This is a genomic window from Pseudomonas sp. R2-7-07 (genome assembly GCF_003852355.1).
GTDB lineage: Bacteria > Pseudomonadota > Gammaproteobacteria > Pseudomonadales > Pseudomonadaceae > Aquipseudomonas.
This window is the reverse complement of the sequence record NZ_CP027759.1, coordinates 5597899-5654301: the sequence shown is the minus strand read 5'-3', so window position 1 is coordinate 5654301 and position 56403 is coordinate 5597899. Positions and strand designations below refer to the sequence as shown.

Here is a 56403-nt window from a genome sequence, read left to right as displayed (position 1 = left end):
ATGGCCCAGAGCATGAACCTGGACCGTCAGCACCTGGCGCGCCAGAGCGGCACCGGGCGCAGTTACTTCATCGAAAAACTGTTCACCGCCGTGGCCTTCGCCGAGCGTGGACTGGTGGGGGTGAACCCGAAAGTCGAGCGCCGCCGCAAATGGATCGCCCGGGGTGTGCTGGCCGCCACTGTGGCCACCGTGGTGGTGGTCAGCGGCCTGTGGTGGGTGAGTTATCGCGCCAACCAGGCGTATATCGCCCAGGTCGATCAGAAGGTCGCGCCCCTGGGCCAGGCCGTGCAGAACCTCAGCCCGGCGCAGCGTGAAGTCTTGGCCGTGCTGCCGCTGCTCAACGCGGTGAAGAACCTGGCAGGCGATTCGCCGAGCTGGTCCGAAGGGCTGGGGCTGTACCAGGGCGACATGCTCGAAGCCGAGTCCGCGAGCGTCTATCGCAAGTTGCTGATCGCGGTGTTCGCGCCGCGCCTGGTCACGCGCATCGAAGAACAATTGCACGGCGGCGGCAACTCGGACTTTCTCTACGAAGGCCTCAAGGCCTACCTGATGCTGGCCGACAGCGAGCACTACGACCCAGACTTTATCAAGGCCTGGATCGCCCTCGACTGGGACCGCAACCTGCCACGTGACCTGCCTGCCGATCAGCGCCAGGCGTTGACCGGGCATTTGCAGGCACTGTTTGACCGCCACCCACCGAATGCGCGCCTTGACCCACGCCTGATCGATGACCTGCGCCGTCAACTGCGACAACTGCCGGTGGCCCAGCGCGTCTACGACCGGGTCAAGCGCCAGAAACTGCCCGACGGCATCCCGGACTTTCGCCTCAACGAAGCGGCCGGTCGCGATGCCGCGCTGGTGTTCAGCCGCAAGAGCGGCAAGCCATTGGGCGAACCGCTGAGCGGGTTTTTCACCGCCAAGGGCTATCGCCAGGGGTTTTTGCTGAGCAGCCTGAACCAGACCGGTACCCTGGCTGAAGAACAATGGGTGCTCGGCCAGGCACAGGCCGATCAACAGAACGTGGTGAGCCTGGCCGCCGATGTGCGCCGCTTGTACTTCCAGGATTACCAGCGCCAATGGGATGCGTTGCTGGCGGACATCGACTTTGTGCCGATCACCAGCGTGGCCCAGGCGGCCGATGTGCTGCGCGTGATCTCGGGGCCGACCTCGCCGCTGAAAAAGCTGCTGGTGGCGGTGGCCAGGGAGACCGACCTGCAAGCCGAAGAGCGCCAATTGGCCGCCAAGGGCGTGCCGGTGGAGGGCGGTGTCGACAAGCTCAAGGAGCGCCTGGGCAGCCTGCTCGGCCAGGAGCAAGCGAGTGCCAATGCGCCTGCGGCTGCGGATGATCCGGTCACCGCGCACTTTGCCGAACTCAACAGCATCGTCAGCAAAAACGAGGGCGAGCCGGCGGCGATCGACGGCCTGCTGTCGGACATGAACGCGCTGTATGTGCAGGTCAGCGCCATGGTTGGTGCCAGCGGCGATGCCTTGCTGGGCGAGGCAAAGAACCAGGCGGCAGCGGCGGCCACGCGGGTCAGCCTGAACGCCGAGCGCCAGCCTGCGCTGGTGCAGGGCATGGTCAAGTCGGTGGTCAATTCCACCACCAACAGCATGATGGGCGGCGTGCGCAACCAGCTGAACGCGGCCTGGGTCAGCGAAGTGGTCAACGTGTATCGCCAGTCCCTGGCCGGGCGCTACCCGATGTCGCCAGGCAGTGCGCGGGACGCGACCCTGGATGACTTCGGCCAGTTCTTCGGCGTCGGCGGGGTGATGGATAACTACTTTCGCAAATACCTGCAGCCCTATGTCGACACCTCGGCCCAGACCTGGCGCTGGCAGCCGGGCGCGGCGCAGAAGCTCGGCATCGCGCCGGGCGTGCTGCAAACCTTCCAGCGCGCGGCGACGATCCGTGACGCGTTCTTCAGATCGGGGGGCACCCAGCCCATCGTGCGCTTCGAACTCAAGCCGGTGTCGATGGACCCGACCATCACCCAGTTCCTGCTTGATCTCGACGGCCAGCAACTGAGCTACGACCACGGCCCGAGCCGGCCGGTGGCGATGCAATGGCCCAACCCCGGCAGCAGTGGTGTGGTGCGTATCTCGATCATGCCTCCATCGGCCAGCGGGCGCTCCGGCGTGACCCTCGACGGCCCCTGGGCCTGGTTCCGCCTGCTGGAACAATCGGACCTGACCGCCGGCAACTCGCCGGACCGCTTCAACCTGCGCCTGCGGGTCGACGGCGCGAGCATCGCCTACGAGCTGCGCGCCAATAGCGCCTTCAACCCGTTCAAGAGCCGTGTGCTCAGCGGCTTCAGCCTGCCGGAGCGGCTATGACCACGCTGGGTTTCTACGGCAAGTTGGCCAGCCGCGGTGATTTCGTCAGCCGCGCCTTGCCCCAGAGTTTTATCGGCCCATGGGACAGCTGGCTGGCGGCGGGTTTGCTCGCCAGCCAGAACAGCCTGGGCGCTGAGTGGCTCAACGCTTATCTGGTCAGCCCGCTGTGGCGCTTCGTACTCGCGCCAGGCGTGTGCGGGCCGGACGCGGCGGCGGGTGTGGTGATGCCGAGTATCGATCGGGTCGGGCGTTATTTTCCGCTGGCGGTGGTGGCGGTGCTTGATCACGACACCAACCCCGCTGCGCTGGTGGGCGGGCCGGATGCCTGGTTCGAACAGACCGAAGAGCTGCTGCTCAGCACTCTGGACGCGGGCGCGACGTTCGAAGGGTTCAACGATGGCCTCGACCGCCTGGGCGTGCCGGCCACCGAGCCGCGTGCGCTCGACAGCCGTTTCGCCGGCCTGCAACGCGTGGCCGCCAGCGTGCCCCACGGGCGCATGACGGCGCTCGCCGAACAGGCCTGCGAAGGGGCCAGCCTCTGGTGGGGACGGGGTTCGCAGCGTATTTCCCCCGGTTTATTACGGTGTCAGGGCTTGCCTGCCGCCCGCGATTTTGCGCAGTTTTTGCTCGGACAAGAAGGTGTGGTGTAGATGGGGGCGACGTATCAATCGGCGAGCAAAAGCCATGTGGGCATGGTGCGCCAGGTCAACGAAGACGCGTGCCTGGACCTGCCGCAAAACCGTTTGTGGGTGGTGGCCGATGGCATGGGCGGCCACGCGGCGGGGGATTATGTCAGCAGCCTGATTGTCGACAGTCTGCGCAATGTGCCGGTGGGGCGCTCCCTTGAAGAATACGCGGCGGCCTTGCGCAACGACCTGATCCGCATCAATGCGGCGGTCCGTGAAGAAACCGCCAACCGTGGTGTGACCATGATGGGCAGCACCGTCGTGGTGCTGGCGGCGCGCGGCTTGCGCGGGGTGTGCCTGTGGGCCGGTGACAGCCGCCTGTACCGCCTGCGCGACGGCGAGTTGGAAAGCATCTCCCGCGACCACAGCTACGTGCAGGACCTGCAAGACAGCGGCCTGCTCAGCGAAGCCGATGCCCGTGTGCACCCGCGCGCCAATATCGTGACCCGTGCGGTGGGCGTGGAAGCGCAACTGGACGTGGCGGCGGTCGATCTGCTGATCGCCCCCGGCGACAGCTTCCTGCTGTGCAGCGACGGCCTCACCAAGACCGTCGAGGACCACGAAATCCGTGAAGTCCTCGGCCACGACGCGCCGGATGAAATCGTGCGCAGCCTGGTGCACCTGGGGCTTAATCGCGGTGCACCGGACAACATCACCACCATCGTCGTGAAGGTGTCGCCATGAACATCGTCATCCCCGGCTATGACATCGAGGGCGAGATCGGCGAAGGCGCCATGGCCAACGTGTACCTGGCGACCCAGCGTTCGCTGGAGCGCAAGGTGGCGTTGAAGGTAATGGCGGCGGCGCTGGCGGCTGACCCGAGCTTCTGCGAGCGCTTCCTGCGCGAAGGCAAGACCCTGGCGCGCTTGTCGCACCCGCACACGGTGACCATCCATGACATCGGTAATGTCGATGAGCTGTACTACATGGCCATGGAATACCTGCCCAACGGCACGCTCAAGGAGCGCATCGCCGCCGGGCTGACCCCGGAGCAGGGCGTGACGCTGATCCGCCAGATCGCCTCGGCGCTGGGTTATGCCCATGCCCAGGGCCTGGTGCACCGCGACGTGAAGCCGGCGAACATTCTGTTCCGCGCCGATGGCACGGCGGTGTTGTCGGACTTCGGCATCGCCAAGTCCCTGGACGACCGCACCCAATTCACCCAGGCCGGCTTTGCCGTGGGCACGCCCAGCTACATGAGCCCGGAACAGGCGCGCGGCCAGGAGATCGACGGTCGCGCCGACCTGTATGCGCTGGGCGTGGTGCTCTACGAGATTCTGGTCGGCGAGCTGCCTTACCGTGGAACCGATGCGCTTTCCACGGCCCTCGCACACCTGACTGAGCCGTTGCCGGAATTGCCGGTGCACCACGGCCGTTACCAGGAGGTGCTGCGCAAGTTGTTGGCCAAGGACCCGGCGGAGCGTTTCGCGGATGCCGATGCATTACTGCGGGCCCTGGACAACCTGCCGGCGGAGTCGCCGGAGGCCACCTTGGTGCGGCCGCTGCCGATTCCACTGAGTTTTGACCTGGCGGGCATTACGCCTGTCACCGTCGACATACCCACCGACAAACCACAGCCGCAGCCGATAGTGCGCCAACCGGTCGTGACGCCAACGCAGCACAATGCCCCGTCCGAACAGCGCCGTGGGCCGGTGTTGGCATTGGCCGCCGTGGCGGTTGCGGTGGCACTGGCCATTGGTGGTGCCAGCTATTGGTGGTTGAGCAGTAGCGATGAGCCTGCCCAACCACCAGCTGCCGTAGTTCCCAAGGTGACGCCGCCCGCAGCCGTCGCTGAAGTGGACGGTGGTCAACGGCCGTTGCTGATGGCGGGCAAGAAAACCCTGTTCCAGCGCGTGCTCAGCAAGCCCGGCGCCAAACTGTCTGCCGATGCGGGCAGTGCACCGGGCAAAGTCTTGCCGGCGTTTTCCGTGCTTTATGTGTACCAGCGCAAAGAGGTCGACGGCAGCCCCTGGGTGCGCGTCGGCGCGGCCACCGACGGTCGCAGTGAGGGTTGGTTGCCGGCCTCGCAGGTCAGTGACTGGAAGCAAAGCCTGGTGCTCAAATTCACCGAGCGCTCAGGCCGGGCGCCGGTGATGTTCCTGCGCCAGTCCGCTGAGGTGGAAAAACTGCTGGCCGATCCGGCTGCGGCGAAAGCTGTGTTAGCCAAGGCGCAGAACAACCGCGAAGACAATCAGCAAGTGCTGGCCCTGGAGCCCACCGCCAGCGCGGTACCGCAGAACCAGTTCTACCTGTTGCCGATCTTCGATGCCAAAGAGAGCTTCGACGAAAACGGCCAGCCGGTGCAGCTGCTCAATGTCGCCTCCATCGACCCTGGCAGCAGCGCGGTCGCCAAGCCGGCGACGCCTGTGACCAGTGCCAATGCCGACGCCTTCCGCACGGCGGTGGTGCTGGTGGTCGATACCACCGTGTCGATGCAGCCGTATATCGATCAAGTGCGCGACGTAGTACACGAGCTGCAAACCCGTATTGCCGAGCGCGGCGAGCTGGACAGCGTCAGCTTCGGGCTGGTGGGCTTTCGCAACAGCATCAAGAAAACCCCCGGCCTGGAATACGTGGCCAAGACCCTGATCACCCTCGACCAGGGCCGCGATCCGCAACGCTTCCTCGACATGGCCCGGCAGGTCAAGGCCTCTACGGTGTCCAGCCATTCGTTCAACGAAGACGCGTTTGCCGGGGTGATGCAGGCGGTGGACGGCATGGATTGGTCCGGCTACGGCGGGCGCATCATCCTGCTGGTCTCCGATGCCGGTGCGTTGCGCAAGAACGACCCGTTCGCCGCCACCCAGATGAACGAAGCCGAAGTGCGCCAGGCGGCGTTGGGCAAGCAGATCAAAATCTACGCGCTGCATCTGCGCACCGACGCCGGCAAGAAAACCCATGCCGGCGCCGAAAGCCAGTACCGCATCCTGACCGCCGACGCCAACCCACGAATCGGCGACCTGTACACGCCGGTGCCCGGTGGTGACGTGCACAAGCTCGGTGAGCGCGTCGACGAGATTGGCACGGTGTTCGCCAACCTCGTGCATCAGGTGCGCAGCAACACGCCGCAGCCGGTGCCGCTGCTCAGTGCCACGCCGAGCCTGGCGGATAAATCCGCCGCGGTCGGTTATGCGATGCACATGGATTTCCTTGGTCGCAAAACCGCGAGCCAGGCGCCCCAGCTGGTCAGCGCCTGGACTGCCGACCGCGACCTGACCAACCCGGCGCTGCCGGCGTTCCAGGTGTGCGTGATGCTGACCAAGCTGCAATTGAACGACCTGCAGCAGTCGCTGAAACTGATCGTCGATGCGGCGCGCAAAACACAAAGCTCACCCAAGGACTTCTTCCAGGAAATCGCCAGCGCCTCGGCCTATATGAGCCGCGACCCGCAAGCCCTGCGCAAGGGCGGCAACCTGGCCGACGGCGGCCTGCTGGGCGAATACCTGGAAGGCCTGCCGTATCGCAGCAAGTCGCTGAACATGACCCAGGACCTGTGGTTGTCGTTGAGCGTGGCCGAGCAGGAAGACTTTATCGACGAGCTGGATTCGAAAATCCGCCTCTACGAGACCTTCCACAATGACCTGGCCAACTGGGTGCGTTTCGGCGATGCCGAACCGGGCGATGCGTTGTACCGCGTGCCGTTGTCGACGTTGCCGTGATGCTGAGCCTGAACGCGGTGCACAAGAGCCGGGGCGTCGGTAGCCAGCGCTATAGCCTGGTGATTCCGGCGCTGCAGCTGCGCGCAGGTGAACAACTGGCGATTGTCGGGCCCAGCGGCTGCGGCAAGAGCACCTTGCTGGATATGTTGGCGCTGGTGTTGGCGCCGGATCGGATCGGCCAGTTTGAGTTCAACCAGTTCGACATCGGCGGGCTTTGGCGCGCAGACAGTCAAACCGCCTTGGCCCAGTTGCGCAGCCGGCATTTGGGCTATGTGCTGCAGACCGGCGGGCTGCTGGGGTTTCTCGATGTGCGCGGCAATATCGCCTTGTCCCGCCAGTTGCTGGGGTTAAAGGACGACGGCAGCGTGGCGCGCCTGGCCGAGCAGCTGGAAATCAGTGACCAGTTGGACAAGCGTCCGGCCGCGTTGTCGGTGGGCCAGCGCCAGCGCGTGAGCTGTGCCCGCGCCTTGGCCCATACGCCGCAATTGGTGCTGGCCGATGAGCCGACCGCATCCCTCGACCCGCTCAATGCCGAGCGCGTGATGCAGGCGCTGCTGGCCCAGGCCCGTGGACACCGCGCCGCCTGTGTGATTGCCACCCATGATGAACCCTTGGCCCGCGCCAGTGGTTTGCAAGTGCGCCGCATCGGCTGCCGTCGCGATGCGGACGGCGGCGTCACGGCGACGCTTGGGGAGGCGTGCTGATGCGCATCGGCCTGGTCTCGTCGCTCGCCTGGCAGGACTACCGCAACGATGCGTGGCTGTCGGCCTGTTCGGTGCTGGCGCTGGTGGCGGTCATCGCGCCATTGCTGGTGTTATTTGGCCTGAAGTTTGGACTGGTTAGCAGTTTGACCCAACGCTTGGAGACCGACCCCGCCACCCGTGAAATTATTCCGTTGGGCGGCGGTCGATTCAGCAGCGCCCTTGTCGAGCAGCTTGCCCAGCGTAGTGATGTGGCGTTTGCCATCCCGCGTACGCGGCAGATTGCGGCGACCGCGCAGGTGGGCGCAGTGGTATTGGAGATGCTGCCGACCGCTGCGGGCGACCCGTTGTTGGCTGGCTTGCCGATGCCGAAGGGCCTGGACCAGATCGTGCTCAGCCATACCGCCGCCGAAAAGCTCGCGGCGCGGCCCGGCGACTGGCTGGAGCCCCGCTTTACACGGCAACTGGCGGGGCGCGTCGAGGCGCAGCGCACGCGGGTGCAGGTGCTGGCGGTATTGCCGTTGGAAGCCTTCGCCCGTGACGGGTTGTTTGCTGACCTGGCGTTGCTGGAGGCGGTGGAAGATTACCGCGATGGCCGCGCTGTGCCGGCGTTGCAATGGGAAGGTGAGGCGGCGGGTGTGGGCGAGCAGCGGGTGTACCCGGCGTTTCGCTTGTATGCGCGCACGCTCAGCGATGTGGAACGGCTGCGGCTGTATTTCGCCGGGCAGAACGTGCTGGTATCGACCCAGGCGCAAACCATCGCCCAGGTGCAGTCGTTGAGTCGCAATCTGTCGCTCGTATTCTGGATCATCTGCGGGTTGGCGTTGGCCGGTGCGTTTGCGGCGACCTTCGCCGGGGCGTTGGCGGCGGTGGCGCGTAAGCGTCGGGAGTTGTCGGTGTTGCGCCTGCTGGGCTTTTCCACCGGTGCGCTGTTGCTGTTCGTCGTGATGCAGGCGCTGTACAGCGCAAGTTTTGCCGCCGTACTCAGTGCCGGGCTGTATAGCCTGGCCGAGGCGGGTTTGAATCGATTATTTGTGCAGGTGCCGGGCGAATACGCCAGCCATCTGTTGGCGCGTCACTACGGCTTGGCCCTGGCGGCTGTGCTCGGCGTCAGCGCCGTGGCGGCGGCATGTGGCGGTTGGCGAGTGGCGCGTATCCAGGCTTCTGAAGGAATCAGAGATGTTTAAGTTACTGGGCGCCTGTGTGGCGCTGAGCCTGGCCTCGCTGGCCTGGGCCGATGAGGCAAGCGACAAGCTCGACAACCCCAAGCCGTTGCCGGACGACGTGAGCCTGCCGCTGCCATGCGACGGCAATATGGTGTTCCGCTACGCCTATGTGCTGGCCCAGGGCACCCTCGACGACCGTGAGGTGAGCCTCGGCTATCCCTTTGCCGAAGGCGAGGCAGGCTACCAGCAATCGTTTATCTCCGGTTACCGGCGCGACTTCATCAACGGTCAGTTCACCCTCAAGGATCTGCCCAAGGACTGGAACACCGTCATCGCGCCGCTGATGCCGAAGACCGACGCCAAGACCCCGCTCAAGCCCATGCTGTACTTCATCGGCAAGTACGAAGTGACCGCCCGCCAGTACGCCCAAGTGATGTCCCAGGCGCAGTCGCTGGCCAGCGGCGAGCCGGCGCCGGCCTGTGATGCGCCTGAGGGTATGGCCGGGCGCTTGCCCAAAGTGAAACTGTCGCGCTTTGAAGCCGAGCGCTTCTCGGCGGTGTACAGCGCCTGGCTGATGAAATACCACCGCGAGTTGCTGCCGGTGAGTGGGCGCGGGGCCTCGGCCGAAGACGGCGGCCTGGGCTTTGTGCGCTTGCCCACCGAAGTGGAATGGGAATTCGCCGCGCGCGGTGGCCAGGCAGTGAGTCGCCAGGACCTGGAAGGCCGTCTGTTTCCGCGCCGCGTCGAGGGCAGTGAAAACGACGGGCCACTGAGCGATTACGCGGTGTTCAACCAGGTCGCCGGCGGCACCGGCCAGGCGGCACGGCTGATGCCTATCGGCACCAAGCTGCCCAACCCGATCGGGATGTTCGATGTGATCGGCAACGCTGCGGAAATGGTCCAGGAATCCTTCCAACTGGTGCACGCCGGGCGCCGCCAGGGCACCTATGGCGGCTTCGTGGTCAAGGGCGGCAATTACCTGGAGGGCGAAGGCACCTTGTTCACCGGCATGCGCCGTGAGTACCCGCTGTTTGCCGCCGATGGCACCGAGCAAAGCAACGAGACCACCGGGTTTCGCGTGGCGATTGGCGCGCTGTCGGCGCCGCGCTCGCGCTACAAGGAGCTGTTTGCGCAGTGGCAGAAAGAAGGCCGCCTGGCGTCGTTGACCGACGCCATCGACGACGCCCAGGACCCGACCAAGCGCCTGGACAGCATCATCGCCGCCAGCGTCGACCCCAAGCTGCAAGCCGAACTGGGGCTGGTCAACGAAGAGCTCAAGCGCAACGTTTCGCTGATCGCCCAGCAGCGCGAGGAAGCGGCAGGCAACCTGATCCAGTCCGCTGCGTTGGTGGCCGAGACCATCAGCAACTACAACATCCGCCTGGCCAACCTGCAGAAGAGTCGCCAGCAGGCCGTGGATAACAAAGACCAGGCCAGCGCGCAGCTGTTCGACATGGCCATCGCCAATGGGCGCAGCGCGCTGGACGGCGCCGTGGCGATCTACATCGACAACCTGGCTACCGGCACGCGCTATACCGATGCGGTGATCCAGGCCCAGTTTCAACGAATCAAGGAAGAGTTGGACCGCAAGCCGGTGCTCGGCAAGAGCCTGGTGACGCGCGCGACACTGTTCGTTCGCCATGTCGGCAACTACCGCAAGCAACAGCGGGCCGACCCGGCGACGATCTTGAAGGAATTGCTCGCAGCGAGCGGTCAGCGGTCTTGATCGTTGGCTGTCTAGCGAGCTTGGAAGGGACTCAGGCGGCGGTGGGCCGTGCTGGGCAAGTCAAACTTAATAGAGATCACACCTATGCTTTTTTCCCGTAAGACGGTTTCCAAGCGTCACCTGCTGCTGATTGCGGCCGGTTTCAGCACCGTGTTGACCGGTTGCGCAACGTCGCCTGCGTCCAAGGTCGCGTCGAGCACCAAGGTTGAGTACTACCCCAACTGCTACGAGCCGGTGCAGCACCTGCGTGCTACCGATTCGAACATGACCAAGTCGGTGGTGACCGGCGCAGCCATCGGCGCGGCCGGCGGTGCCTTGCTGGGCGCCCTGACCGGCGACAAGGAAAAGCGCGGCCGTAACGCCGCTATCGGCGCAGCGGGCGGCGCCCTGGCGGGTGGCGCGGCGGGTTACTACACCGAGCGTCAGAAGCAGATCAGCGATGACAACCAGCGCATCGCTTCCTACTCCACCGACTTCAACAAAAGCGCCTCGGACATCGACCGCAGCACCGCCTATGCCAAGGCGTCGCAACAGTGCTACCAGAGCGCATTCACCAAGCTGGTCGCAGACCGCAAGGCCAAGACCGTCAACGACACCGAGGGCCGCAAGCGCCTGGCGGAAATCGTTGCGGGCCTGAAGGAGTCCAATGACCTGATCGTTGCAGTCAACGGCAAAGCCAGCGAAGACCTCAGCAACTACACCCAGGCCTATGAGAAAGACCTGCAGCAGGTTGGCGTGCAGCGTAGCGACGTGGTGACCGTGGCCACCGCCGACACCACGCCTGTGGTCACTCCGGCCAAAGGCAAGAAAGCCGTGAAGCCGGCCAAGAAACCCGTGCTCCCGACCGTGCCGAAAGAAGCGGTGACCACCGAGAAGAGCATCCAGACCGTTCAGGCCAAGCAGGCTGAAAGCAAGCAGGTCGCCAGCTCCGGCAAGGCTCAGCTCGAAGGCAGCTGCCGCGATCCAAACCTGGCCGACTGGGCGCCGGTTCCTTGCCCTAACGTTTAAGTAACCTGTTGCTATAAGCGTTAAACGTCAACCGATCTCCCACTAAAGCGCGAGATCGGTGGCGTTCTATTTGCGAATCGTTACACTGCTGCGGCCACTCAATAATTACACCGAGGCCGTGTGCATGAAATTTCGTCTTCTCCTGTGGGTGCTGGGCCTGATGATGGGCAAAGCCAGCCGCACCAACCCCGCCTTCCAGCAGCAGCTAGGTGACAAAGACCTGGCCTTCCAGTTGCAGACCCTCGACGGCAAGGTTGCCCGCCACTTCATCGTCAAAGACCAGCGCATCACCAGCCGCTCGGGTGTACACCCTGAGCCGGCGTTTGCGATTGCCTTCAAAGACGCCGCCTACGGCTTCGCCACGATGCAGGCGAAGAACAAGCAACTGGCGTTCATGACGGGGATTCAGGACAAGTCGATCCAGATCAAGGGCAACCCGGCGCTGGTGATCTGGTTCCAGGGGTTGACCAAGTATTTGAAGCCGAAGAAAAAGAAGTAGGCATTCAGTTAAACCGAGGTGGATTCATCGGGGGCAAGCCCCCTCTCACATTCGACCGCATTCCAAGGCTGGAACCCGGTTAAGTGTGGGAGGGGGCTTGCCCCCGATAGCGGCCTGACAGTCGACAGATTCAGTGCTGGTTGAACTGCGATGCCAGCTCCCGCAACAGCACTTGCGCATCGAGTACTTTGCAGACTACTTCCTCAGCCTTTTCCCGGCGCACGGCCAGGCACACCAGGTTCGGGTATTCGGCGTACTGCCCGACATCTCATGGGTTTACTTGCCCCGAGACAGTGAGTACTCGATCAGCCAGCAACTGTGCCAGTTCGATTAACTGCGTAACGCCCAGCAGTTCCTCTCGTTTCGGCCCTTCAAGGTCAAAGGCCAGGTCGCAACTCAACGCATTGGCCGAGGCCAGTGTTTCGCTGAGGTTGACCAGTAGGTCTTGCGTGGGGATGCCGTCTTTCACGGTGAATAGCACGCTAGGTGCTGGATCGATTGGGGGATTTGGGGTGGGTTTGATCATGGTGAAACTCCGGAGATATTAAAGGAGCTGCCATTGATCGCCGCGACGCGATGGGGGTGGCAGCTGTACGCAGGTTCGCGGACCGACTCTCCAGAACATCGGCATACCCGAAGGTATCCCGCGCACAGCCGCCATAGCGCCGCACAGTAGACGACAAAAAAGCGCCAACTGAAAGGACACGATGACGCTTTTGCGTCTGAAGAAATACGGGCCGCGACGCCCGACCGCTGATTGTGCAACGGTGCACTGAGACTAGAGATTGAGTGTCCTAGCGGCAACCTCAACGCCTTGTAAGACGTTTCTGTTTCTAGCCGAACGGACAGTTGTTTGGCTTTGCGCCAGCCAAGCCGAAGAAAAAGAAGTAAGCGTTCAGTTAAACCGAGGTGGATTCATCGGGGGCAAGCCCCCCCCACATTCGACCGCATTCCACAGCTGGAACTCGGTTAAGTGTGGGAGGGGGCTTGCCCCCGATAGCGGTGTGACTGTCGACAGATTCAGTGCTGGCTGAACTGCGAGGCTAGTTCGCGCAACAACACTTCGGCATCCAGCACCTTGCCGACTACGTCTTCAGCCTTTTCCCGGCTCAAGCCCAGACGCTCAAGCAGTGCATCCGGGATGGTTTCATCCGGCCCGGAACCGATTCCTCGGCTGCGCAACAGGCGCACGGCCAGGCACACCAGGTTCGGGTATTCGGCGTACTGCCCGTCATAGCTCGGGTCATGCTGGAAGCGCAGGGCGGTGGACAGTTCGTCCGGCATGTCCCAGTAACGCATCAGCCAGGCGCCGATCTGCTCGCGGCTGATGCCCAGCAGGTGTTGTTCCACGTAGCTGTGGCACAGGTGCGGGTTGACCTCCAGGTGGCGGCAGATCAGCGAAAAGTGCGGCGGGAACACATGGGCCAGCAGCAGGTAACCAAAGTTGTGCAGCAACCCTGCCAGGTAGGTCAGGCCGGCTTCCGGGCGCTGGGCGCGGGGCATGGCGCGGGTCAGGCCTTCGATCACGGCGGCGGTGTAGATCGACTGGTGCCAGTACGGCGTGGACGGATGCGGGCGGTCCTTGGGCAGGCTCAGGGTTTTACCCAGGGCCAGGCCCAGCGCCAGGTTGATCACCAGATCGAAACCCAGCACGCGCACGATGGCGTCTTCCACCGAGCGGATCTTGCCCGGCGAAGCGTAGTAGGGCGACGCCGCCCAACTCACCACCTGGGCGGCCAGGGCTGGGTCGGTTTCCACCACGCCGGTGATGTCGTCGATGGTGGCGTTGGGGTCGACGCGCAGCTTGATGATCTTCTGCGCGGTGTCGGCCAGCGGCGGAATCTCGATGGTCGCTTCCAGGCGTTGCTGAATACGGCGGGCAGTGAATGCCTGCATCGCCTGGGTGATTTCCTCACGGTCATCATTGGGGCGGTCGAGGTTGGGGCGAATGTTGCTCAGGGGCTCGCCGAACTGAGCCGCACTGGCCTTGGTGAGCATGGTCTTGAAGTGCTCGCTGGCGATTTCCAGCAGCAACCCGGCTTCACCTGAATGCACCAATAGACTCGGCTCGTTGAGCAGGCTGCCTTCATACAGGCACGGCGAACTGGTGAGCGGCGGCAGGCCCGGCAGCAGGTTCAGCTCATGCTTGCCCAGCATGCGCTCGACGCGCTCCGGCGCCACGGCGGTGAGGCGCCGACCGGTGAGCTCGGTAAGGCGGTTGAGGTCAAGCAACTGGCTTTGGGGGAACAGCACCATGAGTGCGCCAACGGCATCTTCGAGCAGTACCGCCTGGACCTTTCGCGCAGGGTTCAGGCCCGTCTGTTCGGCGACTTCCGTGTAGGGGATGGCGAGCTTTGCGAGCAACGCCCGAATGACCGGCGGGGCGGTCAGTGGGGCGGTAGCGAGGGCAACTTCTGACATGGCCTGATCCAATTTTTTTCATTCATTGGAGTATAACCAGCTTGGTAGAGGTGTAGGTCGGATAAGTGAGCCGGCTGTCACACTTGGCCGTATTGCTGCCCGTGCCGCAGCCAGCGGTTGAGCAGCGGGCTGACATGCTCAGGCCAGCGTTCCAGCAGCGCCTGCGCTGCATCGCGCACTGCGGGCAACAGGTCGGCGTCGCGCATCAGGTCGGCGACCTTGAATTGCAGCAAACCGGTTTGGCGGGTACCGAGCATTTCTCCCGGGCCGCGCAGCTCGAGGTCTTTTTCAGCGATGACAAAGCCGTCGTTGGTTTCGCGCATGATGCCCAGCCGTTGGCGGCCGATCTGCGACAGCGGCGGGTGATACAGCAACACGCAATGGCTGGCGGCGCTGCCCCGCCCGACACGGCCGCGCAATTGGTGCAGTTGGGCCAGGCCCAGGCGTTCGGGGTTCTCGATGATCATCAGGCTGGCGTTGGGGACGTCCACGCCGACTTCGATCACCGTGGTGGCCACCAGCAATTGCAGGTTGCCGGCCTTGAACTCGGCCATCACCGCGGCTTTTTCGGCAGGTTTCATACGGCCGTGGATCAGCCCGACCTTGAGCTCGCCCAGGGCACTGGTGAGGTCTTCATAGGTGGTTTCGGCGGCCTGGCAGGTCAGCTCCTCGGACTCTTCGATCAGCGTACACACCCAGTACGCCTGCCGGCCTTCGGCGCAGGCGCCGCGCACGCGTTCGATCACTTCGACGCGGCGCGTGTCGGTGACCAGCACGGTGTTGACCGGCGTACGGCCGGGGGGCAGTTCGTCGAGGATCGAGGTGTCGAGGTCGGCGTAGGCACTCATCGCCAGGGTGCGTGGGATGGGCGTGGCGGTCATGATCAGCTGGTGCGGGTTCATGCGCCCACCCACGCCTTTCTGGCGCAGGGCCAGGCGCTGTTGCACGCCGAAGCGGTGCTGTTCGTCGATGATCACCAGCGCCAGGTTCTTGAACTGCACTTCATCCTGGAACAGCGCATGGGTGCCCACCACCATCGGTGCGCCGCCGGCAATCTGCTCCAGCGCCGCTGCGCGCGTCTTGCCCTTGAGCTTGCCGGCCAGCCACGCGACTTCCAGCCCCAGCGGCTCGAGCCAGCGTTTGAAGGTGATGAAGTGTTGCTCAGCGAGAATTTCCGTGGGCGCCATCAACGCGACCTGGTAACCGGCTTCCAGGGCCTGCAGGGCGGCGAGGGCGGCGACCACGGTCTTGCCCGCGCCCACATCGCCCTGGATCAGGCGCAGCATCGGTTCCTGCTGGCTGAGGTCGTAGGCGATTTCGTTGCCGACGCGTTGCTGCGCGCCGGTCGGTGCGAAGCCCAGGTTGGCCAGGTATTGCGCGGGCAGGCGCGTGGCTTTGGGCATCGCCGGTGCGCGCAGCGAGCGCATGCTTTCGCGCAGGCGCTGCTGGGACAGTTGATGGGTCAGCAGTTCTTCGAAGGCCAGGCGATGCTGCGCCCAGTGATGGCCGAGGGCGAGTTCGTCGACATCGGCGTCGGCCGGTGGGTGATGCAGGTAGCGAATCGCATCCGCCAGAGGCGCCAGTTGATAATCGCGGGCCAGCTCCAGCGGCAACCAGTCGGGCAGGCTTTGCGGGCCGAGCATCGTCAGGGTTTGCATGCACAACTGGCGCAGGCGTTGCTGGGTGAGGCCTTCGGTCAGTGGGTAGATTGGCGTGAGGGTGGTGTCCACCGGCGGCGGTTCATCGCCGGTAATGGCGCGGTACTCCGGGTGGTAGATCTCCAGGCCCGAGGCCCCCGGACGCGCTTCGCCGTAGCAACGCACGCGGGTGCCGCGCTTGAGGCCTTCTTTCTGCGCATTGCTGAAATGGTAGAAGCGCAGACTCAGGCCACCGGTGCCGTCCTGCAGGCGCACCACCAGGCTGCGGCGCTTGCCCATCACCACGTCGGCGCCGCTGACGGTGCCTTCGATCACCGCGTCCTGGCCGGGACGCAAGTGGCCGATGGGCACGACGCGGGTGCGATCCTGATAGCGCAGCGGCAGGTGGAACAGCACGTCCTGAAGGTTTTCCAGGCCGACCTTGGCGAGTTTCTCGGCCATGGCCTCACCGACACCCTTGAGTGCCGTCACCGGCACCTGCGACAGCTCAGTCATACCGTTACTCAGCTCGCAGCAGACGGTTTGGCCACCGAGCACAGGCGGATCGAGTCGGCGAGGATCTCGATGGCTTTTGGCCGTGGAAAGCTGGCGCGCCAGGCGATTGCCACGGTACGGAAGGGCACCGGCGGCGTAAGTGGGCGCACTTCGATTACGCCGGGGGCGTAGTGATGGCTGTCTACCGCCGACAACGGCAGGATCGAAATACCCAGGCCGGACGCGACCATGTGGCGAATAGTCTCCAGGGAGCTGGATTCCACCGTGGTGTGCTTGGCGCCGTCGTTGCCTTTGGTCAGGGTCGGGCAGGCTTCCAGCACTTGGTCGCGGAAGCAGTGGCCTTCGCCGAGCAGCAGCAGGCTCTTGTCATTGAGCAGGCCGGCGTCGATGGTTTCCTTCTGGGTCCACGGGTGCGAGGCGGGCATCAGTACGTAGAACGGCTCGTCGTAGAGCGGCAGGGTCAGCACGTCCGCCTCGTTGAACGGCAAGGCGATGATGATCGCGTCCAGCTCGCCGTTGCGCAGTTTGTCGCGCAGCACGTGGGTGAAGTTTTCTTCGATATACAGCGGCATCTGCGGCGCGACGCGGTGCAGTTGCGGGATCAGATGGGGAAACAGGTACGGGCCGACGGTGTAGATGGCGCCGACCTTGAGCGGTGCGGTCAGCTGGTTCTTGCCGGCCTGGGCCAGCTCGCGAATGCTTTGCGCTTGTTCCAGCACCTTCTGGGCCTGGGCAACGATGCCTTCGCCCACCGGGGTGAGGCGCACGGCGCTCTTGCTGCGCTCGAAAATCAGCACACCGAGTTCGTCTTCGAGCTTTTTCACGCCCACCGACAGCGTCGGCTGGCTGACGTGGCAACGCTCGGCCGCGTGGCCGAAGTGCTGTTCTTGGGCGAGGGTCACGATGTAGCGTAATTCTGTAAGAGTCATAGCGGGCGTCCATGAGGTTGCGGGCCAAGCATACCGGCTGCAATCGATAGACGCACGTTATCAGAACTTTGCTGGGGATTGAGCGAGGACTGTCGGTAATTTTGCTGATTCGCTGCCGCTGAATGTGGAAAGGAGCCAGCCCCCTTCCACATTGCCCTGCTAGCGGCGACGTTTATCGATGTTGTAAACGAACGGTGCGACGAGCTCCACACTGCCGTTTTTCAACAGGTCGGCCGGTGGTTTGGGCAGGGGCTGAGCCTTGCGGATCATCTCCAGCGTGGCGCGATCCAGGTCGGCGTTGCCGGAGCGGCCCTCCAGCTCGTAGGACAGCACATTGCCTTCGCCGTCGACCACGAAGCGCAAGCGGTTCATGCCTTCCTTGCCACGTTGCTGGGCGCCCGGCGGGTACTTCTTGTACTTCTGCAGGTGCGCCAGCAGGGTGCTTTGCCAGGAGGCCTGGGCGGCAAGCTGTTGCGCCGACGGGCCGGGAGCGGGCTGGGCGGATTTCTGCGCAGGCGCGTTGCTCGGCGGCGTGTCGCTCGGTGGCTCCTCGGAAGGTTTCTCCTTGGGCGGCTCGGGCTTTTTCTCCACCGGCTTGGGCGGTTGTGGCTTGGGTTTGGGCTTGACCGGCTTAGGCACCTGGATCGTCGGCTTGGGCGCCTCTGCCAACTTCGGCAGCGGCAGCTCTTCGACCGGTGGTGGCGGTGGCGCAACGACCTTGGGCGGTGCAGGCGGCGGCGGTGGCGCCGGCAGCGGCGCCAGGTCGATGACCATCGCGGCCGGAGGCAACGGGATCGCCTGGGGCGCGGACCATTTAAGCGCGATGATGATCGCGACGGCGTGCACGCCCAGCACGACTGCGAGGCTGCTGCCATAACGCGTCAGTTTGTGGCGCGTCGTGATCATTTCTTGGCTGCCGTCTCAAGTCCGACCAGGCCTACCTTGAGGTAGCCGGCTGCCCGCAAGGCGTCCATCACGCTCATCAGGTCGCCGTAATCCACGCCCTTGTCGGCCTGGAAGAAGATGGTCGTGTCTTTTTTGCCTTGGGTCTTGGCATCGAGCACCGGCCCCAGGGTTTCAGCCTTGACTTCTTCTTCGCCCAGGAACAGGCGCTGGTCGGCCTTCACGCTGAGAAAAATCGGCTTCTCCGGGCGTGGCGCCGGCTTGGCGCTGGACGCGGGAAGGTCAACCTTGATGTCCACGGTAGCCAATGGTGCCGCCACCATGAAGATGATCAGCAGCACCAGCATCACGTCGATAAACGGCGTGACGTTGATTTCGTGATTCTCGACGAGCTCGTCGTCGCCTTGATTCAAATGCAGGCCCATGGCCGATTACCCCACTTTCACCATGTGCGGTTGCGAGCTGCGCTCGTTAGGCAGGTGATCGAGGTCGCGGCTGACCAGCAGCAGGACTTCTGCCGACGCGTCCGATACCTGGGCCTTGTAGCCGGCGATCGAACGGGCGAAGACGTTGTAGATCACCACCGCTGGGATCGCGGCAACCAGGCCCAGGGCCGTAGCCAGCAAGGCTTCGGCGATGCCGGGAGCAACCACGGCGAGGTTGGTGGTCTGGGTTTTGGCGATGCCGATGAAGCTGTTCATGATGCCCCACACGGTACCGAACAGGCCGACGAAGGGGGCGGTGGAACCGATGGTCGCCAGCACGCCGGTGCCGCTGCTCATGTTGCGACCGCACGCGGCCACCAAGCGCTCCAGGCGGAAGCTGACGCGTTCCTTGATGCCTTCTTTTTCGCGAGTGTTGGCCGACAGGCGCATTTCTTCCAGGGCGTCATGCACTAGCAGGTTGGCCAGGGTGCCCTTCTTGGTGGCGGTTTCACTCGCTTCCTTGAGGGTGGCGGCCTTTTTCAAGTGGACGATTTCAGTGCGCAGACGACGCTTGGCGCCCAGCAGCTCGAAGCCTTTGGCGATCCAGATGGTCCAGGTAATGATGGAGGCGATAGCCAGGCCGATCATCACGGCTTTCACCACCACGTCGGCGTTCTGGTACATGCCCCACGGGGACAGGTCATGGGCCATGCCCAGGGTGTTGTCTTCTTCCAGCACTACCCCAGTGCCGTCGGCAGGAGCTGCAGCCTGGGCCGGGTCGGTTGGCGCGGCGGCAGGCGCAGCCGGGGTGGCGGTATTCTGCTCGGCAGCGGCTGGCGCGGCAGGTGCGGTGGCATCAGCGAAGGCGGCGGTCGGCGCCAGCAGTACGCTGAACAGCATCGCAGCAATCGCACGCCAGGCGCGGGATGGGCTGTGAGGCTTGGTTGGCGAAGCGGGGTTTGTATGACATGTCATGCTGGCCGGACCTGAGAGAAAATAATGGGTGATCGTCCTGCCAGACCCCTGTGGGTCGAGGACAAATGGGCGGTTATTATTGCAAGTAATTCTTGTTAACTAAAGTGGCACTGTTACTTTATTTCGCTTTTTACTGGCCGTTGATCCTCTCGCGCGGCTAATCTGCGCCTTTGAGAATGGAGTTTTATGATGTCTGCGCCTTCTGTTGTGATTGCCGGTTGCGGCGATGTGGGTAGTCGGCTGGCTAGCCAATTGCTGGCCGCAGGATGGGAGGTGCATGGCCTGCGCCGCGATATTTCGCGCCTTCCCGTCGGCGTGATCGGCATCGCCGGTGATCTGTTCGATAAAGCCTGTCCCGATACCTGGCCGATCGGCGGGGTGGATTACCTGGTGTACTGCGCTGCGGCCACCGACCACGATGAGGCTGGTTACCGCGCTGCCTACGTGCAGGGGTTGCAGCATGTGCTGGAGTGGCTGGGCGATTACGGCCAGACGCCCAGGCATTTGCTGTTTGTGTCCAGCAGCAGCGTATATGGGCAGCAGAATGGCGAGTGGGTCGACGAAACCTCTGAAACTCAGGCGAAGGGTTATTCCGGCCAAGTCATGCTCGAAGCCGAGCAAGTGGCACTCAATAGTGGCATCCCCGCGAGCGTCGTGCGGCTGACCGGCATTTATGGTCCAGGCCGCGAGTGGCTGCTGACACAGGTTCGGCAGGGTTATCGCGTAGCCGTCGACCCGCCTTTATATGGCAACCGGATTCACGCCGATGACGCTGCGGGCGTGTTGGCGTTTTTGTTGCGGCATGTGGAGCAGGGCGGTTCGCTGGACAAGGTGTATATCGGGGTCGACGATGCGCCGGCGCCATTGGCCGAGGTGGTGGGTTGGTTGCGCGAGTATCTGGGCGTGACGGAGTGGTCCGAGGACGCCAGTGTGCGGCGTGCGGGCAGCAAGCAGTGCAGCAATGCGCGCATCAAGGCGCTGGGCTGGAAGCCGACCTATCCGACTTATCGCGAAGGCTATGCCGCCATTTTGAAAGGTTGAACGACGGACAAAATGTGGGAGGGGGCTTGCCCCCGATAACGGTGTGTCAGCCAAAGAGAGGTTGACTGAAGAAACGCTATCGGGGGCAAGCCCCCTCCCACATTTGGATCTGTGTCGCAGCGGTTATTGTTTTTCAAGCAGCCATTGGCGCGGGCCCGGCGTGAACTGAGGCACTTCATCCGCCTGCGCGGTGTTGATCGCCTGGAAGATTTCCAGCTGCTTGCCTTTGCGCGCAAAGATCCACGGGTTGCCCACGCCATTCTCCTGCAGCCAAAGGCTGTCGTAGCCGCCGCTCATGGAGGCGCAATCCCCGGCCAGGCACAGCGAATACTGATCAGCGCCAGGCAGGCCGGCGACTTTGCCGTTGGCCTGGAACTGTACCGTGGCGCCATTACCGACACCGTCGGTGATCTTCCAGTCTCCGCCCAGGTACGCCGCATAAAGCGCCCGCTCGAAGTTGGCGCCCAGTGGCGCGCCCTCCGGAGCCGGGTCCTGGGAGCGCGTGAACAGTTGCTCAGGCTCGTTGTCGTTGGCCACCTGCAGCAGCTTTTTGCCTCTACGCTTGAGCTCGGTGGCAGAGCTGCCGTAGAAGTCCACGCTCCAGGCGCCGGGCTTTTGCGCCAGCAACTTGCCTTCCGCCACTTCAAAACCGTTGTAGTAGCGTGCCTGCAAGGCCTTGGTGTTGACCTCCCATTCGAGGTTCGGGCCAAAGGTCTGCAAGGCTTCACGCAAAGGGCCGCCCTTGGCTGCCGCATCGATGGCGGCCTGGTTGATCCAGGTACCGCTCACATCCAGATTGGCAGGGTTGCTGGCACAGCCGCCGAGCAGCAAGGCGAGCAACGAAGAGGCAATAAGCGCTTTGCGCATGACTAAATCCTTCTGAAACAAAGTCGGCGCAGCGGTTGAGGCTGCGCCGGGTGCTTTTACTCGATGACCAGAATCGCGTCCATTTCAACCTGCGCGCCCTTTGGCAGGGCAGCGACGCCGATGGCGGCGCGGGCTGGGTACGGCTGTTCGAAGTACTTGCCCATGATCTCGTTGACCTTGGCGAAGTGGCTCAGGTCGGTCAGGAAGATGTTCAGCTTGACGATGTCCTTGAACGAACCGCCAGCCGCTTCAGCCACGGACTTGAGGTTTTCGAAGACCTGTACGGTCTGTGCTTCAAAGCCTTCCACCAGTTCCATGGTCTTTGGGTCCAGCGGGATCTGGCCGGACATGTAGACGGTATTGCCCGCCTTGATCGCCTGGGAATAAGTACCGATGGCGGCCGGGGCTTTGTCACTGGTGATTACTGTCTTGGTCATGAATGACTCCTTGTAATAGGCGATGGCTTGTTTGAAGAACTACGCACGCATGCGGGTGATGCGAATCACCCCGGTCAAGGCACGCAGTTTCTTGATCACACGGGCCAGGTGCACGCGGTCGTGCACGCTGACCACCAGCTGGACCACGCTGATGCGCCCATCGCGTTCGTCCATGCTGATTTTCTCAATATTGCCGTCGGCCGCGTTGACGCTGCTGGCCAGCAGCGCGATCAAGCCACGCTGGTGCTCCAGCTCTACGCGCAGCTCGACATTGAATTCGCCGGTGACATCCTTGGCCCACGAAAGCTGGATGCATTTTTCCGGGTTGTGCCGGATTTCGCTGATATTGCGGCAGTTGTCCAGGTGCACCACCATGCCTTTGCCCGCCGACAGATGGCCGACAATCGGGTCGCCCGGGATCGGTGTGCAGCATTTGGCATAGCTGAGCACCAGGCCCTCGGTGCCGCGAATCGCCAGCGGGCCTTCGGGGCTCGGCAGCTGTTCGCCTTCGCCGAGCAGGCGGCGTGCAACCACGTAGGCCATGCGGTTGCCCAGGCCGATGTCTTCGAGCAGGTCCTCGATGGTTTCCTGGCGGTACTCGTGAAGCATCGCTTGCACGCGCTCCTGCGGGACCTTGTCCAAGGCGCTGTCAAAACCGTTGAGCACCTTGTTCAGCAGGCGTTCGCCCAGGCTGATCGATTCGGAACGCCGCTGCAGTTTCAAAGCGTGGCGGATATGCGTACGCGCCTTGCCGGTCACCACGAAGTTGAGCCAGGCTGGATTCGGCCGCGCGCCTGGGGCACTGACGATCTCCACCGTGGAGCCGCTTTGCAGCGGTTCGGACAGCGGCGCGAGACGACGATTGATCCGACAGGCGATGCAGCTGTTGCCCACGTCGGTGTGCACGGCGTAGGCAAAGTCGACCGCCGTGGAGCCTTTGGGCAGCTCCATGATCCGGCCTTTGGGCGTGAACACGTAGACCTCGTCCGGGAACAGGTCGATCTTCACGCTTTCGATGAATTCCAGGGAGTTGCCGGCACGTTGCTGCATCTCCAGCACGCCCTTGACCCACTGGCGGGCACGGGCATGGGTGCCTTTGGGCTGCTCATCGCCGCTGGATTTGTACAGCCAATGGGCAGCGATGCCGTTGTTGGCCATCTCTTCCATTTCGCGGGTGCGGATCTGGATCTCGATCGGCACGCCGTGCATACCGAACAGCGTGGTATGCAGCGACTGGTAGCCGTTGGCCTTGGGAATCGCGATGTAATCCTTGAAGCGCCCCGGCAACGGTTTGTACAAATTATGTACAGCGCCCAGTACGCGGTAGCAGGTGTCGACCTTGTCGACGATGATCCGGAACGCATACACGTCCATGATCTCGTTGAAGGCCCGACGCTTGCCGCGCATCTTCTTGTAGATGCCGTAGATGTGTTTCTGCCGTCCGCTGACTTCGCCTTCGATCTCGTCGATCGCCAGGCAATGGCTCAGGGACTCTTCGATCTTGTTGACGATTTCCTTGCGGTTGCCCCGGGCGCGCTTGACCGCCTGGTAGATGCGCGCCGAGCGCATCGGGTGCATGGCCTTGAAACCGAGGTCTTCGAACTCGATACGAATGGCATGCATGCCCAGCCGGTTGGCGATGGGCGCGTAGATTTCCAGGGTTTCCTTGGCGATTCGCCGGCGTTTTTCGCCGGAGAGCACTTCCAGCGTGCGCATGTTGTGCAGTCGGTCGGCCAGCTTGACCAGGATCACGCGGATATCGCGGGCCATGGCCATGGCCATCTTCTGGAAGTTTTCCGCCTGGGCTTCGGCCTTGGTCTCGAAGTTCATCTGGGTCAGTTTGCTGACCCCGTCGACCAGCTCGGCCACGGTTTCGCCAAATTGCGCGCTGAGCGCTTCCTTGGCGATGCCGGTGTCTTCGATCACGTCATGCAGCATCGCGGCCATCAGGCTCTGATGGTCCATGTGCATGTCGGCCAGGATATTTGCCACCGCAAGAGGATGGGTGACATACGCCTCGCCACTACGACGGCGTTGGCCGTCGTGAGCTTGCTCGGCGTAGAAATACGCTCGGCGGACCAGGTTGACCTGGTCGGGGCCGAGGTAGGCCGATAAGCGATCGGCGAGGGCGTCTATGCTCGGCAAAGTGTGAACTCCTGCCGAAGGCTGTGACCCCGCGCCGTGCTACGTCGACCAGGCATAGGCTTAGACGGCCTCGTTGGACTCGTCCTCGAACGCTGCGAACAGCGGTTCGTCTTCAACGATTTCAGCGTTGGCGATGAACTCATAGCTCATCAGGCCTTCTGCGATTTCACGCAGGGCTACAACGGTAGGCTTGTCGTTTTCCCACTGGACCAGGGGCTCTTTGCCGCCAGTGGCCAGTTGACGGGCACGCTTGGTAGAGAGCATGACCAGCTCAAAGCGGTTATCCACGTGTTCTAGGCAGTCTTCAACGGTTACGCGGGCCATGGTATTCCTCGGAGCGAATGCAAGATGCGCGCTGCCCGGTTGGGCGAGCGGACTGAGCAGTTTAAAAAATCACCAGCGTTTAGGGAAGCGCTGATTTTTCGCAGACCCTGGCAAAACCGCTGCAAGTGCCAATGTAAAGCCCTCGCAGCGGTTTTGGGAAGGGCCAATCAGCCGAGCAGTTCGGCGAGTAATTTGCCGAAACGCTGTTGTTGACGCTTTTGCTGCAGCTGGTTGGCGCGGAAAATCGCCTTTAAATCATCCAGCGCGTGGGCAAAATCGTCGTTGATGATCAGGTAGTCGTAGTCGACGTAGTGGCTCATTTCGCTGACGGCTTCACGCATGCGGCCTTCGATGATCTCGTCGCTGTCCTGGCCGCGGTTGGTCAGGCGCTGGTGCAGGGCTTCAAGCGAGGGCGGCAGGATGAAGATCGAACGCGCCTTGGGCATCAGCTGGCGCACTTGTTCGGCGCCCTGCCAGTCGATTTCCAGAATCAGGTCATGGCCTTCATCCAGCGTCTGCTGCAGATGGCTTTGCGAGGTGCCATAGAGGTTGCCGAATACTTCGGCGCGCTCCAGGAAGTCACCGTGCTCGATCATCTTGACGAACTCGGTACGCTCGACGAAGTGATAGTGCACGCCGTTCACTTCACCCGGGCGCATGGCGCGCGTGGTGTGGGAAACCGAGATGCGGATCTGCTCGTCAGCGTCGGTCAGGGCCTTGACCAAGCTGCTCTTGCCCGCGCCCGAAGGGGCGGAAATGATGTAAAGGGTGCCGGTGCTGTGGGTCATGGAGGGTGCCTTACTCAATATTCTGTACTTGTTCGCGCATTTGCTCAATCAACACTTTGAGGTTGACCGCAGCCGTGGTGCTGCGCGGATCGAACGCTTTGGAGCCCAGTGTATTGGCTTCGCGGTTGAGTTCCTGCATCAGGAAGTCCAGGCGCCGACCGGCGGCACCACCGGACTTGAGCACGCGGCGCACTTCGAGGATGTGGGTGCTCAGGCGATCGAGCTCTTCGGCGACGTCGCTCTTTTGTGCCAGCAGGACCATTTCCTGCTCCAGACGCACGGGGTCGAGGTCGGCCTTCATGTCGGCGAAGCGATCCAGGACCTTCTGGCGCTGGGTGGCGAGCATTTGCGGCACCAGCTCACGCAGGGTGACGACGTCTTCTTCGATTGAGCTCAAGCGCTCGCTGATCAACCGCGCCAGCTCGGCGCCTTCACGCTCGCGGCCGGCCTTGAGCTCCTTGAGGCCCAGGTTGAACAGGGCCAGGGCCTCGGCGTTGAGGGCTTGCGGGTCGGTGGCGTCGGCCACCAGCACGCCCGGCCAGGCCAGCACTTCCAGGGGGTTCAGCGCGGCCGGCTGTTTGATCAGGCTGGCGATGGTTTCAGCGGCGGCCACCAGTTGCGCGGCGCGGTCGCGGTCGACCTGCAAGGGTTTGCCGGTGGTTTCTTCGGTAAAGCGCAGGGTGCATTCCAGCTTGCCGCGGGAAATGCCCTGGCGCAGCGCTTCACGCACGGCGCCCTCGAGGTCGCGGAACGACTCCGGCAGGCGCAGATGCGGCTCCAGGTAGCGGCTGTTGACCGAGCGCAGTTCCCAGCTCAGGGTGCCTTGTACGCCGGCTTTTTCGACGCGGGCGAAGGCGGTCATGCTGTGCACCATGGAGGTACCTCGCGTTACAGTCCCGCAAACACGGGCTGATGGTTAAGAAGGCGCCGGATTGTAGCGCAGTGGGACGAGCGCGCCCAAACCCGACTATTCGTAACCGGATTTTAAGAAGTGCCCCGAATCGGTTGGCGGCTCTATAATGCTCGGCAGTTTTTCGTCCTCAGTACAGGTATTCCCTATGAAACGTCCAAGTGGTCGCGCTGCCGATCAGCTCCGCTCGATCCGCATCACCCGCAACTACACCAAACACGCCGAGGGATCCGTACTGGTCGAGTTTGGCGATACCAAGGTCATCTGCACCGTCAGCGTCGAGAACGGCGTGCCGCGCTTCCTCAAAGGCCAGGGCCAGGGTTGGTTGACCGCTGAATACGGCATGCTGCCGCGCGCCACCGGCGAACGTAACCAGCGTGAAGCCAGCCGTGGCAAGCAAGGCGGGCGTACCCTGGAAATCCAGCGCCTGATCGGCCGCTCCCTGCGCGCGGCCCTGGACATGACCAAGCTGGGCGACGTGACCCTGTACGTCGATTGCGACGTGATCCAGGCCGACGGCGGCACCCGCACCGCCTCGATCACCGGCGCCATGGTGGCCCTGGTTGACGCACTGAAAGTGATCAAGAAGCGTGGCGGCCTCAAAGGCGGCGACCCGCTCAAGCAAATGATCGCCGCCGTCTCGGTGGGCATGTACCAGGGCGAGCCGGTGTTGGATCTGGACTACCTGGAAGACTCGGCCGCCGAGACCGACCTGAACGTGGTCATGACCAGCACCGGTGGTTTCATCGAAGTGCAGGGCACCGCCGAAGGCGCGCCATTCCAGCCAGCTGAACTGAACGCCATGCTGGCCCTGGCGCAGAAAGGCATGAACGAAATTTTCGAACTGCAGAACGCCGCACTGGCTGACTGAGCCGGTCTCAAGGAGAAACGCCATGAATGACAACAGCCAAATGCCGGTGCCTGCGCCTTCCTATGAAGTGCGGCAGGGGGCAATGTTGTGCCATCTCGCGGCGTTTCTGGGATTCGTGTTCCCCTTCGGCAGCGTTGTGGGGCCACTGATCCTGTGGCAGATGAAGAAGGAGCAGGATGCGTTTATTGATGATCAGGGCAAGGAAGCCCTGAATTTCCAGATCACCGTCGCCATCGCCTGGATCGCTTGCATCGTGCTGGCCTTCGCAGTGATTGGTTTCTTCCTGATGATTGCCCTGGCGATTGCCACGGTGGTGCTGACCATCATCGGCAGTATCAAGGCCAACAAGGGGATCGCCTATCGCTATCCTCTGACCTGGCGTCTGGTCAAATAATAGCCATCCACAAAAAAACCGACATCGCTGTCGGTTTTTTTGTGCCTGGAAAAAGACCTCAGATGGTCAAGGTCCAGTCGTAGTCCACGATCAGTGGCGCGTGCTGCGAGAAGCGCGGCTGGCGCGGCAAGCGGGCACTGCGTACGAACCGGCGCAGACCCGGGGTCAGCAGCTGGTAGTCGAAACGCCAACCCAGGTTGAGCATTTCAGCCTGTTCGTTATCCGGCCACCAGCTGTACTGGTCGCCTTCGCGGCTGACTTCGCGCAGGGCGTCGACATAGCCCATGTTGCCGACAATCTCGTCCATCCAGGCCCGTTCCGGCGCCAGGAAGCCAGGGGATTGCTGGCTGTCGCGCCAGTTCTTGATATCCAGCTTCTGTTGCGCCACGTACAGCGAGCCACAATAAATGTACTCGCGACGTTTGCGTCGCTGTTTATCCAGATAACGGGCGAAGTCGTCCATTAGCTTGAATTTCTGGTTCAAGTCTTCATCGCCGTTCTGCCCCGAAGGAAGCAGCAAGGTCGCGATGCTGACCTTGTCGAAATCGGCTTGCAGGTAGCGCCCGTAGCGGTCGGCTGTCTCGAAGCCGAGGCCGCTGATGACCGCCTTGGGTTGCAACCGCGAGTACAAAGCCACGCCACCTTGGGTGGGTACTTCGGCATCGCAGGCATAAAGGAAGTAGCCATCCAGTTGGAAGGCTGGGTCGTCCAGTTCAAAGGCGGAGGCGCGGGTGTCCTGCAGGCAGATGACGTCGGCATTCTGTGCTTGCAGCCAACTGAGCAAACCACGCTCGACTGCAGCCTGAATACCATTAACGTTCACACTGATGATCCGCATAAATGGCCCCAAAAATCGCGTGCGTGTATGATACACGCCGTCTACCTAATTAGCTAAATCCGTGGTATCTGAGGCTTTTTTCATGCAGGCGTATCAACGCGATTTCATTCGTTTTGCCATCGATCGCGGGGTTTTGCGCTTCGGTGAGTTCACCCTCAAATCCGGGCGCACCAGTCCGTATTTCTTCAATGCTGGCCTGTTCAACTCGGGTTCGGCCCTGGCTCAACTGGGGCGTTTCTACGCGGCGGCCATTGTTGAAAGCGGTATTTCCTTCGACGTACTGTTTGGCCCGGCCTACAAGGGCATTCCCCTGGCTGCGGCTACTGCGGTGGCGCTGGCGGAACATCATGGGCAGGACCTGCCGTGGTGCTTCAACCGCAAGGAAGCCAAGGCCCACGGCGAAGGCGGCAGCCTGGTGGGTGCGCCGCTGACCGGCGATGTATTGATCATCGATGACGTGATTACGGCCGGTACGGCTATCCGTGAAGTGATGCAGATCATCGCTTCCCAGGACGGCGCCAAGGCGGCGGGTGTGCTGATCGCACTGAACCGCCAGGAGCGTGGCAACGGCGAGTTGTCGGCGATCCAGGAAGTGGAGCGTGATTTCGGCATTCCGGTGGTGAGCATTGTGTCGTTGAACCAGGTGTTGCAGTTCCTGGAAGATGATCCGCAGCTTAAGCAGCACTTGCCGGCGGTGCGGGCGTATCGCGAGCAGTTTGGCGTCTGACACAGATCTTCATGCAGGTGAGGGCTCATGTGGGAGGGGGCTTGCTCCCGATGGCGGTGTATCAGTTGATTAATTCAGCACTGACCCACCGCTATCGGGGGCAAGCCCCCTCCCACATTTGATCTTCGATGTTTTCAAGATCTATGCAAAAAAGCCCCGCTCAATCAGATTGAGCGGGGCCTTTTTGTTTTCTGAAACCTAAGAACGTTTGCGATTGCTGATCAATGTACCCACACCGGTATCGGTGAAGATTTCCAGCAGGATCGCATTTGGCACCCGGCCGTCGAGGATCAGCGAGCTGCCGACGCCGCCCTGTACAGCTTCCAGCGCGCAGCGGATTTTCGGCAGCATGCCGCCATAGATGGTGCCATCGGCGATCAGTTCGTCGACTTGTTGCGTAGTCAGGCCGGTCAACACCTTGCCTTGCTTGTCCATCAGGCCGGCGATGTTGGTCAGCAGCATCAGCTTTTCAGCTTTCAGTGCCTCTGCCACCTTGCCCGCTACCAGGTCGGCGTTGATGTTATAGGACTCGCCGTTGACGCCCACGCCGATGGGCGCGATCACCGGGATGAAGTCACCCTTGACCAGCAGGTTGAGCAGATCGGTGTTGATGCCGATCACTTCGCCCACCTGGCCGATGTCGATGATTTCCGGCTGGGTCATCTCCGGGGTCTGACGGGTCACGGTCAGTTTTTTCGCGCGGATCAGTTCCGCATCCTTGCCGGTCAGGCCGATGGCGCTGCCGCCGTGGCGGTTGATTAGGTTGACGATGTCTTTGTTGACCTGGCCACCGAGCACCATCTCCACCACGTCCATGGTCTGCGCGTCAGTGACGCGCATGCCATCGATGAAGTGACTCTCGATCGACAAGCGCTTGAGCAGGTCGCCGATTTGCGGTCCACCACCGTGGACGACAACCGGGTTGATCCCCACGGCTTTCATCATCACGATGTCGCGGGCAAAGCCGGTTTTCAGCTCGTCGCTTTCCATGGCATTGCCGCCGTACTTGATCACCAGCGTCTTGCCGACGTAGCGTCGAATGTAAGGCAACGCTTCGGACAGGACCTTGGCGGTGTTGGCAGCGGCTTCGCGTTCGAGGGTCATTCAGGGCTCCGGTAAAAAATCAGAACGGTAATTGGAGATCAGGGGCAACACGTTTCAACTGGACGTGGAAGACGTCCTTGATGCGCTGCAACTCAGCCTCGGTATCCGCCTCGAAGCGCAGCACCAGCACCGGCGTGGTGTTGGACGCGCGAACCAGGCCCCAGCCTTTGGCGTAATCGACTCGCACACCATCAATGGTGGTCAGGTTGGCGCCTTCACCCCATTGCGCATCGTGCAGTGCGTCAATGATGCTGAATTTGCTCTCCTCGGTCACATGGATATTGATCTCTGGCGTAGAAATATCGTTGGGGAAAGTCTGAAACAGCTCTTGCGCCGTGGATTTTTCCTTGCTGAGGATCTCCAGCAGGCGCGCAGCGCTGTAAATGCCGTCGTCGAAACCGAACCAGCGCTCCTTGAAGAACACGTGACCGCTCATTTCGCCGGCCAGCAAGGCGCCGGTTTCCTTCATTTTCTTTTTGATCAACGAATGTCCGGTCTTCCACATCAGCGGACGACCGCCGTATTCCTTGATCAGCGGCGTGAGGCGGCGGGTGCACTTAACGTCGAAGATGATTTCGGCGTTGGCATTGCGCGCCACCACGTCACGGGCAAACAGCATCAACAGGCGGTCCGGGTACACGATCTCGCCGGTTTCGGTCACCACCCCTACACGGTCGCCGTCGCCGTCGAAGGCCAGGCCCACGTCGGCGCCCACTTCCTTGACCTTGGCGATCAGGTCCACCAGGTTTTCAGGCTTGCCTGGGTCCGGGTGATGGTTGGGGAAGTTGCCGTCGACGTCGCAGAACAGCGGGATCACTTCACAGTTCAGGGCTTCGAGCAATTGCGGTGCGATCACGCCAGCCGCGCCGTTGCCGCAGTCCACCACCACTTTCAGGCGGCGGTCGAGCTTGACGTCGCGGGTGATTTCGTCAGAGTAGCGCTGCAGGATATCGACCTTGGTAATACTGCCGGTGCCGCTGGTCAGATCGTTGGTTTTCAGGCGCGTGTGCAGGGCCTGGATCTGTTCGTTGGCGAGGGTATCGCCGGCGATCACGATCTTGAAACCGTTGTAGTCCGACGGGTTGTGGCTGCCGGTAAGCATGACGCCGGATTTACCGGCCAGCACGTTGGCGGCGTAGTACAACGCAGGCGTGGGCACCAGCCCGACGTCGCTGACATGGCAACCGCTGTCTGCCAAGCCCTGGATCAGTTGCTCCACCAGCTCCGGGCCGGACAGGCGGCCGTCACGGCCCACCGAAACATTTGGCTCGCCCTGGGCCAGGCTCTGCGCACCGATGGCGCGGCCGATCCAGTAGGCGGTTTCGGCGGTCAGGGTTTTGGGCACCACGCCACGAATGTCGTAGGCACGAAAGATGCTGTCGGGAAAAGTCGGGGCTACACGGGCTGCGGTACTCATCGCGGGAAGAACTCCATCTGAAAGGGGGCAAGGCTGGCCTGGTGTGGCTGGCCGGCAGGCTCAAACTGAAGGGTATGACGGCGTTTTCGGCAGAGAGTTCGTGGTGTAAAAGTGCCATCGGCGCTTCGGCGGCGTGCTTATTTGTACGTAATCCTTTGATTTTATTGTAGAAAAATCGCTGATGCCGTGTGCGTATTCTTCATCCTGAAAAGCCGGGCGGTGGCGTCTGGCCGGACAATCGCATCCGGCCAGGTTCAGCTTAGTCAGTGGCTGCCGGAATGCCCGAAACCGCCGGCGCCACGCTGGGTTTCGTCGAATTCCTGCACCAGTTCGAAATGTGCCTGTACCACCGGCACCAGCACCAGTTGGGCAATACGCTCGCCGACAGCAATGTTGAACGCGGTCTGGCCGCGGTTCCAGCACGACACCATCAACTCGCCCTGGTAGTCGGAGTCGATCAGGCCCACCAGATTGCCCAGCACGATGCCGTGTTTGTGGCCCAGGCCGGAGCGCGGCAGGATCAGGGCTGCCAGGCCCGGGTCGCCGACGTAGATCGACAGGCCGGTGGGGATCAGAAGGGTCTGGCCCGGATCGAGGACAGTGTCTTGCTTGAGCATGGCGCGCAGGTCCAGGCCAGCGGAGCCTGGGGTAGCGTAGGCCGGCAGTGGAAATTCGCTACCGATGCGGGGGTCGAGGATCTTGGCTTGCAAAGCGTGCATGGATATTAAACCTGGTTCAGCCGTTGGGCGATAAAAGAGATCAGTTGGCGGGCAATCTTGCCCTTGCTGGTCTGGGCGAAAACGGTGGCGTGCAACTCGCGGTCGATCACGCTGATGGCATTTTCCTCGCTGTTGAAGCCGATGCTCGGGTTGGCGACATCATTGGCAACGATCAGATCGAGGTTTTTGTCTTTCAATTTGCGTGCGGCGTAGTCCAGTAAATGTTCGGTCTCGGCGGCAAAACCGACGCTGAACGGACGATCCGAACGGGTGGCGATGGTGGCCAGGATGTCCGGGTTGCGCACCATTTGCAGGAGCAGGCCATCACCGCTTGTAGGGTCTTTCTTGAGCTTTTGCGGCGCAACGACTTCCGGTCGGTAGTCTGCAACCGCTGCCGAGGCGATGAACAGGTCGCACGGAATGGCAGCCTCACAGGCCGCCAGCATGTCCCGGGCGCTGACTACGTCGATTCGCGTCACCCGATCAGGCGTCGGCAGATGCACCGGGCCGGTGATCAGGGTGACACGTGCGCCTGCCTCAACCGCAGCTTCAGCCAGGGCAAAGCCCATTTTTCCTGAGCTATGGTTGGTGATGTAGCGCACTGGGTCGATGTTTTCCTGGGTCGGGCCAGCGGTGATCAGTACATGTTTGCCGGTCAGGGCCAGGTGCTGGAAGCACTCGGCAGCGCACAGCGCCAGGTCGGTGGCCTCGAGCATGCGGCCCATGCCGACGTCGCCGCAGGCCTGGCTGCCGGACGCCGGGCCGAAGACCTTGAGGCCACGGCTTTGCAAAAGCTGGGTGTTGGCCTGGGTGGCCGGGTCGCGCCACATGGCCTGGTTCATCGCCGGGGCGATGGCGACGGTGGCGTCGGTGGCCAGTACCAGGGTGGTCAGCAGGTCATCGGCGATGCCCTGGGCCAGGCGCGCGATCAGGTCGGCGGTGGCCGGCGCGATCAGTACAAGGTCGGCCCATTTGGCCAGTTCGATATGGCCCATGGCGGCTTCGGCCGCCGGGTCCAGCAGGTCCAGGTGAACCGGGTGGCCGGACAAGGCCTGCATGGTCAGCGGGGTGATGAACTCACTGCCACCACGGGTCATGACCACGCGCACTTCGGCGCCTTGGTCCAGGAGCCTGCGAACCAGCTCTGCGCTCTTGTAGGCGGCAATGCCGCCGCCGACGCCGAGAACGATGCGTTTCCGATACAGACGCTGCATTGGTTTGCCTTTCCAGTTCAGTGAAGCCAGTTCAGTGACGCCTGCGATGACCCCTCCCCAGGTGAAATCGCATGCAAAAAAGAGGGCCTACGATAACACAGCGTCCGTCTGGCAACAGCGGCGCATGCGGCGTACATCATGGAGAGGAGGTGGGATGAGTATTCGCGATTGGCCTGCTGCCGAGCGGCCGCGAGAGAAGCTTTTGGAGTGGGGCGCGGCCAGTCTGTCCGATGCCGAATTGCTGGCGATCTTCCTGCGCACCGGAGTGTCTGGCAGGAGTGCGGTGGACCTGGCGCGCCATTTATTGGCGCAATTCGGTGGCCTGCGCCCGCTGCTGGAAGCCAGCCAGGCGTTGTTCAATCAGCAGTTGGGCCTGGGGCCGGCGAAGTTTGCCCAGTTGCAGGCGGTGCTGGAAATGTCCCGGCGCCATATGGCCGAGCGCCTGCGCAACGATTCGGTGCTGGAGAGTCCGCTGGCCGTGCGCGAATACCTCAAGGCGCTGCTGCGTCATGAAACTCACGAGGTGTTTGGCTGCCTGTTTCTCGACTCCAAACATCGGGTGCTGGGTTTCGAAGCGCTGTCCCAGGGCACTATCGATACCGCTGTGGTCTATCCCCGGCAAGTGGTCATGCGCGCGCTGGCGTACAACGCGGCGGCATTGATCCTGTGCCACAACCATCCTTCGGGAAGCGCGGATCCAAGCGCCGCTGATCGAAAGTTGACCAAAATTCTCCAGAAGGCCCTGGAAATGGTGGACGTGCGGGTGCTGGATCACATCATCGTGGGTGATGGTGATCCATTGTCGATGGCGGAATATGGATGGATGTAGAGGGGCAGCTGCAAGCCACAAATCGGCTTGCAGCTTGCAGCTTGCAGCTTAAGGCTTGACGCTGACTTTGGAATAATCCTGGCGACCAAACGGACTCACCTGGTAGCCGTCGACATTTTTGCGTGTCAGGGCAAACGCCATGGGGTGCGCCAAGGGCAGCCACAGGGCCTGCTGCTGGATCTGCGCCTGCGCCTGCTGGTAAAGCTTGCTGCGCACGCCTTGTTCGCTGGTGGTCTTGCCAGCGCTGATCAGCTTGTCCAGCGCAGGGTCGCAGTAGCGGGCGAAGTTGGTGCCGGACTTGACTGCCGCGCAGGAAAATTGCGGGGTGAGGAAGTTATCCGGGTCGCCATTGTCACCGGCCCAGCCCATGAAGAGCAGGTCATGCTCGCCGGCTTTGGCGCGGCGAATCAACTCGCCCCATTCGATCACACGGATGTCGGCCTGGATGCCGACCTTGGCCAGGTCGGCCTGCAACAGTTGAGCGCCAAGATTTGGGTTGGGGTTCAACAGGCTGCCGGTCGGGCGGGTCCAGATAGTGGTCTTGAAGCCATCCTTGAGGCCGGCGCGGTTGAGCAGCGCCTTGGCTTTGGCCAGGTCCTGTGGGTAACCCGACAGCTCTTTGGCGTAGCTCCAGGTATTGGGTGGGTAAACACCGTTGGCCGCTTCGGCGGTGCCTTCGAATACGGCCTTGAGGTAGCTGCCTTTGTCGAAGGCCAGGTTGATCGCCTGGCGTACTTCGGGCTTGTCCAGCGGCGGATGCTGGCTGTTGATGGCGACGAACGCGGTCATGAAGGCTGCGGTTTTTTCCACCTTCAGGGCCGGGTCTTTTTCGGCCTCGCCCACATCCAGGGGTTTGGGCGACAGGGCGATCTGGCATTCATCGCGATGCAGTTTCTGCAGGCGCACATTGGCATCCGGCGTGATCGCGAAGATCAGGTTGTCCACCGTCGGTTTGCCGGCGAAGTAGTCCGGGTTGGCCTTGTAGCGCACCACCGCATCCTTCTGGAATCGCACAAAAACGAAGGGCCCGGTACCAATGGGCTGGCTGTTGAGTTTTTCCGGGGTGCCGGCCTTGAGCAGTTTTTCGGCATATTCGGCCGGGTAGATCGAGGCAAAGCCCATGCTCAATGCGGCAAGAAACGTGGAATCGGCGTGATCGAGGGTGAAGCGCACGGTCAGCGGGTCGAGTGCGTCGATCTTCTTGATCAGCGTGGGCAATTGCAGGGATTGCGCGTGAGGAAAGCCGCTCTGGGCGATCTTGTGCCACGGGTTGGCTGGGTCGAGCATGCGTTCGAAGCTGAAGCGCACATCTTCGGCGGTCAGGGTACGGCTCGGGGTGAAATACTCGGTGCGATGGAATTTCACGTTCGGGTGCAGCTTGAAGGTGTACGTCAGGCCGTCTGGCGAGACGTCCCAACTGTCCGCCAGACTCGGCACCAGTTTTGCGCCGGTTGCGTCGTAGTCCACCAGACGGTTCATCAGCACATCCGCCGAGGCGTTGGTGGTGGTCAACGAGTTGTACTGCACCACGTCGAACCCTTCGGGGCTGGCCTCGGTGCAAACGCTCAGATTGGTGGCGGCAACGGCCATCGTCGGCGCGATCAAGAGGGGGGCTAGCAATAGCGGTAGGGCAGCGAGGCGCATATTAGGTTTCCTGTGCAAATCGAAGGCCCATCTGCAAGTGCAGTCTGGAAAAGGCCTACCGTAGTGGCCTGTTGGTTAAATGACTAGCCTATTTTTGCCTGTGCTTTTGGCTCAAATGCTGTTTTGATGGCGCCTCAGCGCGTTTCACCTTGCAGGTCCGAGTACTTGCGGGCGCTGAAAATCATTCTGTGCGACGAGCGGTCGGCTGTTGTAGCGGCCCCTCCTGGCAACGGTTCAGGCGCCAATAGCCGAGATTTACCCAGGTAAAAACACACTCGCTGTTGTTGCACCTGGGTCTTTCTGGTATAAAGCAGCGCTCTTTTCTAGGGGCCCGGTTCCTTCGCTTGTAGGTGTAGCCGGTAAGACCCTAAAGAAACGCGGCGCCTGGCGCCAAATGACTGAGAGATTAAGCGGCCAACCCATGCCGGGTTGGGCATGTGGTTTTAGAGGGCTGAGGCATGTCGAGAGTCTGTCAAGTTACCGGTAAGGGTCCGGTGACTGGGAATAACATTTCCCACGCAAATAACAAAACCCGTCGTCGTTTCCTGCCGAACCTGCAGCATCACCGCTTCTGGGTTGAAGAAGAGAAACGTTTTGTTCGCCTGCGTGTATCTGCCAAAGGCATGCGTATCATCGACAAGCGTGGCATCACTGTCGTGCTGGCCGAAATCCGCGCCGCCGGCAAGATCTAAGGAGCTCTATCATGCGTGAATTGATTCGAATGATCTCTAGCGCCGGTACTGGTCACTTCTACACTACCGACAAGAACAAGCGTACTACCCCGGACAAGCTCGAAAAGAAAATGTTCGACCCGCGCGTTCGCAAGCACGTGATCTACAAAGAAGGCAAAATCAAGTAATTGATTTCCTTCCTTGTGAAAAAAAGCCCGTATCTCACGATACGGGCTTTTTTTTGCCTGCGATGATCGTTCCCACGCTCTGCGTGGTAACGCCGCCTCGGACGCTCCGCGTCCCGCTGTTCACTGATCAGGCTTTCTGTTCGAACACCACATAGATCTTGCGGCACGCTTGCAGTACTTCCCAGGTGCCGCTGAAGCCGGCCGGGATCACGAAGCGGTCGCCGGCGCGCAAGGTTTTGGCATTTCCCTCGGCATCGCGCAGTACGGACACCCCCTGCACGATCTCGCAGTATTCATGTTCGGTGTAATTGACTGTCCACTGCCCGACTTCGCCTTCCCAGACGCCTGCGTTCATTTGTCCGCATGGGCTGTTGTAGTGGTTGTAGATCGTCTGTTCGGGATCGCCCTTGAGGATTTTTTCGGCGGCAGGGCGATAGCGTTCGGGGGCGGTGTTGGCTTGGCTGAAATCAACGATGTCCTGGATGCTCATGGGCTTATCCCGTCGGGCCTGCGGTTGGAAAGCTCAAAGTCTATGTTTATTAAAATGAACATCGCAAGGGCGTTTTCCGCCGTTATGTCAAATATATTGAAACTTCCCCAGTCGCTGGTTTAGGGTGGCAAGTGCCTTGAGCCGAACAGCAGGCTGGCCAGGCAAGAATTCGTGGAGGCGCCGGGATCAAATCTCCCAGGCCCTTGTATCCAAATAAGAGGAGGACACTTGCATGACCACCCTGACCCGTGCCGACTGGGAACAACGCGCCAAGGACCTGAAGATCGAAGGCCGCGCCTACATCAATGGCGAATACACCGCCGCCGCTTCCGGTGACACCTTCGAGTGCATCAGCCCGGTCGATGGCCGTTTGCTCGCCACCGTAGCCAGCTGTGACGCCGCCGACGCCCAGCGCGCCGTGGAAAATGCCCGTGCCACCTTCAATTCCGGTGTCTGGTCGCGCCTGGCGCCGGCCAAGCGCAAGTCCGTCATGATCCGTTTCGCTGCGCTGCTCAAGGCCAATGCCGAAGAGCTGGCCCTGCTTGAAACCCTGGACATGGGCAAGCCGATCAGCGACTCCCTGAACATCGACGTACCCGGCGCGGCGCAGGCGCTGAGCTGGAGCGGCGAGGCCATCGACAAGATCTACGATGAAGTGGCGGCCACTCCCCATGACCAACTGGGTCTGGTGACCCGTGAGCCCGTGGGCGTGGTCGGTGCGATCGTGCCGTGGAACTTCCCGCTGATGATGGCCTGCTGGAAACTCGGCCCGGCGCTGTCGACCGGTAACTCGGTCATCCTCAAGCCGTCCGAAAAGTCTCCGCTGACCGCCATCCGCATCGCTGCCCTGGCCGTTGAAGCCGGCATTCCAAAAGGCGTGTTCAACGTGCTGCCAGGCTACGGCCACACCGTGGGTAACGCGCTGGCGGTGCACATGGACGTGGATACCCTGGTGTTTACCGGTTCCACCAAAATCGCCAAGCAGCTGTTGATCCGTTCCGGCGAATCGAACATGAAGCGCGTGTGGCTGGAAGCCGGCGGCAAGAGCCCGAACATCGTGTTTGCCGATGCGCCGAACCTGCAAACCGCCGCCGAGTCCGCCGCCAGTGCCATTGCTTTCAACCAGGGCGAAGTCTGCACCGCCGGTTCGCGCCTGCTGGTGGAACGTTCGATCAAGGACACTTTCCTGCCGCTGGTGATCGAGGCGCTCAAGGTGTGGAAGCCAGGTAACCCACTGGACCCTGCCACCAACGTGGGCGCGCTGGTGGACACCCAGCAGATGAACAACGTGCTGTCGTACATCGAATCGGGCCATGCCGATGGCGCCAAGCTGGTCGCCGGTGGCAAGCGCACCCTGGAAGAAACCGGTGGCACTTACGTCGAGCCGACCATTTTCGACGGCGTGACCAACGCCATGAAGATTGCCCAGGAAGAGATCTTCGGCCCGGTCCTGTCGGTGATCACGTTCGACAGCGCCGAAGAAGCCATCGCCATCGCCAACGACACCCAATATGGCCTGGCCGCAGCGGTGTGGACGGCGGATATCTCCAAGGCCCATCTGACCGCCAAGGCTCTGCGTGCGGGCAGTGTGTGGGTCAACCAGTACGATGGCGGCGACATGACCGCACCGTTCGGTGGCTTCAAACAGTCGGGTAACGGTCGCGATAAATCGCTACATGCGTTCGACAAATACACCGAGCTGAAGGCGACCTGGATCAAGCTCTAACAAATGTGGGAGGGGGCTTGCTCCCGATAGCTTAGTGTCAGTCGCTGCATCTGGTGACTGATACACCGCAATCGGGAGCAAGCCCCCTCCCACACGTTTTAGAGCATGCGCTCCAGGCCGACGCTGGTGGCGAACCAGGCATTGAACCGGCGCCACCAACTGCCCTGTTCCCGGGTCAGGGTGTGCAGCTGGCCGTTATCTTCGGTCACCCACACGATCTGCCCGTCCTGCAGCTTCGCCTCGTAGCTCAACGCCGGCGCCATACCTTGCAGCGCCAGGTTACGCACATGCTCCGCCAGTTCCGGGCTGTCCACCAGCACGCCGACTTCGGTGTTCCATAGCACTGAGCGTGGATCGAAATTGAACGAGCCGATAAACGACTTCTCCCGATCGAAAATCATCGCCTTGCTGTGCAGGCTGGAGTCGGAACCGCGCAAGCTGCCTCGACGAAACAGGTGCGGACCGCTGCTTGCGCTGGGGTCGCCCGGTTGTCGACGCAGTTCATAGAGTTTCACGCCATGCTCCAGCAGCGCCTTGCGATAGGGTGCGTAGCCGCCGTGCACCGCCGGTACATCAGTGGCTTCGAGGGAATTGGTCAGCAGACTCACCGACACGCCCGCGTCGGCGCGGCCGGTCAGGTACACCAGCCCAGGCGGGCCCGGAACGAAGTACGCCGAAATCATGATCAGCTCACGGCTGACGCCTGCCAACTGCGGCGCCAGTTGCGTGGTGAGCAGCAATTGCGGGTCCGGGTCGGCCTTGGCCAGCACCTTGCTCGGCGCATCCCACAGCGCCTGGTTCCAGGCCCAGATCAACTCGCGACGCCAGATATCCATGCGTGGCTGGGTCTGGTAGGTGCGCAGGCGGTTATACAAGGCGTGGTTCTGTTGGCGCGATTGGGCCAGTGACGTCTCCAGGCGTCCGCGTGCGACAGCCAGGTCGACCTTGGAGGGCATGGTTGCGACAAACTCATCGATAGGTTTGCTCAGCGCGCTGTTCCAGTACTGATCGAAACTGTGGCCCAGTTGCTCAGCCACCGGCCCGACGCTGAGCATGTCGATATCGGTGAAATTCAGGTTGGGTTCGGCGTCGAAATATTCATCCCCCAGGTTGCGCCCGCCCACGATCGCGACGCTGTTGTCTGCCAGCCAGAGTTTGTTATGCATGCGCCGGTGTTGCAGCGACAGGTTGAACAGGCGCCCCATGGCGCGCGTCACGCCCGTGCTGCGGCCCAGATGCAGCGGGTTGAACAGGCGAATTTCGATCTTGGGATGGGCGGCAAGGGTCGCGATGATCTGGTCGAGCCCGTCGCTGGTGGTGTCATCCAGCAGGATGCGCACACGCACGCCGCGGTCGGCGGCCTTGAGCAGTTCATCCACCAGCATGCGCGTGCTGATGCCGTCATGCACGATGTAGTACTGCAGGTCGAGGCTGGTCTGGGCGTTGCGGATCAACTCGGCGCGGGCCATGAAGGCTTCGCTGCTGTTGGGCAGCAAACGAAAGCCCGAACGGCCCTGATACGGCGCCGCCTGGGCCTGGATCGAGCGGCCGAAGGAAGACTGTGCCGCGGGCAGGGCATCACTGGGCACACGCGGTGTGGGGGCCGTCGCGCAGCCAGCCAGTGCCAGCGCTCCCAACAGGAAAAGCGATAAAAGCCGTTGAGTCATCAAGGAAGCGCCATCCAGGTCAGGGCGGTTGTCGGCATATGACGGCAATTGCTCGGAAAAGGTCAGTCCGCCGATTCGGCCAGCAGGGTGCGCGCAGCGGCGCCGACCTTGCGCACGGCCTCTTCAATCTGTGGGGTCGGTTTGGCAGCGTAGTTCATGCGCAGGCAATTACGGTACTTGCCGGATGCAGAAAAAATGCTGCCTACCGCCACCTGTACGCCCTGTTCCACCAGCACGCGGTTGAGCTTCAGGGTATCGAAGCCCTCCGGCAATTCTATCCACAGCATGAAACTACCCTGAGGCCGGCTGGCGCGCGTGCCGACGGGGAAGTAGCGGCTGACCCAGTCGAGCATCAGGTCGCGATTGCGCTGGTATTGCGTACGCATCCTGCGCAAATGAGGCTCGAAATGCCCGCCTTTGAGAAATTCGGCTATCGCAATCTGCGGCTGCGTGGCGGTAGAGCCCGTGCTGATGTATTTCATGTGCAGCACCCGTTCCAGGTAGCGCCCCGGCGCGACCCAGCCAATGCGCAGCCCAGGCGCCAGGGTTTTGGAAAACGAGCTGCACAACAGCACCCGGCCGTCCTCGTCGAAGGATTTGATCGTGCGCGGGCGCGGGTAGCTGTAGGCCAGTTCGCCATACACATCGTCTTCGATGATCGCCACGTCAAAGCGCTGGGCCAGGGTCAGCAGTGCGCGCTTGCGCGCCTCCGGCATGATGTAGCCCAAGGGGTTGTTGCAGTTGGGGGTGAGCTGGATGATTTTGATCGGCCACTGTTCCAGCGCCAGTTCCAGGGCTTCAAGGCTGATGCCGGTGATCGGGTCGGTGGGGATTTCCAAGGCTTTCATGCCCAGGCCCTTGAGGGTCTGCATGGCGCCGTGAAAACTCGGTGAATCCACCGCAACGATATCGCCGGGCGCACAAATGGCGCGGATGCTGGTGGAAAGGGCCTCGTGGCAGCCTGTGGTAATGACGATGTCTTCGGCAGTCAGTTGGCAACCGGAATCCAATGACAGTCGCGCAATCTGCTCGCGCAATTCCATACAGCCAAGGATGTTGTCGTAATACAGTCCCGGCAGATCCTGGCGGCGACTGACGCGGGCCAGGCTGCGAAGCAATGGCTTGATAGTCGGCGACAATACATCCGGCATGCCACGGCCCAACTGTATGACGTCCTTGCGCGGCACGGCACGGATCAACTCCAGCACCTGGTCCCACTGGGAAATTTCCACCGGCCTCTGGGCGGGGCGACCTACCTCGGGCAGCGCCGGCAGTTCACGGCCCACCGGTACAAAATAGCCGGACTTGGGCTTGGGCATCGCCAGGCCGTTGTCCTCCAGCAATCGATAGGCTTGCTGCACGGTGCTCAGACTGACCCCATGCTCCACGCTCAAGGCCCGCACGGAGGGCAGTCGGTCGCCGGGGCGGTAGAAGCCTTGTTCGATGCGGGTACCCAGCAATTCAGCGAGGTTGACGTACAGGGTCACGGCGGTCACTCCCAGGAGACCAATACAGATAGGAGGAAAATACAGGATTCAGCCGTTCATAGCAGCATCTGTATGGATTTAATAAAGGTAGGTTGAATCTGTATTGGTTTTGCCCGTGCGCTCATTCTAGTCACTCAAGGCAGCAAGCTAACGAGGGACGGGAACATGAACGGCATGAGCGATGTACGGCTGGCATTACATGGCCAGGAACTGGAAGCAGCGCAGGAGCGGACGTTGTCTATGCCTGCCGACAATCGCTGGAGCCTGTTCTGGCGCCGCCGTCATACCCGCAAGGCGTTGCTGACGCTGACCCGCGAGCAGTTGCGCGACGTGGGCCTGACGGCAGAACAGGCGCGCCATGAAGGCTTGAAACCGTTCTGGCGCGATTGATCAGGCCAGTTCCTTGAGGCGGTGCCAGAGCATCCCCAGGGCCAGCAGCGGCGAGCGCAGGTATTTGCCGCCAGGGAAAGTCATGTGCGGCACCTGGGCGAACAGGTCGAAGCGCCCTTGCTGCTGGCCGCTGATGGCTTCGGCCAGCAACCTGCCCGCCAGGTGTGTGGCGTTGAGGCCATGGCCGGCATAGGCCTGGGCGTAATACACATTGGGTTGATCCGCCAGGCGTCCGATCTGCGGCAACCGGTTGGCGCCGATGCCGATCATGCCGCCCCATTGGTAGTCGATCTTCACATCGGCCAATTCCGGGAATACCTGCAGCATCTTTGGCCGCATGTAGGCGCCGATGTCTTTCGGGTCGCGCCCGGAATAGTGGCAGGCGCCGCCGAACAACAGGCGGCGGTCGGCGGACAGGCGGAAATAGTCCACCGTTACCCGCTGGTCACACACCGCCATGTTTTGCGGCAACAGGCGGGCGGCTTGCGCTTCACTCAAGGGCTCGGAGGCGATGATGTAGCTGCCTGCGGGCAATATCTTGCCGCTCAAGTGTGGGTTGAGGTCGTTGAGGTAGGCGTTACAGGCCAGCACCAGAGTGTTGGCCTGTACCTGGCCCTGGGCGGTGTGCACCTTGACCTGCGAGCCGTAGTCGATGCGCGTCACTTGCGACTGCTCGAATACCTTCACGCCCAGCTGCTGCGCCGCGCCGGCTTCACCCAGGGCGAGGTTCAGCGGATGCAAATGTCCGGAGCCCATGTCGATCATTCCGCCCACATAGCGGTCGGAGCCAATCACGCTGGCCATTTCGCTGGCTTGCAGCAGGCGCACTGGATGGCGATAACCCAGGCTGCGCAGCTCTTCGGCGTCTGCGGCGAGGCCCTGCAGGTCGCGGGGTTTGTTGGCCAGGTCGCAGTAGCCCCAAGTCAGGTCGCAGGGGATCTGGAAGCGTTCGACACGCTCGCGCACGATCTCCACCGCTTCCAGGCCCATCAGTTTCATCTGGCGCACGCCGTCGGTGCCGATCACATTGGCGAACTGGTCAAGGCCATGGCCGACGCCGCGAATCAGTTGCCCGCCGTTACGCCCGCTGGCGCCCCAGCCGATTTTGCGCGCTTCCAGCAGCACCACGCTGAAGCCGCGCTCGGCCAGTTCCAGGGCGGTATTGAGCCCGGAATACCCCCCGCCAATCACGCAGACATCGGCGCGCACCTCGCCCGTCAACGCCGGGTAATCGGGGTGCGGCACGCTGCTGGCGGCGTAGTAGGACGCGGTGTGCCGGGCGCTGGCGGTCATGGGGGCCTCCCTGTTTGGAAAATTTGACGCAGGATACAACGGTCCGACGGAGCTGTCTGTGCGGGCGGTTTTACGGCAGAATCCAGGCCTGTTCGCGGTGGGGTGTGGGTGTCGATGAGTTGCAACAGTCAGAAAGTCAGCGCCTTGCGCCGACAGATTCCTTCGTTCGAGTGTGTCCCTGGCTGCCACGACTGCTGTGGGCCGGTCACCACCTCGCCCGAGGAAATGTCGCGCCTGCCACGCAAGACGACCGCCGAGCAGGAAGCTGCGATGGATGAGCTGAACTGTGTGCACCTGGGGCCGAACGGTTGCACGGTTTACGACGAGCGCCCGTTGATATGCAGGCTGTTTGGCACCACCAAGACCCTGCCATGCCCCAACGGTCGGCGACCGGTGGAGCTGATTCATCCACGGGTGGAAAAGCAGATCCATGAGTACATGGCGAGTACTCGACAGGTACTGGTATAGCAGGTGTACTCGGTCAATGTGGGAGGGGCAAGCACCCTCCCACATTTGATTGAGTTGCGTCAGGTTAATCCGGAATCGGCAGGTTCAGGCTTTCCTTCACTTCTTCCATCACGATATAGCTCTTGGATTCGCGCACATGGGGCAACTTGAGCAGGATATCGCCGAGTAATTTGCGGTACGAAGCCATTTCGGAAATCCGCGCTTTCACCAGATAGTCAAAGTCTCCGGACACCAGGTGACACTCCAGCACATGGGGCAGTTTGAGCACGGCGCGGCGAAACTCTTCGAACGTATCGCCGGACTTGTAATCCAGGCTGATCTCGACAAATACCAGCAAACTCCCCTTCAAATGCTGCGGATTGAGCCGCGCGTTGTAGCCCATGATGATCCCCTCGCGCTCCAGCCGGCGTACCCGCTCGGTGCACGGCGTCGTCGACAGCCCAACCTTCTCGCCCAGTTCCGTGAACGAAATGCGCCCATCGGTTTGCAGGATGCGCAGGATATTGCGGTCGATCTTGTCCAGCTCCCGCTTGGTCTGGGTGTTGGTACGCATAGGGGATACGCCTCTGTTAAAACGGTTTGTGCCGAGAATTGTCGCCAAATATAGGCATTTATATAGTGAAATGCACTGGCGATTGTTTTTTACACTGCGTCCATCATTGCTCGAATAACACACGTCAGCGGCTCAGCCCGTGGTGAGGAAATTAAAATGCGCGTTCTGGTCTTGGGTAGCGGCGTCATTGGGGTCACCAGCGCCTATTATTTGGCGCGGGCCGGCTTTGAAGTCGTCGTGGTCGACCGCCAACCCGCTGCCGCCATGGAAACCAGTTTCGCCAACGCCGGCCAGGTATCCCCAGGCTATGCGTCGCCATGGGCCGCGCCGGGCGTGCCGCTCAAGGCGATCAAGTGGCTGCTGCAGCGCCATGCGCCGCTGGCAATCAAGGCCACTGCCGATATCGACCAATACCTGTGGATGGCACAGATGCTGCGCAACTGCACCGCCAGCCGGTATGCGGTGAACAAGGAGCGCATGGTCCGCCTCTCTGAGTACAGCCGCGACTGCCTTGACGAATTGCGCGCTGAAACCGGGATTGCCTACGAAGGGCGCAGCCTGGGGACCACCCAAGTGTTCCGTACCCAGGCCCAGCTCGATGGTGCGGCCAAGGACATCGCCGTGTTGCAGGAGTCCGGCGTGCCCTTCGAGTTGCTTGACCGTGCCGGCATCGCTCGGGTCGAGCCAGCCCTTGCCAGCGTCACCGATATTCTCGCCGGTGCCCTGCGCCTGCCCAACGACCAGACCGGCGACTGCCAGATGTTCACCACGCGCCTGGCGCAGATGTGCGAGCAGTTGGGCGTTGAGTTTCGTTTCGAACAGGACATCCAGCGCCTCGATCATGCAGGCGACCGCATCAATGGCGTGTGGATCGATGGCAAGTTGGAAACCGCCGACCGCTACGTGCTGGCCCTCGGCAGTTATTCGCCGAAGCTGCTCAAGCCGCTGGGGATCAAGGCGCCCGTGTATCCCCTCAAGGGCTATTCGCTGACCGTGCCGATCACCAACCCGGCAATGGCGCCTACCTCGACGATCCTCGACGAAACCTACAAAGTCGCGATCACCCGTTTCGACAACCGCATTCGCGTCGGCGGCATGGCTGAGATAGCCGGTTTTGACCTGTCGCTCAACCCGCGCCGGCGTGAAACCCTGGAGATGATCATCAACGACCTTTATCCTCAGGGCGGCGATTTGGCCCAAGCCAGTTTCTGGACCGGCCTGCGCCCGACCACACCCGATGGCACACCGATTGTCGGCGGCACTCCATTCAAGAACCTGTTCCTGAATACCGGCCACGGCACCCTCGGCTGGACCATGGCATGCGGCTCCGGTCGTTTGCTGGCTGACCTGATGGCGAAGAAAACCCCGCAGATCAGCGCCGAAGGCCTCGCTATTTCCCGTTACGGCAACCACCAGGAGTCTGCAAGACATGTCAATCCAGCGCCAGCTCACCAATGAGCGCATGAGCCAAATCGTTGTTCACAGCGGCACCGTGTACCTGGCAGGCCAGGTCGGCGACGACATGAATGCCGGCATCGAGCAGCAGACCCGTGAAACCCTAGCCAACATCGAGCGTCTGCTGGACCTGGCCGGCACCGACAAGACCCGGTTGCTGTCGGTAACCATCTATTTGAAGGACATCGATGCCGACTTCGCCGGTATGAACGCGGTGTGGGACACGTGGCTGCCCAAAGGCGCCGCGCCCGCTCGCGCTACGGTTGAAGCCAAACTGTGTGAGCCGAACATTCTGGTAGAGCTGTCCGTCGTGGCTGCGCTGCCTTAACCTGAATCCCTCTCCCGGCGCCGACGTTGTTGGTCGGCACCGGTTTTTTTACTCTGCCGCCTAGAAGCCTGCCGCCATGCGTCCTGCCCGTGCCCTGATCGACCTTCAAGCCCTGCGCCACAACTACCAACTGGCCCGCGAAGTCAGCGGGGCCAAGGCCCTCGCCGTGATCAAGGCAGATGCCTACGGGCATGGCGCGGTGCCCGTGGCCCAGGCGCTGGAGGCCGAGGCTGACGGGTTCGCGGTGGCGTGCATCGAAGAAGCCCTGGAACTACGCGCCGCCGGGATACGTGCGCCGGTGCTGCTGCTGGAAGGTTTTTTCGAAGCCGACGAGCTGCCGCTGATCGTCGAGCAAAACCTGTGGTGCGTGGTGCATTCGCTATGGCAACTCGAGGCTATCGAGCAGGCCACGCTGAGCCAACCGTTGACCCTCTGGCTCAAGCTGGACTCGGGCATGCACCGTGTCGGCCTGCATCCGAAGGATTTCCAGGAGGCGTATAAGCGCCTGCTGGCCAGCGGCAACGTCGCAAAGATCGTGTTGATGAGCCACTTCGCCCGCGCCGATGAGCTCGATTGTGTGAGCAGCAACGAACAAGTGGGGGTATTCGACGCGGCCCGCCAAGGGCTGGCGGCGGAGGTGAGCCTGCGCAATTCACCGTCCGTCCTGGGGTGGCCGAGTGTGCCCAGCGACTGGGTGCGCCCAGGCATCATGCTCTACGGCGCCACGCCCTTTGGTGACGACCAGGCCATCGCTGCACGTTTGCAGCCGGTGATGACCCTGGAGTCCAAAATCATTTGCGTACGCGAACTGCCAGCCGGTGAGCCGGTAGGCTACGGCGCCAGGTTCGTCACGCCCAAGCCGATGCGTATCGGCGTGGTTGCCATGGGCTATGCCGATGGCTACCCGCGCCACGCGCCTACGGGCACGCCGGTGCTGGTCGCCGGCCAGCGTAGCCAGTTGCTGGGCCGGGTGTCCATGGACATGCTCTGCGTCGACCTGACGGATGTACCCCAGGCGGGCCTGGGTTCCACGGTGGAATTGTGGGGCAAGCACATCCTCGCCAGCGAAGTCGCGACCGCTGCTGAAACCATCCCTTACCAGATCTTCTGCAACCTGCGCCGGGTGCCAAGGCTCTATTGCGGCGCTTGATCGCCCGGTACGAATACAGCTGTCCGGGATTTAGGCCCAAGTGTTGTAAATACTGAACGCTGTCGCCATGATAACGCTCAATTACAACAAAGCCTGAATCCTAGGAGGCTCCTGCATTGGACGTCGGCGAACGACTGCAATCCATCCGTAAACTCAAAGGTCTTTCCCAGCGCGAGCTTGCCAAGCGCGCGGGCGTCACCAACAGCACCATTTCGATGATCGAGAAAAACAGCGTCAGCCCCTCGATCAGTTCCCTGCGCAAGGTCCTTGGCGGCATTCCCATGTCCATGGTCGAGTTCTTTTCCGAAGAGATCCTCCAGGAAATACCGACGCAGATCGTCTATAAAGCCAATGAGCTGATCGACATCTCTGACGGTGCCGTCACCATGAAGCTGGTAGGCCGAGCGCACCCGAGCCGGGCCATCGCGTTTCTCAACGAAATCTACCCGCCGGGCGCCGACACGGGCGAAGAAATGCTCACCCACGAAGGCGAAGAAACCGGGATTCTGGTGGAAGGGCGCTTGGAACTGGTGGTCGGCCTTGAAACTTTTGTGCTCGAAGCAGGCGATAGCTACTACTTTGAAAGCACCAAGCCCCATCGTTTTCGCAATCCGTTCGACGTGCCAGCGCGACTAATCAGCGCAGCCACACCCGCGAACTTTTAAAACAGAGGCGTCCTGCCAGCGTTGCAGGGGTTCGCGCAGCTGTACACCGTGAGGCCGAATCTCCCTTTATTTAATAGGGTTGTTTCGGTCGGGCGGGCTAACCGCTATACTTTCGCCGCCTGTGAAACCGTGGCCGCAGGCGTGAATAGCCACCATTGAGGGTGAACGCGTGAACCTAATTATGAAAATGCTGGCTGCACCAGCAACCGTACTGGCCCTATGGGCTGTCAGCGCTCAAGCTGCGACCAACGATGACATCGCCAAGCGCCTGGAGCCTGTGGGCCAGGTGTGTGTCCAGGGCCAGGAATGCAAGGGCATGGAGGTCGTGGTCACGGCAGGCGGCGGTGGGGCGAGAACCCCGGACGAGATCATCGCCAAGCACTGCAATGCTTGCCACGGCACCGGCTTGTTGGGAGCGCCGAAAGTTGGCGATACCGCCGCGTGGAAAGAGCGCGCCGATCACCAGGGCGGCCTTGATGGCATCCTCGCCAAGGCGATCACGGGCATCAATGCCATGCCGCCCAAGGGCACTTGCGCGGATTGCTCGGATGATGATCTGAAGGGTGCGATCAAGAAGATGTCCGGGCTCTAACCCGCCGATCTTCGCCAAAAAGGCCGCTTACGAGCGGCCTTTTTGTGCCCGCGATTTGCGTTTCGTGGCTGTTCATTGCAGCAAAGACCCGGCAAGCTCGGTCCAACCCCAATTCATGGAATGTTCGGGAGCAGTCGGATGGTGCAGTTGTGTTCAATCGAGCAAGCAGTTGACGACGTACTGGCGCGCTTGCCGGCGCATATCCACATGGGCATGCCCCTGGGTTTGGGCAAACCCAACCTCTTCGCCAATGCGCTCTACCGGCGTATCGCCAAGCTGCCCGAGCGCGCGCTGACGATCTACACCGCATTGAGTCTGGGCCGGCCGACGATAGGCGACGGGTTGCAGAAGCGCTTTCTCGAACCTTTTATCGAGCGAGTATTTGGCGATTACCCCGAGCTGGATTTTCTCGCTGACCTGCACGCAGACAGCCTGCCGAAGAATATTCGTGTGCAGCAGTTCTTCATGCAGCCCGGCAGCCTGCTCCACAGCGCTGCGGCGCAGCAGGACTACGTCAGCAGCAACTACAGCCATGCCGCGCGGGACATCAACGCCGCTGGCCTGAACCTGGTGGCGCAACTGGTTGCCAGCAGCGCCGAGCACCCCGACCGCCTGAGCCTGAGCTGCAACCCGGATATCACCCTTGACCTGCTGCCGATGATCGCCAAGCGGCGCGCAGCGGGTGAGACGATCCTGATCGTCGGCCAGGTCCATAGCGACTTGCCCTACATGCCCGGCGATGCCGAGTTGGGCATGGACGCCTTCGATTACCTGCTCGATGAGAAAGACAGCACCACGCTGTTCTCCACGCCAAACATGCCGGTGGGCTTCCAGGACCACTTTATCGGCCTGCATGCCAGCACGCTGGTGCGTGATGGCGGCACCTTGCAGATCGGTATCGGCTCCATGGGCGACGCGCTGACCGCCGCATTACTGGCGCGCCAGGCCGATAATGAAGCCTATCGATTGTTGCTGACCGACCTGGATGTGTATCAATGGGCGCCCTTGATCAGCCGTGAGGGCGGCGTTGAGCCATTCGCCCGTGGCCTTTACGGTTGCAGCGAAATGTTCGTCAACGGCTTGCTGGTGCTGGCCGATGCCGGAATCATCCGGCGCAAGGTGTACCCGGATGTGGCAACCCAGGAGCAGGCCAACGCCGGGCTGCTCGACGATGCGGCGCAGCCCGATGGCATCTCGATCCATGGCGGTTTCTTCCTCGGCCCGCGCAGTTTCTACCAGCGCTTGCAGGAGATGAGCCACGCCAGGCGGCTGGCATTCAACATGACCCGCATCAGCTATATCAACGAGCTGTACGGCCAGGAAGAGCTCAAGCGTTTACAGCGCCAGGACGCACGGTTTATCAACAGCGCGATCATGGTCACCTTGCTCGGCGCCGGTGTGGCCGACCAATTGGAAGATGGCCGCGTGCTCAGCGGCGTGGGCGGGCAGTACAACTTCGTTGCCCAGGGCCACGCGCTGGAAGGCGCGCGCTCGGTCCTGATCCTGCGCAGCTGGCGCGAGTCGGCCGGGGAGGTCAGTTCGAATATCGTCTGGGAGTACGGCCATTGCACCATTCCCCGGCACCTGCGGGATATCGTCATTACCGAGTACGGGATTGCCGATTTGCGCGGTCAGACGGATGCCCAGGTGATCGAGGCGTTGCTCAATGTCACTGACTCGCGCTTCCAGGAAGGCTTGATCGAACAGGCGCAAAAAGCCGGCAAACTGCCCAAGGATTTCAAGCTGGACCCGCGTTTTGCCGACAACACACCGCAGCGGCTCCAGGCGATTCAGGCCAAGCATCGACGGCTGTTCCCGGAATACCCGTTGGGCAGCGATTTCACCGATGAAGAGCGGGACCTGTTGCGTGCTCTGAATTGGCTCAAGAGCAAATTCAAGCTCACGGAGATGCTGGAACTGGGCAAGGCGGCGCTGGATGCACCGGAGCCGGAAGCGTTTCCCGAACATTTGAAGCGTATGCGCTTGGATCAGCCGGAGGGGTTCAAGGAGGACCTGTACCAGCGCCTGCTACTCGCCGGCCTTCAGGCCACCGCGCACTAAAAGCCAACATCAGACAAAATGTGGGAGGGGGCTTGCCCCCGATAGCGGTGTATCAGTCACCAAAAAGGTTGGCTGACCCACTGCCATCGGGAGCAAGCCCCCTCCCACATTTTGAGCTGTGTTGAATCAGATAAAGGTCACAACCCCACCCGCCAGCGACTTCACCCGCGCCAGCGATTCAACCCGATAACCCTGGGCATCCAGCTCCGCACGGCCACCCTGGAACGACTTCTCGATCACGATGCCCAGCCCGGCGACGGTCGCGCCGGCCTGCTTGATGATCGAAATCAGCGCCTGGGAGGCTTTGCCATTGGCCAGGAAGTCATCAATAACCAGCACGCGGTCGCTGCTGGTCAGGTGGCGTGGGGAAATTGCCACGGTGCTTTCGGTTTTCTTGGTGAAGGAATACACCGTCGCCGACAGCAGGTTTTCGGTCAGTGTCAGGGACTGCTGCTTGCGTGCGAAGATCACTGGCACGCCGAGGTTCAGGCCGGTCATGATCGCCGGAGCGATGCCTGAGGCTTCGATGGTGACGATCTTGGTGATGCCGGAGTCCTTGAACAGCGCGGCGAATTCGTCGCCGATCAGTTTCATCAGCGCCGGATCGATCTGGTGGTTCAGAAAGGCATCAACCTTGAGTACCTGATCGGAAAGCACGATGCCTTCTTCGCGAATTTTCTTGTGCAGTGCTTCCACGGAAAGCTTCCTCTGTTAGCGCAACAGGCGCCGAAAGTAGATTAAAAAGTAGTCGATTCTAGCGCTTTAACATCGCGCGTATATCAGCCAAGGCGCTGTTGCCGCGAACGGCCTTCACCTCGGTCGGGGTGTCGTCGTTGCCTTCCCAGGCCAGGTCATCCGGCGGCAGCTCATCGAGGAAGCGGCTGGGGGCACAATCGATGATTTCGCCGTATTGCTTACGCTTGGCAGCGAAGGTGAAGGCCAGTGTCTGACGCGCACGGGTAATGCCCACGTAGGCCAGGCGCCGTTCTTCCTCGATGGTGTCGGCTTCGATGCTGGAGCGATGCGGGAGGATTTCCTCTTCCATGCCCATGATGAACACGTAGGGGAATTCCAGACCCTTGGATGCATGCAACGTCATCATCTGCACACCTTCGGCGCCGTCTTCCTCTTCCTGCTGGCGCTCGAGCATGTCGCGCAGCACCAGCTTGCCGATGGCGTCCTCAACGGTCATTTCACCGTCTTCGTCTTTTTCCAGGGTGTTCTTCAGGGCCTCGATCAGGAACCAGACGTTGCCCATGCGGTAGTCCGCGGCTTTGTCGCTGGAACTGTTGGTGCGCAGCCAGTTTTCGTAGTCGATGTCCATGACCATGCTGCGCAGGGCGCTGATCGGGTCTTCACCGGCGCACTGCTCGCGTACCTTGTCCATGAAGCGCTTGAAGCGCGACAGGCGGTCGGTGAAGCGCGTGTCCAGGTGTTCGCCCAGGCCGATTTCGTCGGTGGCGGCGTACATCGAGATCTTGCGTTCAGTGGCGTAGTTGCCAAGTTTTTCCAAGGTCGTCGAACCGATTTCCCGACGTGGGACGTTGATCACGCGCAGGAAGGCGTTGTCGTCATCCGGGTTCACGATCAGGCGGAAGTAGGCCATCAGGTCTTTCACTTCCTGGCGCCCGAAAAAGCTGTTGCCGCCCGACAGGCGATACGGTACCTGGTGGTGCTGCAGTTTCAGCTCGATCAGCTTGGCCTGGTAGTTACCGCGATACAGGATCGCAAAGTCGCTGTAAGGCCGGTCGGTGCGCAGGTGCAGGCTGAGGATTTCCACGGCCACGCGCTCGGCTTCGGCGTCTTCGTTGCGGCAGCGGATCACGCGGATTTCGTCGCCATGGCCCATCTCGCTCCACAGCTGTTTTTCAAACTCGTGGGGGTTGTTCGAGATCAGCACGTTGGCGCAGCGCAGGATACGGCTGGTGGAGCGGTAGTTCTGCTCCAGCATCACCACTTTCAAAGACGGGTAATCATCCTTGAGCAGCATCAGGTTTTCCGGGCGCGCACCGCGCCAGGCGTAGATCGACTGGTCGTCGTCGCCCACCACGGTGAACTGGTTGCGTGTACCGATCAGCAGTTTCACCAGCAAGTATTGGCTGGCGTTGGTGTCCTGGTATTCGTCCACCAGCAGGTAGCGCACCTTATTCTGCCACTTTTCCAGGATGTCCTTGTGTTCCTGGAACAGTTTGACCGGCAGCAGGATCAGGTCGTCGAAGTCCACCGCATTGAACGCCTTGAGCGTGCGCTGATAGTGGGTGTAGACGATGGCGGCGGTCTGTTCCTTGGGGTTGCGTGCGGCTTCCAGGGCTTCGGCGGGCAGGACCAGGTCGTTTTTCCAGGCGCCGATCATGTTCTTGATCTCGTCGACGCCGTCGTCGCCCGCGTATTCCTTCTGCATGATATCGGTCATCAGGGCTTTGACGTCGGCCTCGTCGAAGATCGAAAAGCCCGGCTTGTAGCCCAGCCGCGCATGTTCCTTGCGGATGATGTTCAGCCCGAGGTTGTGGAAGGTACACACGGTGAGGCCACGGCCTTCGCCACCCTTGAGCAGGGTGCCGACGCGCTCTTTCATTTCCCGCGCTGCCTTGTTGGTAAAGGTCATGGCGACGATGTACTGGGCGCGGATGCCGCAGTTCTGGATCAGGTGCGCGATCTTGCGGGTGATCACGCTGGTCTTGCCGGAGCCAGCACCGGCGAGCACCAATAGAGGGCCGCCGACGTAGTTCACGGCTTCTTGCTGCCGGGGATTGAGTCGGGACATACAGAGTTCGGGGAGTCGTCGTTCAAAAGGGCGGGCATTTTAACAGGCTGGCAAGTTTCTGCTGCCCTGGATCGACGGTGTGACGTACCACTCGATCTAAATTTGCCGGTTTTGCTACTTTGCCGCAGGATGTGCGGGGTATTGCGACTATTTTTCACAGTCGGCGTGTTTGATAGCACCTATCATTTGTCAGGCATTGGTCATTGTCAGACCGCACGTCATAATGCCACCGCCAACGAATTCTTGCAGAGTCTAGGGAGCTAGCTTGTCTACGCCTGTCGAACCCTTGCGTTTGCTGCTGCTGGCCGATGAGCCTGAGTGGGCAGCGTTGTTGCGCGAGTGCCTGGCGCCGATGGGCGACGGGGCTGTGCTGATCAGCGCGCCCAACTGGGACTCGGTGAGTCGTCTGTTCGACGACGACCACGGTGCGGTGCTCTTGACCACGCCCCCTCTGCAACCCGGCCCGGGCCGGTGCAGCTTGCCGTGTGTATTGTTGCTGGAACAGGAACCATTGGTTCCGCCGCTCGGTGTCAGCGATTGGCTGGTCCATTCCGTGCTGGACGCCGATACGTTGCGCCGCTGCCTGCGCCATGTGCGCGAGCGTGGCGTGCTGGAGAACACGTTGCAGCGCCTGGCCGAACAGGACCCGCTCACCGGTATCGCCAACCGCCAGGGTTTCCAGACCTTGCTGGCGGCGCGGTTGGCGGATAACGAAGGTCGCGGCCTGGCCCTCGGTCACCTGGACCTGGACAATTTCCGTCACGCCAACGATGCCCTCGGTCATCAGGCCGGCGACCGCTTGATCCTGCAGGTGGTATCGCGACTCAAGAGCCAGCTTGAAGCCGGTGACCAATTGGCGCGCCTGGGCAGCGATGAGTTCGCGCTGCTGATCGACACCCGCCGTGCGCCCCAGCGCGCCGAGTGGATGGCCGAGCGCATCACCGAAGTCATGGCCGAGCCTTACTGGGTGGACGGTGAAAGCCTGCTGATCGGCTGCAGCCTGGGTGTGGCGCATGCCCGCGCCCGCGCCGGGGCCGACCCGTTGATGTGGCACGCCCATATCGCCATGCAGCAGGCCAAAAGCACCCAGGGCTGTACCTTTCATATCTTCAACGAACGCATCAACCGCAACGCGCGCAGCCTGGCCGACCTGGAAAGCGAATTGCGCCGTGCGCTGCGCCGCGATGAGCTGGAGCTGCACTACCAGCCGCGCCTGGACCTGGACGATGGGCATATTGTGGGCCTGGAAGCCTTGGTGCGTTGGCGCCATGGCGAGCGTGGCCTGTTGCCACCGAGCGAGTTCGTGCCCCTGGCCGAGCAGAGCGGCCTGATCGTGCCGTTGGGGTATTGGGTAATTTCCCGCGCCCTGCGCGACATGCAGGACCTGCGCGAACGCGGCCTGCCGGCGTTGCACATGGCGGTCAACCTGTCGTTTCGCCAGTTTCAGGACAGCCAACTGCTCTCGACACTCAGTCGTCTGATTGCCGAACGTGGCGTGGAAGCGCAATGGCTGGAGTTCGAGTTGACCGAAACCGCCGTGATGCGTCGCAGCGACCTGGTCAAACAGACCATGGACGCCCTCGGTCGCCTCGGCGTGCGGTTTTCCCTGGATGACTTCGGCACCGGTTTCTCATCGTTCGTGCACCTCAACAGCTTGCCGATTGCCTTGTTGAAGATCGACAAGAGCTTCGTCGGCGGCATGGAAGAGCGCGAAGAGAATCGCAAACTGGTGCACGCCATGATCAACCTGGCCCACAACCTCAACCTGGAAGTGGTGGCCGAAGGCGTGGAGACCGCTGAGCAGCTTGCGCTTTTGAGGCTGTTTGGTTGCGATCAAGCCCAGGGCTACTTGATCAGTAAACCGCTGCCATTGGCCGAGCTGGTGGAGTACCTGACGTTTGGCAAGGGCCAGCAGGCGTTGTTGGGCTGAATATTCAGCCTTGTAAACCCAATCCAAAATGTGGGAGGGGGCTTGCCCCCGATAGCGGTGTATCAGTCAACACATCCGGTGACTGACAAACCGCCATCGGGGGCAGGCCCCCTCCCACATTTCTAATCGAGTAGGCCCTTAGTGCGTCTGTGCGGCCTGGAAACCAGCTTGTCTTTCCGGCGCCTGTCGAATCATGCGCTTCATCTTCGCCTCAAACGCCCACGTCAGGCTCACCGCCGCACAGGCAAGGCCCAGCGCCAGGCCCCACCACACGCCGGTCGGCCCCCAGCCTAACGTGAACGCCATCAACCAGGCCGATGGCGCGCCGATCAGCCAGTAGCAACCGAGCCCCACCAGGAAGGTAGTCTTGGCGTCCTTGAGGCCACGGATGCAGCCCATGGCAATGGTCTGCACACCGTCGAACAGCTCGAACCAGGCCGCGACGGCCAACAGGCTGACGGCGAGCACGATCACCTCGTGAAAGGCCGGGTCGTCATGGTCGAGGAACAGCCCGATCAGCGGGTCGGAAAACAGCCAGAACACCACGGCAAACCCCAGCATGACCATGGCGCCGAACCCTATGCCGACCCGCCCGGCCAGGCGCGCGCTCAACAACCGCCCGGCGCCATAGTGCTGGCCGATACGCATGGTCACCGCGTAGGACATCCCTG

At 61.8% G+C, this 56403-nt stretch carries 52 protein-coding genes and 1 pseudogene (2 of these 53 cut by a window edge); 26 read left to right on the top strand and 27 right to left on the bottom strand.

Going from position 1 to position 56403, the window contains the following annotated elements; all coding sequences use genetic code 11:
* From tssM to C4J86_RS26095, 9 genes are all read left to right on the top strand, one after another.
* Positions 1-2334, top strand: the 3' portion of a protein-coding gene (gene tssM, locus C4J86_RS26135; protein WP_124372296.1) for a type VI secretion system membrane subunit TssM. The gene continues 1167 nt to the left of window position 1, outside the view; the window shows 2334 of its 3501 coding nt (coding positions 1168-3501); the start codon falls outside the window, past its left edge; the stop codon is at positions 2332-2334.
* Positions 2331-2984 carry a type VI secretion system-associated protein TagF gene (gene tagF, locus C4J86_RS26130; protein ID WP_124372295.1) on the top strand — a complete coding sequence of 218 codons (654 nt, stop codon included), beginning with the start codon at positions 2331-2333 and terminating at the stop codon, positions 2982-2984. Before tssM ends, tagF begins: the two co-directional genes overlap by 4 nt.
* Positions 2985-3704, top strand: a complete 720-nt coding sequence (locus tag C4J86_RS26125; protein ID WP_124364994.1) for a PP2C family serine/threonine-protein phosphatase — start codon at positions 2985-2987, stop codon at positions 3702-3704. It begins immediately after the preceding gene.
* Complete coding sequence (locus C4J86_RS26120) at positions 3701-6679, top strand: serine/threonine-protein kinase (RefSeq protein ID WP_124372294.1); 2979 nt, start codon at positions 3701-3703, stop codon at positions 6677-6679. Before C4J86_RS26125 ends, C4J86_RS26120 begins: the two co-directional genes overlap by 4 nt.
* Positions 6679-7383: an ABC transporter ATP-binding protein gene (locus C4J86_RS26115; RefSeq protein ID WP_124372293.1), complete on the top strand. Its 705-nt coding sequence runs from the start codon at positions 6679-6681 to the stop codon at positions 7381-7383. The genes C4J86_RS26120 and C4J86_RS26115 overlap by 1 nt, the downstream gene beginning before the upstream one ends.
* Positions 7383-8567, top strand: a complete 1185-nt coding sequence (locus C4J86_RS26110) for an ABC transporter permease (RefSeq protein WP_124372292.1) — start codon at positions 7383-7385, stop codon at positions 8565-8567. The genes C4J86_RS26115 and C4J86_RS26110 overlap by 1 nt, the downstream gene beginning before the upstream one ends.
* Positions 8560-10272, top strand: a complete 1713-nt coding sequence (locus C4J86_RS26105; protein ID WP_124372291.1) for an SUMF1/EgtB/PvdO family nonheme iron enzyme — start codon at positions 8560-8562, stop codon at positions 10270-10272. The genes C4J86_RS26110 and C4J86_RS26105 overlap by 8 nt, the downstream gene beginning before the upstream one ends.
* Before the next feature lie 84 nt (positions 10273-10356).
* Positions 10357-11280, top strand: a complete 924-nt coding sequence (gene tagQ, locus C4J86_RS26100) for a type VI secretion system-associated lipoprotein TagQ (protein WP_124372290.1) — start codon at positions 10357-10359, stop codon at positions 11278-11280.
* 124 nt (positions 11281-11404) lie between these two features.
* Entirely contained in the window at positions 11405-11779 is a 375-nt protein-coding gene (locus C4J86_RS26095; RefSeq protein ID WP_032803751.1) for a hypothetical protein, read from the top strand.
* Between the two features lie 268 nt (positions 11780-12047).
* On the opposite strand, the gene C4J86_RS26090 is transcribed toward C4J86_RS26095, so the two are convergent.
* The 7 genes from C4J86_RS26090 to exbB form a co-directional block, all read right to left on the bottom strand.
* A complete protein-coding gene (locus C4J86_RS26090; RefSeq protein WP_124368831.1) occupies positions 12048-12305 on the bottom strand; it encodes a DUF6124 family protein in 258 nt (85 codons plus the stop codon).
* Between the two features lie 494 nt (positions 12306-12799).
* Entirely contained in the window at positions 12800-14200 is a 1401-nt protein-coding gene (locus C4J86_RS26080) for an aminoacyl-tRNA deacylase and HDOD domain-containing protein (protein WP_124368829.1), read from the bottom strand.
* Positions 14201-14277: 77 nt separating this feature from the next.
* Positions 14278-16353: an ATP-dependent DNA helicase RecG gene (gene recG / locus C4J86_RS26075; protein ID WP_124368828.1), complete on the bottom strand. Its 2076-nt coding sequence runs from the start codon at positions 16351-16353 to the stop codon at positions 14278-14280.
* A gap of 8 nt (positions 16354-16361) precedes the next feature.
* Positions 16362-17282: a hydrogen peroxide-inducible genes activator gene (locus C4J86_RS26070; RefSeq protein ID WP_124368827.1), complete on the bottom strand. Its 921-nt coding sequence runs from the start codon at positions 17280-17282 to the stop codon at positions 16362-16364.
* A gap of 159 nt (positions 17283-17441) precedes the next feature.
* Positions 17442-18188, bottom strand: coding sequence for an energy transducer TonB (locus tag C4J86_RS26065; protein WP_124364984.1), 747 nt, complete (start codon positions 18186-18188; stop codon positions 17442-17444).
* On the bottom strand, positions 18185-18610 hold the full coding sequence (exbD, locus tag C4J86_RS26060; protein WP_003195519.1) for a TonB system transport protein ExbD: 426 nt from the start codon (positions 18608-18610) through the stop codon (positions 18185-18187). The genes C4J86_RS26065 and exbD overlap by 4 nt, the downstream gene beginning before the upstream one ends.
* Before the next feature lie 6 nt (positions 18611-18616).
* Positions 18617-19585, bottom strand: a complete 969-nt coding sequence (gene exbB, locus C4J86_RS26055; RefSeq protein ID WP_124372289.1) for a tonB-system energizer ExbB — start codon at positions 19583-19585, stop codon at positions 18617-18619.
* 189 nt (positions 19586-19774) lie between these two features.
* Here exbB and C4J86_RS26050 point away from each other — a divergent pair, with 189 nt between their 5' ends.
* A complete protein-coding gene (locus C4J86_RS26050) occupies positions 19775-20626 on the top strand; it encodes an SDR family oxidoreductase (RefSeq protein ID WP_124372288.1) in 852 nt (283 codons plus the stop codon).
* Positions 20627-20749: 123 nt separating this feature from the next.
* On the opposite strand, the gene C4J86_RS26045 is transcribed toward C4J86_RS26050, so the two are convergent.
* The 6 genes from C4J86_RS26045 to C4J86_RS26020 form a co-directional block, all read right to left on the bottom strand.
* On the bottom strand, positions 20750-21493 hold the full coding sequence (locus C4J86_RS26045; RefSeq protein WP_124372287.1) for a hypothetical protein: 744 nt from the start codon (positions 21491-21493) through the stop codon (positions 20750-20752).
* Between the two features lie 56 nt (positions 21494-21549).
* Positions 21550-21930, bottom strand: coding sequence for a RidA family protein (locus C4J86_RS26040; protein WP_003176922.1), 381 nt, complete (start codon positions 21928-21930; stop codon positions 21550-21552).
* A 39-nt stretch (positions 21931-21969) separates the two neighbouring features.
* Complete coding sequence (spoT, locus tag C4J86_RS26035; RefSeq protein WP_124364979.1) at positions 21970-24075, bottom strand: bifunctional GTP diphosphokinase/guanosine-3',5'-bis pyrophosphate 3'-pyrophosphohydrolase; 2106 nt, start codon at positions 24073-24075, stop codon at positions 21970-21972.
* 60 nt (positions 24076-24135) lie between these two features.
* Entirely contained in the window at positions 24136-24399 is a 264-nt protein-coding gene (rpoZ, locus tag C4J86_RS26030; RefSeq protein ID WP_003176920.1) for a DNA-directed RNA polymerase subunit omega, read from the bottom strand.
* A gap of 167 nt (positions 24400-24566) precedes the next feature.
* On the bottom strand, positions 24567-25187 hold the full coding sequence (gene gmk / locus C4J86_RS26025) for a guanylate kinase (RefSeq protein WP_003213284.1): 621 nt from the start codon (positions 25185-25187) through the stop codon (positions 24567-24569).
* Between the two features lie 10 nt (positions 25188-25197).
* Entirely contained in the window at positions 25198-26061 is an 864-nt protein-coding gene (locus C4J86_RS26020; protein ID WP_124372286.1) for a YicC/YloC family endoribonuclease, read from the bottom strand.
* Between the two features lie 184 nt (positions 26062-26245).
* Between C4J86_RS26020 and rph the strand changes: the two genes are divergently transcribed.
* Together rph and C4J86_RS26010 are read left to right on the top strand one after the other, a co-directional pair.
* Entirely contained in the window at positions 26246-26968 is a 723-nt protein-coding gene (gene rph, locus C4J86_RS26015; protein WP_124368821.1) for a ribonuclease PH, read from the top strand.
* Between the two features lie 22 nt (positions 26969-26990).
* Entirely contained in the window at positions 26991-27362 is a 372-nt protein-coding gene (locus C4J86_RS26010) for a DUF4870 domain-containing protein (RefSeq protein ID WP_124364976.1), read from the top strand.
* Positions 27363-27420: 58 nt separating this feature from the next.
* On the opposite strand, the gene C4J86_RS26005 is transcribed toward C4J86_RS26010, so the two are convergent.
* Positions 27421-28200, bottom strand: coding sequence for an exodeoxyribonuclease III (locus C4J86_RS26005; RefSeq protein WP_003195493.1), 780 nt, complete (start codon positions 28198-28200; stop codon positions 27421-27423).
* An 82-nt stretch (positions 28201-28282) separates the two neighbouring features.
* Between C4J86_RS26005 and pyrE the strand changes: the two genes are divergently transcribed.
* Positions 28283-28927, top strand: a complete 645-nt coding sequence (gene pyrE, locus C4J86_RS26000) for an orotate phosphoribosyltransferase (RefSeq protein WP_003195489.1) — start codon at positions 28283-28285, stop codon at positions 28925-28927.
* Positions 28928-29125: 198 nt separating this feature from the next.
* Here pyrE and argB read toward each other — a convergent pair whose 3' ends face one another.
* From argB to coaBC, 4 genes and pseudogenes are all read right to left on the bottom strand, one after another.
* Positions 29126-30031 (bottom strand): acetylglutamate kinase, encoded by a 906-nt coding sequence (gene argB, locus C4J86_RS25995; RefSeq protein ID WP_124372285.1) that lies wholly within the window; start codon positions 30029-30031, stop codon positions 29126-29128.
* 19 nt (positions 30032-30050) lie between these two features.
* Positions 30051-31454, bottom strand: a pseudogene (locus C4J86_RS25990) (phosphomannomutase/phosphoglucomutase); the annotation flags it as partial.
* Between the two features lie 257 nt (positions 31455-31711).
* On the bottom strand, positions 31712-32167 hold the full coding sequence (gene dut / locus C4J86_RS25980) for a dUTP diphosphatase (protein ID WP_124372284.1): 456 nt from the start codon (positions 32165-32167) through the stop codon (positions 31712-31714).
* A gap of 5 nt (positions 32168-32172) precedes the next feature.
* Complete coding sequence (gene coaBC, locus C4J86_RS25975) at positions 32173-33381, bottom strand: bifunctional phosphopantothenoylcysteine decarboxylase/phosphopantothenate--cysteine ligase CoaBC (RefSeq protein WP_124372283.1); 1209 nt, start codon at positions 33379-33381, stop codon at positions 32173-32175.
* A gap of 154 nt (positions 33382-33535) precedes the next feature.
* Here coaBC and radC point away from each other — a divergent pair, with 154 nt between their 5' ends.
* Positions 33536-34210 (top strand): DNA repair protein RadC, encoded by a 675-nt coding sequence (gene radC / locus C4J86_RS25970; protein ID WP_124372282.1) that lies wholly within the window; start codon positions 33536-33538, stop codon positions 34208-34210.
* 48 nt (positions 34211-34258) lie between these two features.
* Here radC and C4J86_RS25965 read toward each other — a convergent pair whose 3' ends face one another.
* Complete coding sequence (locus C4J86_RS25965; RefSeq protein ID WP_124372281.1) at positions 34259-35854, bottom strand: ABC transporter substrate-binding protein; 1596 nt, start codon at positions 35852-35854, stop codon at positions 34259-34261.
* 458 nt (positions 35855-36312) lie between these two features.
* On the opposite strand from C4J86_RS25965, the gene rpmB reads away from it, so the two are divergent.
* Together rpmB and rpmG are read left to right on the top strand one after the other, a co-directional pair.
* The gene (rpmB, locus tag C4J86_RS25960) at positions 36313-36546 is read left to right on the top strand and encodes a 50S ribosomal protein L28 (RefSeq protein ID WP_003176907.1); all 234 of its coding nucleotides are present in this window, start codon (positions 36313-36315) and stop codon (positions 36544-36546) included.
* 11 nt (positions 36547-36557) lie between these two features.
* Positions 36558-36713 carry a 50S ribosomal protein L33 gene (gene rpmG, locus C4J86_RS25955; RefSeq protein ID WP_003176906.1) on the top strand — a complete coding sequence of 52 codons (156 nt, stop codon included), beginning with the start codon at positions 36558-36560 and terminating at the stop codon, positions 36711-36713.
* A 127-nt stretch (positions 36714-36840) separates the two neighbouring features.
* Here the strand turns inward: rpmG and C4J86_RS25950 are convergent, their stop codons facing one another.
* Positions 36841-37203: a cupin domain-containing protein gene (locus tag C4J86_RS25950; protein ID WP_124372280.1), complete on the bottom strand. Its 363-nt coding sequence runs from the start codon at positions 37201-37203 to the stop codon at positions 36841-36843.
* Between the two features lie 232 nt (positions 37204-37435).
* On the opposite strand from C4J86_RS25950, the gene C4J86_RS25945 reads away from it, so the two are divergent.
* Positions 37436-38929 (top strand): aldehyde dehydrogenase, encoded by a 1494-nt coding sequence (locus C4J86_RS25945; RefSeq protein ID WP_124372279.1) that lies wholly within the window; start codon positions 37436-37438, stop codon positions 38927-38929.
* A gap of 98 nt (positions 38930-39027) precedes the next feature.
* Here the strand turns inward: C4J86_RS25945 and C4J86_RS25935 are convergent, their stop codons facing one another.
* Positions 39028-40596: a phospholipase D family protein gene (locus tag C4J86_RS25935; RefSeq protein WP_124372278.1), complete on the bottom strand. Its 1569-nt coding sequence runs from the start codon at positions 40594-40596 to the stop codon at positions 39028-39030.
* 62 nt (positions 40597-40658) lie between these two features.
* Complete coding sequence (locus C4J86_RS25930) at positions 40659-42083, bottom strand: PLP-dependent aminotransferase family protein (protein ID WP_124372277.1); 1425 nt, start codon at positions 42081-42083, stop codon at positions 40659-40661.
* A 165-nt stretch (positions 42084-42248) separates the two neighbouring features.
* Here C4J86_RS25930 and C4J86_RS25925 point away from each other — a divergent pair, with 165 nt between their 5' ends.
* Entirely contained in the window at positions 42249-42473 is a 225-nt protein-coding gene (locus C4J86_RS25925) for a DUF1127 domain-containing protein (protein ID WP_124368811.1), read from the top strand.
* Here the strand turns inward: C4J86_RS25925 and C4J86_RS25920 are convergent, their stop codons facing one another.
* Positions 42474-43766: an FAD-binding oxidoreductase gene (locus tag C4J86_RS25920; protein ID WP_124372276.1), complete on the bottom strand. Its 1293-nt coding sequence runs from the start codon at positions 43764-43766 to the stop codon at positions 42474-42476. It lies immediately after the preceding gene.
* 114 nt (positions 43767-43880) lie between these two features.
* On the opposite strand from C4J86_RS25920, the gene C4J86_RS25915 reads away from it, so the two are divergent.
* Complete coding sequence (locus tag C4J86_RS25915; RefSeq protein WP_124372275.1) at positions 43881-44234, top strand: YkgJ family cysteine cluster protein; 354 nt, start codon at positions 43881-43883, stop codon at positions 44232-44234.
* Positions 44235-44298: 64 nt separating this feature from the next.
* Here the strand turns inward: C4J86_RS25915 and C4J86_RS25910 are convergent, their stop codons facing one another.
* A complete protein-coding gene (locus C4J86_RS25910; RefSeq protein WP_003176896.1) occupies positions 44299-44787 on the bottom strand; it encodes an Lrp/AsnC ligand binding domain-containing protein in 489 nt (162 codons plus the stop codon).
* Positions 44788-44943: 156 nt separating this feature from the next.
* Here C4J86_RS25910 and dadA point away from each other — a divergent pair, with 156 nt between their 5' ends.
* The 6 genes from dadA (at position 44944) to C4J86_RS25880 (ending at position 51038) form a co-directional block, all read left to right on the top strand.
* Positions 44944-46245: a D-amino acid dehydrogenase gene (dadA, locus tag C4J86_RS25905; RefSeq protein WP_124372274.1), complete on the top strand. Its 1302-nt coding sequence runs from the start codon at positions 44944-44946 to the stop codon at positions 46243-46245.
* Positions 46217-46570, top strand: coding sequence for a RidA family protein (locus C4J86_RS25900; protein WP_124364960.1), 354 nt, complete (start codon positions 46217-46219; stop codon positions 46568-46570). Before dadA ends, C4J86_RS25900 begins: the two co-directional genes overlap by 29 nt.
* A gap of 76 nt (positions 46571-46646) precedes the next feature.
* Positions 46647-47720, top strand: coding sequence for an alanine racemase (gene alr / locus C4J86_RS25895; protein ID WP_124372273.1), 1074 nt, complete (start codon positions 46647-46649; stop codon positions 47718-47720).
* A 116-nt stretch (positions 47721-47836) separates the two neighbouring features.
* Positions 47837-48385 (top strand): cupin domain-containing protein, encoded by a 549-nt coding sequence (locus C4J86_RS25890; RefSeq protein ID WP_003176893.1) that lies wholly within the window; start codon positions 47837-47839, stop codon positions 48383-48385.
* A 181-nt stretch (positions 48386-48566) separates the two neighbouring features.
* The gene (locus C4J86_RS25885; protein ID WP_124372487.1) at positions 48567-48977 is read left to right on the top strand and encodes a cytochrome c5 family protein; all 411 of its coding nucleotides are present in this window, start codon (positions 48567-48569) and stop codon (positions 48975-48977) included.
* Positions 48978-49115: 138 nt separating this feature from the next.
* A complete protein-coding gene (locus C4J86_RS25880; RefSeq protein WP_124372272.1) occupies positions 49116-51038 on the top strand; it encodes an acetyl-CoA hydrolase/transferase C-terminal domain-containing protein in 1923 nt (640 codons plus the stop codon).
* Between the two features lie 126 nt (positions 51039-51164).
* On the opposite strand, the gene C4J86_RS25875 is transcribed toward C4J86_RS25880, so the two are convergent.
* Positions 51165-51734, bottom strand: coding sequence for a xanthine phosphoribosyltransferase (locus C4J86_RS25875; RefSeq protein ID WP_003176890.1), 570 nt, complete (start codon positions 51732-51734; stop codon positions 51165-51167).
* Positions 51735-51792: 58 nt separating this feature from the next.
* Positions 51793-53802: a DNA helicase Rep gene (gene rep, locus C4J86_RS25870; protein WP_124364957.1), complete on the bottom strand. Its 2010-nt coding sequence runs from the start codon at positions 53800-53802 to the stop codon at positions 51793-51795.
* Positions 53803-54067: 265 nt separating this feature from the next.
* Here rep and C4J86_RS25865 point away from each other — a divergent pair, with 265 nt between their 5' ends.
* Positions 54068-55732, top strand: a complete 1665-nt coding sequence (locus C4J86_RS25865; protein WP_124372271.1) for a bifunctional diguanylate cyclase/phosphodiesterase — start codon at positions 54068-54070, stop codon at positions 55730-55732.
* Positions 55733-55870: 138 nt separating this feature from the next.
* On the opposite strand, the gene C4J86_RS25860 is transcribed toward C4J86_RS25865, so the two are convergent.
* On the bottom strand, positions 55871-56403 hold the end of the coding sequence (locus C4J86_RS25860) for a NorM family multidrug efflux MATE transporter (protein WP_124372270.1). The gene runs 871 nt beyond the window's last position; the window shows 533 of its 1404 coding nt (coding positions 872-1404); its start codon lies beyond the right edge, outside the window; the stop codon is at positions 55871-55873.

What these genes read in the sequence shown, in the direction of transcription:
- C4J86_RS26095 (WP_032803751.1), top strand. Translation starts at nt 11,405, where the DNA reads ATGAAATTTCGTCTTCTCCTGTGGGTGCTGGGCCTGATGATGGGCAAA.
- C4J86_RS26065 (WP_124364984.1), bottom strand. Translation starts at nt 18,188, where the DNA reads ATGATCACGACGCGCCACAAACTGACGCGTTATGGCAGCAGCCTCGCA.
- rpmB (WP_003176907.1), top strand. Translation starts at nt 36,313, where the DNA reads ATGTCGAGAGTCTGTCAAGTTACCGGTAAGGGTCCGGTGACTGGGAAT.
- C4J86_RS25945 (WP_124372279.1), top strand. Translation starts at nt 37,436, where the DNA reads ATGACCACCCTGACCCGTGCCGACTGGGAACAACGCGCCAAGGACCTG.
- C4J86_RS26005 (WP_003195493.1), bottom strand. Translation starts at nt 28,200, where the DNA reads ATGCGGATCATCAGTGTGAACGTTAATGGTATTCAGGCTGCAGTCGAG.
- C4J86_RS26080 (WP_124368829.1), bottom strand. Translation starts at nt 14,200, where the DNA reads ATGTCAGAAGTTGCCCTCGCTACCGCCCCACTGACCGCCCCGCCGGTC.
- rep (WP_124364957.1), bottom strand. Translation starts at nt 53,802, where the DNA reads ATGTCCCGACTCAATCCCCGGCAGCAAGAAGCCGTGAACTACGTCGGC.
- C4J86_RS26010 (WP_124364976.1), top strand. Translation starts at nt 26,991, where the DNA reads ATGAATGACAACAGCCAAATGCCGGTGCCTGCGCCTTCCTATGAAGTG.
- C4J86_RS26120 (WP_124372294.1), top strand. Translation starts at nt 3,701, where the DNA reads ATGAACATCGTCATCCCCGGCTATGACATCGAGGGCGAGATCGGCGAA.
- exbD (WP_003195519.1), bottom strand. Translation starts at nt 18,610, where the DNA reads ATGGGCCTGCATTTGAATCAAGGCGACGACGAGCTCGTCGAGAATCAC.
- argB (WP_124372285.1), bottom strand. Translation starts at nt 30,031, where the DNA reads ATGACCCTCGAACGCGAAGCCGCTGCCAACACCGCCAAGGTCCTGTCC.
- recG (WP_124368828.1), bottom strand. Translation starts at nt 16,353, where the DNA reads ATGACTGAGCTGTCGCAGGTGCCGGTGACGGCACTCAAGGGTGTCGGT.
- C4J86_RS25885 (WP_124372487.1), top strand. Translation starts at nt 48,567, where the DNA reads ATGAAAATGCTGGCTGCACCAGCAACCGTACTGGCCCTATGGGCTGTC.
- C4J86_RS26105 (WP_124372291.1), top strand. Translation starts at nt 8,560, where the DNA reads ATGTTTAAGTTACTGGGCGCCTGTGTGGCGCTGAGCCTGGCCTCGCTG.
- C4J86_RS25910 (WP_003176896.1), bottom strand. Translation starts at nt 44,787, where the DNA reads ATGCGTACCAACACCCAGACCAAGCGGGAGCTGGACAAGATCGACCGC.
- C4J86_RS26110 (WP_124372292.1), top strand. Translation starts at nt 7,383, where the DNA reads ATGCGCATCGGCCTGGTCTCGTCGCTCGCCTGGCAGGACTACCGCAAC.
- C4J86_RS25880 (WP_124372272.1), top strand. Translation starts at nt 49,116, where the DNA reads ATGGTGCAGTTGTGTTCAATCGAGCAAGCAGTTGACGACGTACTGGCG.
- rpoZ (WP_003176920.1), bottom strand. Translation starts at nt 24,399, where the DNA reads ATGGCCCGCGTAACCGTTGAAGACTGCCTAGAACACGTGGATAACCGC.
- C4J86_RS25900 (WP_124364960.1), top strand. Translation starts at nt 46,217, where the DNA reads ATGTCAATCCAGCGCCAGCTCACCAATGAGCGCATGAGCCAAATCGTT.
- tagQ (WP_124372290.1), top strand. Translation starts at nt 10,357, where the DNA reads ATGCTTTTTTCCCGTAAGACGGTTTCCAAGCGTCACCTGCTGCTGATT.
- exbB (WP_124372289.1), bottom strand. Translation starts at nt 19,585, where the DNA reads ATGACATGTCATACAAACCCCGCTTCGCCAACCAAGCCTCACAGCCCA.
- rph (WP_124368821.1), top strand. Translation starts at nt 26,246, where the DNA reads ATGAAACGTCCAAGTGGTCGCGCTGCCGATCAGCTCCGCTCGATCCGC.
- radC (WP_124372282.1), top strand. Translation starts at nt 33,536, where the DNA reads ATGAGTATTCGCGATTGGCCTGCTGCCGAGCGGCCGCGAGAGAAGCTT.
- C4J86_RS26090 (WP_124368831.1), bottom strand. Translation starts at nt 12,305, where the DNA reads ATGATCAAACCCACCCCAAATCCCCCAATCGATCCAGCACCTAGCGTG.
- pyrE (WP_003195489.1), top strand. Translation starts at nt 28,283, where the DNA reads ATGCAGGCGTATCAACGCGATTTCATTCGTTTTGCCATCGATCGCGGG.
- C4J86_RS25965 (WP_124372281.1), bottom strand. Translation starts at nt 35,854, where the DNA reads ATGCGCCTCGCTGCCCTACCGCTATTGCTAGCCCCCCTCTTGATCGCG.
- alr (WP_124372273.1), top strand. Translation starts at nt 46,647, where the DNA reads ATGCGTCCTGCCCGTGCCCTGATCGACCTTCAAGCCCTGCGCCACAAC.
- C4J86_RS25950 (WP_124372280.1), bottom strand. Translation starts at nt 37,203, where the DNA reads ATGAGCATCCAGGACATCGTTGATTTCAGCCAAGCCAACACCGCCCCC.
- C4J86_RS25935 (WP_124372278.1), bottom strand. Translation starts at nt 40,596, where the DNA reads ATGACTCAACGGCTTTTATCGCTTTTCCTGTTGGGAGCGCTGGCACTG.
- C4J86_RS26020 (WP_124372286.1), bottom strand. Translation starts at nt 26,061, where the DNA reads ATGGTGCACAGCATGACCGCCTTCGCCCGCGTCGAAAAAGCCGGCGTA.
- C4J86_RS26115 (WP_124372293.1), top strand. Translation starts at nt 6,679, where the DNA reads ATGCTGAGCCTGAACGCGGTGCACAAGAGCCGGGGCGTCGGTAGCCAG.
- gmk (WP_003213284.1), bottom strand. Translation starts at nt 25,187, where the DNA reads ATGACCCACAGCACCGGCACCCTTTACATCATTTCCGCCCCTTCGGGC.
- C4J86_RS26040 (WP_003176922.1), bottom strand. Translation starts at nt 21,930, where the DNA reads ATGACCAAGACAGTAATCACCAGTGACAAAGCCCCGGCCGCCATCGGT.
- rpmG (WP_003176906.1), top strand. Translation starts at nt 36,558, where the DNA reads ATGCGTGAATTGATTCGAATGATCTCTAGCGCCGGTACTGGTCACTTC.
- C4J86_RS25920 (WP_124372276.1), bottom strand. Translation starts at nt 43,766, where the DNA reads ATGACCGCCAGCGCCCGGCACACCGCGTCCTACTACGCCGCCAGCAGC.
- C4J86_RS26050 (WP_124372288.1), top strand. Translation starts at nt 19,775, where the DNA reads ATGTCTGCGCCTTCTGTTGTGATTGCCGGTTGCGGCGATGTGGGTAGT.
- C4J86_RS26125 (WP_124364994.1), top strand. Translation starts at nt 2,985, where the DNA reads ATGGGGGCGACGTATCAATCGGCGAGCAAAAGCCATGTGGGCATGGTG.
- dadA (WP_124372274.1), top strand. Translation starts at nt 44,944, where the DNA reads ATGCGCGTTCTGGTCTTGGGTAGCGGCGTCATTGGGGTCACCAGCGCC.
- C4J86_RS26045 (WP_124372287.1), bottom strand. Translation starts at nt 21,493, where the DNA reads ATGCGCAAAGCGCTTATTGCCTCTTCGTTGCTCGCCTTGCTGCTCGGC.
- C4J86_RS25915 (WP_124372275.1), top strand. Translation starts at nt 43,881, where the DNA reads ATGAGTTGCAACAGTCAGAAAGTCAGCGCCTTGCGCCGACAGATTCCT.
- dut (WP_124372284.1), bottom strand. Translation starts at nt 32,167, where the DNA reads ATGCACGCTTTGCAAGCCAAGATCCTCGACCCCCGCATCGGTAGCGAA.
- C4J86_RS26070 (WP_124368827.1), bottom strand. Translation starts at nt 17,282, where the DNA reads ATGACTCTTACAGAATTACGCTACATCGTGACCCTCGCCCAAGAACAG.
- coaBC (WP_124372283.1), bottom strand. Translation starts at nt 33,381, where the DNA reads ATGCAGCGTCTGTATCGGAAACGCATCGTTCTCGGCGTCGGCGGCGGC.
- tagF (WP_124372295.1), top strand. Translation starts at nt 2,331, where the DNA reads ATGACCACGCTGGGTTTCTACGGCAAGTTGGCCAGCCGCGGTGATTTC.
- C4J86_RS25925 (WP_124368811.1), top strand. Translation starts at nt 42,249, where the DNA reads ATGAACGGCATGAGCGATGTACGGCTGGCATTACATGGCCAGGAACTG.